Source organism: Streptomyces venezuelae (genome assembly GCF_008642315.1).
Lineage (GTDB): Bacteria > Actinomycetota > Actinomycetes > Streptomycetales > Streptomycetaceae > Streptomyces > Streptomyces venezuelae_D.
This window is the reverse complement of sequence record NZ_CP029192.1, coordinates 6,822,346-6,877,651: the sequence shown is the minus strand read 5'-3', so window position 1 is coordinate 6,877,651 and position 55,306 is coordinate 6,822,346. Positions and strand designations below refer to the sequence as shown.

Here is a 55,306-nt window from a genome sequence, read left to right as displayed (position 1 = left end):
GATGGGCTGGTCGTCGATCAACGGCGGCACCGTCGTCACCAAGATCCTGATCCCGGCCGTCGCCGCCCCGCTCGTGGCGGGCATCGCCGCGACGCTGGCCACGCGCCTGACGTACCGCATCGGCCGCAACACGGACCAGAAGGCCACCGCCAAGGGGTACCGCGCGGGCCAGATCGCCTCCGCGGGCCTCGTCTCGCTGGCCCACGGCACGAACGACGCGCAGAAGACCATGGGCATCATCACGCTCGCCCTCATCACGGGCGGCGCCCTGAACCCCGGCGCCAACCCCCCGATGTGGGTCATCGTCTCCGCCGGTGTCGCCATCGCGCTCGGCACCTACCTCGGCGGCTGGCGCATCATCCGCACCATGGGCAAGGGCCTCACCGACCTCGCGCCGCAGCAGGGCTTCGCCGCCCAGACCAGCGCCGCGACGGCGATCCTCGCCTCCTCGCACATCGGCTTCTCGCTCTCCACCACGCAGGTCTGCTCCGGCGCCGTGATGGGCGCGGGCCTCGGCCGCAAGGGCGGCGTCGTCCGCTGGTCGACCGCGACCCGCATGTTCGTCGCGTGGGGTCTGACCCTGCCGGCCGCCGGTCTGGTCGGCGCGGGCGCCGAGTTCCTCACCAAGCAGGGCCCCTGGGGCATCACGGTCACGGCCGCGCTCCTCGTCGGCGGCTCCGCCGTCATCTGGGTGCTCTCGCGGCGCAACGCCATCGACCACACCAACGTCACCGACGACGAGGTCCGCGTGGAAGGGAACGCCCCGGCCGACGAGCCCGCCGGCGTCGTGACCACCGCGATCGCCGCCGTCACGCCGCCCCCCACGGGCACCCTGGCCGCCTCGACCGTCCCGGGCGAGTCCGTCAAGGCCGGCGTCTCGGCCCCGACCACGACCACGACCGGTGCCATGGCGGACCCCGCCCGGCCCGCGACGGTGTAAGGACAGATCAGCATGAGCATCGACTGGGCAGCTCTCGGCTCCGTCTTCGGCGTCAGTCTCGCGGTGACGGTGGCCCTGGTGGGCCTCTTCACCCTCGGCATCGTCGGCCTCTCCCAGCAGGAGAAGGCGGCTTCCGCCTCCGGTGGTTCGGCGGCCGTGGCACGCACCGGCGCGTACGCCTGCTTCGCGCTCTGCGCGGCGGCCGTGGCGTACGGGATCTATCTGATCGTCGCCTGACAGCACGGTTTCCCGGAGGGGTGCGGAGCGTACGAAACGCTCCGCACCCCTCTCGCGTGTGCGTCCCAACACACTCTCCCGTCGCAGGTCAACAGCGAGTTGACGGGCATTCGCGGGGCGTGGTGGACTGCCCGGGCCAACTACGGAGGCAGCAGAGGAAGCCGGTGCGAATCCGGCGCGGTCCCGCCACTGTCACCGGGGAGCGACTCCCCGGGAGCCAGGAACTCTCGTCGCCGATTCACGTCGAACCAGGGCGCGGACACCCTGAGTGAGGACACACAACGCCATGAGTGCCGATCGCGATTTCGCGTACGGCGCCGCCGCCGGATTCCTCGGTGACCTGCTGCTCGGCGATCCCCGCCGGGGGCACCCGGTCGCCGCGTTCGGGCGGGCGGCGGGCGCCGTCGAGCAGGCGCTGTGGCGGGACCACCGCGGATGGGGCGCCCTGCACGCCGCGGTGTGCGCCGGGGGCGCGGCAGGCGCCGCCGCTCTGGCCTCCGCTCTCGTACGCCGCTCCGCCGCGGGACGCGCCGGAACCGTGGCGCTCACCGCCGCCGCGACCTGGGCCGTGCTCGGCGGCACCTCCCTGGGGCGCGAGGCGCGGGCCGTCGGCGGCGCCCTGGAAGCCGGTGACATCGAGGTCGCCAGGGAGCGGCTGCCCCATCTGTGCGGGCGCGACCCGCAGGCCCTGGACGCCGACGGGATAGCGCGGGCCGTCGTGGAGTCCGTCGCCGAGAACACCTCCGACGCCGTGGTGGGCGCGCTCGTGTGGGGCGCGCTCGGCGGCGTACCGGGACTCGTCGCCTTCCGCGCCGTGAACACCCTCGACGCGATGGTCGGCCACAAGTCCGCGCGCTACCGGCGCTACGGCTGGGCCTCCGCGCGCCTCGACGACGTCCTCGGCTGGCCGGGGGCGCGGCTCACCGCCGTGCTGGCCGTCGTCGCGGGCGACGCGCCCTCGGGGGCGGTGCGCGCCTGGCGCTCCGACGCCGCGAAACACCCGAGCCCCAACGCCGGTCCCGTCGAGGCCGCCTTCGCGGGGGCTTTGGGCGTACGTCTCGGGGGGACCCTCTCGTACGCGGGACGGGTCGAGCACCGGCCCGTGCTCAACGCGGACGGGCGCGACGTACACGTGCAGGACATCGAGCGGGCGGTGAAGCTGTCGCGGCGGGTGAGCCGGCTGGCTCTCGGTGTCGCGGTCGTCGCGGGCGCCGCCCGACTGAGGTCAAGGAGAGTGTCGTGAGCGGTGGACTGCTCGTCGCCGGAACCACGTCGGACGCCGGGAAGAGCGTCGTCACCGCGGGCATCTGCCGGTGGCTGACCCGCAAGGGCGTGTCCGTCGCGCCGTTCAAGGCGCAGAACATGTCCCTCAACTCGTTCGTGACGCGCGAGGGCGCCGAGATCGGACGGGCCCAGGCCATGCAGGCGCAGGCCGCCCGCGTCGAGCCGACCGCGCTGATGAACCCCGTGCTGCTCAAGCCGGGCGGCGACCGCTCCAGCCAGGTCGTCCTCATGGGCAAGCCGGTGGGCGAGATGAGCGCGCGCGGCTACCACGGGGGACGCCAGGCGGCGCTGCTCGACACCGTCGTCGGCTGCCTGGAGGAGCTCAGGAGCACGTACGACGCCGTCATCTGCGAGGGCGCGGGCTCCCCCGCCGAGATCAACCTGCGGCGCACCGACATCGTGAACATGGGCATCGCGCGGGCCGCGCGCTTCCCCGTGCTCGTGGTCGGGGACATCGACCGGGGCGGGGTCTTCGCCTCGTTCTTCGGGACGACGGCGCTGCTGAGCGCGGCCGACCAGGAACTGGTCGCCGGGTACCTCGTCAACAAGTTCCGCGGCGACGTCTCCCTCCTCGAACCCGGGCTCGACATGCTGCTCGGCCTCACCGGGCGGCGCACGTACGGCGTGCTGCCGTTCCAGCACGGCCTGGGCATCGACGAGGAGGACGGCCTGCGGGTGTCCCTGCGGGGTGCCGTGCGCGAGTCCGTGGTGGCGCCGCCGGTCGGCGACGACGTGCTGCGGGTCGCCGTGTGCGCGGTGCCGCTGATGTCCAACTTCACGGACGTCGACGCGCTGGCCGCCGAACCCGGTGTCGTCGTGCGGTTCGTGGACCGCGCCGAGGAACTCGTCGACGCCGACCTGGTGGTGGTGCCGGGCACCCGCGGCACCGTGCGCGCCCTGCGCTGGCTGCGCGAGCGCGGCCTCGCGGACGCCCTGGCGCGCCGCGCCGCCGAGGGCCGCCCCGTGCTCGGCATCTGCGGCGGCTTCCAGGTCCTCGGCGAGCACATCGAGGACGAGGTCGAGTCGAAGGCCGGTTCCGTCGACGGGCTCGGGCTGCTGCCGGTGCGGGTGCGGTTCGCCCGCGAGAAGACGCTCGCCCGGCCGGTGGGCGCGGCCCTCGGCGAGCCCGTCGAGGGGTACGAGATCCACCACGGCGTCGCCGAAGTGACGGGCGGCGAACCCTTCCTGGACGGCTGCCGGGTCGGCGAGGTGTGGGGCACGCACTGGCACGGGTCGCTGGAGAGCGACGCGTTCCGGCGCCGGTTCCTCACCGAGGTCGCCCGCGCGGCGGGCCGCCGCTTCGTGCCCGCCCCCGACACCAGCTTCGGCACGCTGCGCGAGGAGCAGCTCGACCTGCTGGGCGACCTGATCGAAGAACACGCAGACACGGACGCGCTGTGGAACCTGATCGAGCAGGGCCCGCCGGCCGGCCTGCCGTTCATCGCGCCCGGCGCCCCGCCTGCGGCACCGACACGCACCAAGGAGGCTCTGTGAGTACCCCGTATCCGTTCACCGCCCTCGTCGGGCAGGACGACCTGCGGCTCGCGCTCTTGCTGAACGCCGTATCGCCCGCCGTGGGAGGCGTGCTCGTACGGGGAGAGAAGGGCACCGCCAAGTCCACCGCCGTGCGCGCGCTCTCCGCGCTGCTGCCGGAGGTGCCGGTCGTCGCCGGATGCCGCTTCTCGTGCGATCCGGCTGCCGCCGACCCCAACTGCCCCGACGGCCCCCATGAGTCGGCCGGCGCCACCGCACGCCCCGCGCGCATGGTCGAGCTGCCGGTCGGCGCCTCCGAGGACCGGCTCGTCGGCGCCCTCGACATCGAGCGGGCCCTGGCGGAGGGCGTGAAGGCCTTCGAGCCCGGACTGCTCGCCGACGCGCACCGCGGCATCCTCTACGTGGACGAGGTCAACCTCCTCCACGACCACCTGGTCGACCTCCTGTTGGACGCCGCCGCGATGGGCGCCTCGTACGTCGAGCGCGAGGGCGTGTCCGTGCGGCACGCCGCCCGGTTCCTGCTCGTCGGCACGATGAACCCCGAAGAGGGCGAGCTGCGGCCGCAGTTGCTCGACCGGTTCGGTCTCACCGTCGAGGTCGCCGCGTCCCGCGAGACGGACCAGCGCGTCGAGGTCGTACGGCGACGGCTCGCGTACGACGACGACCCCGAGGGCTTCGCCGGCCGCTGGTCCGAGGACGAGTCCGCGCTGCGCGACCGGGTCGTGGCGGCCCGTGCCCTGCTCCCCCGAGTGGTCCTCGGCGACGGCGCGTTGCGGCAGATCGCGGCGACCTGCGCCGCGTTCGAGGTCGACGGGATGCGCGCGGACATCGTGATGGCGCGTACCGCGACGGCGCTCGCCGCGTGGGCGGGCCGCACCGACGTCCTGAGCGAGGACGTGCGCCAGGCCGCGCTGCTCGCGCTGCCGCACCGCAGGCGCCGCAACCCCTTCGACGCGCCCGGGCTCGACGAGGACAAGCTCGACGAGGCGCTGGAGGACGCGCGCGAGGACGAGGAGCCGGAGGGTGACGACGACCCCGACGGGGGCGGCCCCGACGGTGACGGTCCCGATGGTGGCGGCGGGCAGCCTCCGGCCGGCGACGGCCCCGACTCCCCCGAGCTGCCCTCGCAGAACCAGGGTCCGGACGCGCCGGAGTCGCCGGACGCCCCGGGCGCCGACGACTCCCCCGCCCCGCAGGAGTCCGCTCCCACGGCAGGCGCCCCCTCGGGCCCCGGCGAGCAGCAGGCCGTACGCGCCGCCGAGCCGTTCCGCACCAAGATGCTGAGCGTGCCCGGCATCGGCGAGGGCGCGGCGGGGCGGCGTTCGCGCGCCCGCACCGAGCACGGCCGCACCACGGGTTCGCGGCGCCCCCGCGGCGCCCTGACCAAGCTGCATCTGGCGGCCACCGTGCAGGCGGCCGCCCCGCACCAGAAGGCGCGCGGGCGCTCCGGCGCCGGTCTCGTCGTACGCCGTGACGATCTGCGGCAGGCGACCCGGGAGGGCCGCGAGGGCAACCTCGTGCTGTTCGTCGTGGACGCCTCCGGGTCGATGGCGGCGCGGCAGCGGATGAGTGCCGTGAAGGGCGCCGTGCTCTCGCTGCTCCTCGACGCCTACCAGCGGCGCGACAAGGTGGGGCTCGTGACGTTCCGCGGCGCGGACGCGGAGGTGGCGCTGCCGCCGACGTCGTCGGTGGACGCGGCGGCCGCCCGTCTCGAATCGCTGCCGACGGGCGGGCGCACCCCGCTGTCGGCGGGCCTCCTGAAGGCGCACGACGTGCTGCGCGTCGAGCGGCTCCGGGACGCCGCGCGGCGGCCGCTGGTGGTCGTGGTGACGGACGGACGGGCGACCGGGGGCGTGGAGCCGGTGGCCCGGGCGGGCCGTGCGGCCCGGCTGTTCGCGGCCGACGGCGTCGCCTCGGTGGTCGTGGACTGCGAGTCGGGTTACGTACGGCTCGGCCTCGCGGGGCAGCTCGCGGGTGAGCTCGGCGGGACGGTCGTGACCCTCGACGAGCTGCGGGCGGACTCGATCGCCGGCCTCGTCAAGGACGTACAGGGAATGAACTCGCCTTCGAGGAGGGCCGCTTAATGCCGCAGGGTCAGCCGAGCGTCGTGCCGGACGACGGTCTCACGACGCGCCAGCGCCGCAACCGTCCGCTCGTCTTCGTCCACACGGGCGTCGGCAAGGGCAAGTCGACCGCGGCGTTCGGGCTCGCGCTGCGGGCCTGGAATCAGGGGTGGCCGATCGGCGTCTTCCAGTTCGTGAAGTCGGCGAAGTGGAAGGTCGGCGAGGAGAACGCGCTGAAGGTCCTCGGCGCCACCGGCGAGGGCGGCACGGTCGCCTGGCACAAGATGGGTGAGGGCTGGTCGTGGATCCAGCGCGCCCCCGCCGAGGGCGAGCAGACCAACGAGGACAAGGCCCGTGAGGGCTGGGAGCAGGTCAAGCGGGACCTCGCCGAGGAGACGTACAAGCTGTACGTCCTCGACGAGTTCGCCTACCCCATGCACTGGGGCTGGATCGACACCGACGAGGTCGTCGAGGTCCTGCGCGACCGCCCGGGGACGCAGCATGTCGTCATCACCGGCCGCAACGCGCCGCAGAAGCTGATCGACTTCGCCGACCTCGTGACCGACATGTCGAAGATCAAGCACCCGATGGACGCCGGGCAGAAGGGCCAGAGGGGCATCGAGTGGTAGCTCGCCTCGTCATCGCGGCGCCGTCGTCGGGCAGCGGCAAGACGACCGTCGCGACGGGCCTGATGGCCGCCTTCATGGCGGCGGGGCTCAGCGTCTCCCCGCACAAGGTCGGGCCCGACTACATCGACCCCGGCTACCACGCGCTGGCGACGGGGCGGCCCGGTCGCAACCTCGACGCGTACCTCTGCGGGCCCGACCTCGTCGCGCCGCTGTTCGCGCACGGGGCGGCCGGGTGCGACCTCGCCGTGGTCGAGGGCGTGATGGGCATGTACGACGGGGCGGCGGGCCAGGGCGAGCTGGCCTCCACCGCCCACGTCGCGAAGCTGCTGCGGGCGCCGGTCGTCCTGGTCGTGGACGCCTCGTCGCAGTCGCGGTCGGTGGCGGCGCTCGTGCACGGCTTCGCGTCGTGGGACCCGGAGGTTCGGGTCGCGGGCGTCATCCTGAACAAGGTGGGCTCGGACCGGCACGAGGCGCTGCTGCGGGAGGCGTTGGACGCGTCGGGGGTTCCGGTCCTCGGCGTGCTGCGGCGTGCCGCGCCGGTGCACACGCCTTCGCGGCACCTCGGGCTCGTGCCGGTCGCCGAGCGGCGGGCCGACGCCGTGGCGTCGGTGGCGGAGCTGGCTTCGCGGGTGCGGGAAGGGTGTGACCTGGAGGGGCTGCTCGCGTTGGCGCGGAGCGCGCCGTCGTTGTCGGGTGATGTGTGGGATGAGGCTGTGGCCTGCGGCGCGTCTCTCCCCGATCCCGCCCCTTCCCGAAACCGGGGCTCCGCCCCGGGTCCCGCACGTGGCTCGGGACCATCACCGGCTTCGCCGAGTTCGCCCTCGAACGCCGGACGGGCTGTGATTGCCGTTGCCGGTGGCCCTGCCTTCACCTTCTCCTACGCCGAGCACGCCGAGCTGCTCACCGCCGCCGGTGCCGACGTCGTCACGTTCGACCCGCTCCGCGACGAGCAGCTCCCCGACGGGACCGCCGGTCTTGTCATCGGGGGCGGGTTCCCCGAGGTGTACGCGCCGGAGTTGTCCGCCAACGACGTGCTGCGGAAAGCCGTCGCCGAGCTCGCCCGCTCCGGGGCGCCCGTCGCGGCCGAGTGCGCGGGGCTGCTCTACCTCTCCCGGGAACTGGACGGGAAACCGATGTGCGGGGTCCTCGACGCCGAGGCGCGGATGTCGGAGCGGCTGACGCTCGGGTACCGCGAGGCCGTCGCCGTGTCGGACAGCGTCCTCGCGCCCGCGGGCACACGCATGCGCGGCCACGAGTTCCACCGCACGGTCATGGAGCCGGGAGCGGGACCCGCCCCCGCGTGGGGCCTGCACCAGCCGAAGCGCCGCGTCGAGGGCTTCGTCCAGGGCAATGTGCACGCCAGCTACCTGCACACGCACTGGGCCGCGGAGCCGGGCGTCGCACGCCGGTTCGTCGAGCGGTGCACGCCGTGAGCACGGGCGGTGGCTCAGCCCGCGATGCCCACCACCAGCCAGATGAACGCCGCGCCCGCCACCGTGCACAGCAGGGTCGAGCGGGCCGGGTGGTCGTGGTGCGCCTCGGGCAGAATCTCCGCCGCCGCGAGATAGAGCAGCGCGCCGCCGAAGAACCCCAGATAGCTGCCGAGCAGCTGCTCCGGAATGGTGAAGAGCAGGGTCGAAGCGGCGCCCACCACGGGGGCCACCGCGTCCGCGAACAGCATCGCGAGCGCCTTGCGGCGGGCGTTCCCGTACAGGCTCGTGAGCGTGTACGTGTTGAAGCCGTCCGCGAAGTCGTGGGCGACCACGGCCAGCGCCACGGCGACGCCCATGCCGCCGCCCACCTGGAACGCCGCGCCGATCGCGACGCCGTCCATCACGCTGTGCCCGACCATCGCCGCGGCGGCCGTGAGCCCCACCTCGGGCACCCGCCCGCCCTCGTGCTCGTCGGCGCCGTGCGCGGCCCTGCGGCCCGCGAGGAGCCGTTCCACCAGATGGGCGACGAGGAAGCCTGCCACGAACAGGAGCAGGGCCGCCGGTACGCCGAAGACGGGCTCGCCCGCGGCGTCCAGCGCCTCCGGCAGCAGGTCCAGGCCGACGACTCCGAGCATCAGGCCGCCCGCGAGTCCCAGGACGAGGTGGCGCCGGTCGGTGACCCGCTGGGCCGTCCAGCCGCCCACCAGGGTCATGAGGAAGGCGCCGAGCGCCACGAACACCGCCATGGCCCCTTGCTAGCCGATTGACCCCCTGCTCCGCACATCCACTGCCCCCACCCCACACGAAAGGACCCACTCCATGGAGGACGTCGTGCTCGTCGTCGGCGTCGGCGCCTGCGAGGACGCCCCGGTGGAGGAGGTGCTCGGCCTCGTCCGGGACACGGTCCGCGAGGCGGGCCTCTCCGAGGGGGCGGTCGCGGAGCTGGCGACGGTCGACGTGAAGGGCGCGGAGCCGGGGATCGTCGGGGCGGCGGCGCGGCTCGGGGTGCCGGTCGTGACGTACACGGCGGCGGAGCTGTCGGACGTGACGGTGCCGAACCCGACCGCGCGGTCCCGTGCGGCGGTGGGTACGCCGTCCGTGGCGGAGGCGGCGGCGCTGCGGGGCGGCGGTGAACTCCTCGTGCCCAAGCGGAAGTCGGCGCCCGCGGGCCGCCCGGCGATGGCGACGTGCGCGGTCGCGGCGCGCCCGCGGGTGGCGGCCGCGCCCTTCGACCTGCGGCACCACGGGGACGCGGAGGTACGGGACGACGGCGCGGACCTCACCGATCTCGCCGTCAATGTACGTTCCGACACTCCCCCGGTGTGGCTCAAGGAGATCGTCGCCGCGTCCCTCGACGATCTGGCGGCCTATCCCGACGGCCGGGCGGCGCGCGAGGCGGTGGCGGCGCGTCATGGCCTCGCCCCGGACCGCGTGCTGCTCACGGCGGGCGCGGCGGAGGCGTTCGTGCTGCTGGCCCGCGCCCTGAAGGCCCGTCACCCCTACGTCGTGCACCCCCAGTTCACCGAGCCCGAGGCGGCGCTGCGGGACGCGGGGCACGAGGTGGGCCGGGTGCTGCTGCGCGAGGAGGACGGCTTCCGGCTCGACCCGGCGGCGGTGCCGGAGGAAGCCGACCTGGTGGTCGTCGGCAATCCCACGAATCCGACGTCCGTGCTGCATCCGGCCGCGTCGATTGCTCAACTGGCGCGCCCTGGGCGGACGTTGGTGGTCGACGAGGCGTTCATGGACGCGGTGCCGGGTGAGCGGGAGGCGCTGGCGGGCCGTACGGACGTGCCCGGGCTCGTCGTCCTGCGCAGCCTCACCAAGACGTGGGGCCTCGCGGGGCTGCGGATCGGTTACGTCCTCGCCGCCCCCGACACGATCGCCGCCCTCGCGCAGGCGCAGCCGCTGTGGCCCGTCTCGACGCCGGCGCTCGTGGCCGCGCGGGCGTGTGTGGGGCCTCGGGCGGTGGCGGAGGCGGGGCACGCGGCGCACCGGGTCGCGTCGGACCGCGCGCATCTCCTCGCCGGTCTCGCGGAGTTGACCCCGGCCGGGGTCCGTGCGGTGGGGCCCGCGGAGGGGCCGTTCCTTCTCGTACGGGTCCCGGGGGCGGCCGGGGTGCGCGAGCGGCTTCGGGGGCGGGGGTTCGCTGTGCGGCGTGGCGATACGTTTCCTGGCCTGGGGCCTGACTGGATACGGCTTGCCGTCAGGGATCGCGAGACGTCGACCGCGTTTCTCGCTGCGCTGGGGGAGGTTCTGGGGCACGACACCCTGCCGGCGCAGGGGCACCGACCCCGCCGCTCCGCGGCGGATCACTCCCACCCGCCCGCCCGTTCACCCCGCGACGTTCAGCCCGGGTAGGGGCACCGAACCCGCCGCTTCGCGGCGGATGCTCCCCACCCGCCCGCCCGTGCGCCCCGCGACGTCCGGCGGGCGCAGGGGCGGGTGGGTGGGGGCTGCGGCTAGCTCCTGTTGCGGCGTGCCAGTGTCACTGCTCCTGCGCCCGCCACCAGGAGCACCACCGCACCCCCCGCCACATACGGCGTCATCGAGTTGCCGCCCGTCTCCGCGAGGTTCGCCTCCGTCTTGGGCTGGTGGACCGGCTTGCCGGGCTTGCCCTGCGGCTTCTCCTCCGGCTCCTTCGGCGGCCGCACGCCCACCGGCGTCTCGCACCCCGCCCCGGCCAGCGTCACCGTCCCCGTCACCTCGGCGACGTTCAGCTTCAACGGGTTCACTGAGACCGTGAGTTCCAGCGCCGACGCCGCCGCCGTACGCGACGTCGTGTGCGTCTTCGACAGGGCGAGGGTGACCTCACCGACCCCCGGCACCTTCACCTCCGTCGTGCCCTTCGCGGTCAGCGTGACCTTCTTGCCGAGCACGGTCACCGCACCGAGGAGATTCGATTCGGCAACCGGCCGCTCGCCCTCCACGCAGACGGCTTTGGAGGTGACCTGCTCGACCTCGATGAGGGAGAGCAGCGGCAGCCCCGGCACGTGCATCTTGGCGCGTGCGATGTTGCTGTAGCCCCGCGCCGTGCCACCCCGCACCGTCGCCTTCGCCGTGGCGACGTCCGCGCGCAGCACGCTGAAGGGCCGTCCGCCGTCGACGCCGTCGAGTCGGGCGGTCAGCGCGGTCTTCTCGGCGCTGGCGGGGGCCCGCACTTCGTTGAGGGCGACCTTGAGCGGGACGTTCACGGTCTTGTTGAGCAGGGAGACGTTCAGGCCGGTGCGCAGCACCACGGCGTCGGCCCGCCCGCCCTTGTGCGCGTCGTCGCCCGTGGCGTGCGCGGACCCCGCACCGGCGAGCGCCGCGGGACCGGCGGCGAGCGCGGTGGCGACGGCGACGACGGAGAGGCGGCGGCCGTACGCGCGGAAGGTGTTGCCGAAGGCGTGCGTGGACTGCGTGGTATGCACGGTGTGGCTGTTCAAGGTGGTGGGACCCTCACGAGAGAAACGGGCCACCGTGCGCGCACGCCACATGGGGACATCACGTGTGCGCCGATGGCGTCGTCCGACATCGACGAAGGACGACGCGGGAATCTTTACGCACACAGAGTGAACGGTCAGCAACCTGACGTGAGTTCACTCCAACGGGACGTTTCCGCGCCTGCATTCGAATCCCACGGCACAGACGTTCCCGAAAGACACTCCGGCACAGCCCGCCCCCGGCGCCCGTGCGCCCCCACGCCCCTCGGCGGCCACACCCAACGACCCGCACCACCCCCGGGTAACGCCCAGGTCAACCCACCACCAGTCCGTTGAGCACGACCCTCCGCGGGGCCGCGAGCACGCGCACGTCGTCCCGCGGGTCCGCGCCGTACACCACGAGGTCCGCCGGCGCGCCCTCCGTGAGCCCCGGGCGGCCGAGCCACTCCCGCGCGCCCCAGGTCGTCGCCGAGAGCGCGTCGAGGGCGGGGATGCCCGCGCGGGTCAGCTCGACGATCTCCGCCGCGACCAGGCCGTGCGGGAGCGAGCCGCCCGCGTCGGTGCCCGCGAAGACGGGGATGCCCGCGTCGTACGCGGCCCGCACCGTGTCGTAGCGCCGGGCGTGGAGCCGACGCATGTGGTCCGACCAGCGCGGGAACTTCTTCTCGCCGCCCGCGGCGAGGTCCGGGAACGTGGCGATGTTGACGAGCGTGGGAACGATCGCGACGCCGCGCTCCGCGAAGAGCGGGATCGTGTCCTCCGTGAGCCCCGTCGCGTGCTCGATGCAGTCGATGCCCGCCTCGACCAGGTCACGCAGCGAGTCCTCGGCGAAGCAGTGGGCGGTGACGCGGGCCCCGAGGCGGTGCGCCTCCGCGATGGCCGCGCGCACCGCGTCGCGGGGCCAGCACGCCGTGAGGTCGCCCGCGTCGCGGTCGATCCAGTCGCCGACGAGCTTGACCCAGCCGTCGCCGCGCCGGGCCTCCTGCGCGACGTACGCGACCAGTTCGTCGGGCTCGATCTCGTGGGCGTAGTTGCGGATGTAGCGGCGTGTGCGCGCGATGTGGCGGCCCGCGCGGATGATCTTCGGGAGGTCGTCGCGGTCGTCGATCCAGTGGGTGTCGGATGGCGAGCCCGCGTCGCGCAGCAGGAGGGCGCCGATCTCGCGGTCGGTGAGGGCCTGCTTCTCCGCGGTGGCCGCGTCGACGGGTCCGTGGGCGTCCAGGCCGACGTGGCAGTGGGCGTCGACCAGGCCGGGCAGGGCCCAGCCCTCGACCGTGCGGACGTCGTCGGCGGCGGTGCCGACGGGGCGGTCGTAGGTCACCCTCCCCCCGACCACCCACAGTTCGTCCCGTACGTCGTCGGGCCCGACGAGCACCCGACCCTTCACGTGCAGCACCGCGTGATCGCTCATGGCAGCAGCTTAGGAGGCGCCCGGAACGCCCGGTACGGGGCCGGTCGGCGCACCCGGTACGGGGCCGGTCGGTACACCCGTCTCACGGCGGATCGGTACGCTCGGTACGGCATCCCGAACGAACTCGTGAGCGAAGTGAGCAGTGACGTGAGCAGTACTGTGACGCACCCCTTTCTGGACCTGGCGCCGCTGAGCGCCCAGCACTTCGCCGAGATCGAGGCGCGAGTGGCCGGGCTGCTCGCCACCGAGCAGGACGTCGTGATCATGCAGGGCGAGGCGCTGCTGCCCCTGGAGGGGTGCATCCGGGGCGCGGCGCGGCCGGGCACGACCGCGCTGAACGTGATCACCGGTCCGTACGGCCAGACGTTCGGCAACTGGCTGCGGGACTGCGGGGCGACCGTCATCGATCTCGCCGTGCCGTTCCACACCGCGGTCACGGCCGACCAGGTGCGTGCGGCGTTCGCCGAGCACCCGGAGATCGACTTCGTGTCGCTGGTGCACGCGGAGGCGGCGACCGGCAACACCAACCCCGTCGCGGAGATCGGCGCGGTCGTGCGGGAGCACGGGGCGCTGTTCATGCTGGACGCGGTCGCCTCGGTGGCCGCCGAGCCGCTGCTGCCGGACGCGTGGGGCGTGGACCTGTGCGTGATCGGCGCGCAGAAGGCGATGGGCGGCCCCGCGGGTGTCTCCGCGGTGTCGGTCAGCGAGCGGGCGTGGGAGCGCATCGCCGCGAATCCGCAGGCGCCGCGCCGCTCGTACCTCTCCCTCCTGGACTGGAAGGAGCGGTGGATCGACGGCGGCAGGAAGGCGCTGCTGCACGCGCCGGCCCAGCTGGAGATGCTGGCGCTCGAGGCGTGTGTGGAGCGCATCGAGGCGGAGGGTCTGGAAGCGCTGATGGCGCGGCACGCCACGGCCGCGGCGGCGGTCCGCGCGGGGGCGATCGCGCTGGGCGGGGGTCTCGAGCCGTACGTGCACGACGCGGTGGACGCGGCGCCGGTCGCCACGACGCTGCGGACCCCGGCGGGCGTCGACGCGTCGGCGCTGGTCGCGGGGGCGCTGGCCGCCGATCCCGGGCTTCCGCTGGTCGCCGGGGGCGGGGCGCTCGCCAAGGAGATGATCAGGGTCAACCACTACGGTCCCGACGCGGCCCGTGGCGTCGTGCACGCGTCGCTGGCCGCGCTGGGCGCCGCGCTCGGCGAGACGGGCGTCGTGGTGGACCTGGAGAACGCCCGCCGCGCGGTGACGGACGCCTTCGCGACGGTCTGATCCCACCCTCGTATCGCACGAAACACCTGCGGCCGTCCGCCGCCCCGTGGCAACGTGCTTGCCGTGACCACGCTTCCGGACGGCCGCATCATCCCGCCGCTGACCGCCGACGAGCCCACGATGCTCACGAGCCGGCTGGACCTGCACCGCGCCACCTTGGCGGTGAAGTGCGCCGGGCTCGACGACGAGCGGACGCCGCGGACGCCCGTCGAGCCGTCCCCGCTCTTGAACCGGCGGATCCGCGCGGGGCGTTCGCTCGACGACACGGGGCGGCTCGGCGCCGAGGACGCGGCCTTCGTGGGCGGCGAGGAAGCCGTGAGTCTGCGCTGGATCCTGGTTCATCTGATCGAGGAGTACGCCCGGCACAACGGCCACGCCGATCTGCTCAGGGAGCGGGTCGACGGAGTCACCGGATCGTGAATCCACGCCTCCGCTCCTTTGCGTCACTTTGAATTCCCGCGCACGTTCTCACGAATTATTTATAAACTGAGAAGCACAGCTTCCCGTATTCTTCTGCCCGCTTTCCCGGGACCTAAACGCTAAGATTTCGACAGCATCAAACCCCGCAATTCGGACGCACGCAAGACGAGTTACGGCCATGTGACGCACTCCACATCGCGTCCGTTTTACGAGGTTTATGCGGGTCAAAATACCCCAAAAGGTCAAGACCTCATGCGGGCGCGCACCCACGCCTGATAACACATGAGGCGCCCTTGTGTAACCCCTCCCCCCGATGCAATTCGAGAAATTGCTCGGTAAATTCAATCCGCATGACCGCTGCACAAGCCGATCTACCGACCGACCTGCAAGCGAAATTCCAAAAACTGCCGGAGGGGCTTCGACTCGACAGTCCCGATGTCGCCGACGGCGCCGCCATCTGGCGGATCGCCCGTGACTCGAAGGTCCTCGACCTGAACTCGTCCTACAGCTATCTGCTGTGGTGTCGCGACTTCGCGGCCACGTCCCTCGTGGCCCGGGACGCCGACGGCGAGACGGTCGGGTTCATCACCGGCTACATCCGGCCCGAGCACCCCGACGTCCTGATGGTCTGGCAGGTGGCCGTCGACCACGGTCAGCGTGGCCGCGGTCTGGCCGGCGCCCTGCTCGAAGGGCTGACCGCCCGGATCGCCGCGGGCCGGACGCTGACCAGGATCGAGACGACGATCGCGCCCTCGAACACGGCGTCCGAGCGGCTCTTCCTCTCCTTCGCGCGGCGACACGGCGCGTCGGTCGAGCGGAAGGTGCTGTTCGACGCGGGGCTCTTCCCCGACGACGGCCACGAGCCCGAGGTGCTGTACCGCATCGGTCCACTCGACCACTGATCCGCCCTCGCTCCCCCCAGGCGATGCCCGCGAGACCCGCACCACCAGCACCACCAGCACCACCCGAAACTCCCCCCACCTCCCACGCCTTTCCATCTCCCAGGAGATCTGCTGTGACCATCACCCAGCCCGACCTGAGCGTCTTCGAGACCCTGGAGTCGGAGGTGCGCAGCTACTGCCGCGGTTGGCCTACGGTCTTCGACCGCGCGCAGGGCAGCCGCATGTACGACGAGGACGGCCACGAGTACCTCGACTTCTTCGCCGGAGCCGGATCGCTCAATTACGGCCACAACAACCCGGTCCTGAAACGTGCCCTCATCGACTACATCGAGCGCGACGGCGTCACGCACGGCCTCGACATGTCGACGACCGCGAAGCGCGCCTTCCTGGAGACGTTCCAGAACGTCATCCTGCGCCCGCGGGACCTGCCGTACAAGGTCATGTTCCCGGGCCCGACGGGCACCAACGCCGTGGAGTCGGCGCTGAAGCTGGCCCGCAAGGTCAAGGGCCGCGAGTCGATCGTGTCCTTCACGAACGCCTTCCACGGCATGTCGCTGGGCTCGCTCGCCGTGACCGGCAACGCGTTCAAGCGCGCCGGCGCCGGCATCCCGCTAGTGCACGGCACCCCGATGCCGTTCGACAACTACCTCGACGGCCGGACCCCCGACTTCATCTGGTTCGAGCGCCTCCTGGAGGACTCCGGCTCGGGCCTGAACACCCCCGCCGCCGTGATCGTCGAGACGGTGCAGGGCGAGGGCGGCATCAACGTCGCCCGCGCCGAGTGGCTGCGCCAGCTCGCCGACGTGTGCGAGCGCTGGGACATGCTGCTCATCGTCGACGACATCCAGATGGGCTGCGGCCGCACCGGCGCGTTCTTCTCCTTCGAGGAGGCGGGCATCACGCCGGACATCGTGACGGTGTCGAAGTCCATCAGCGGCTACGGCATGCCCATGTCGCTCTGCCTGTTCAAGCCGGAGCTCGACGTGTGGGAGCCGGGCGAGCACAACGGCACGTTCCGCGGCAACAACCCCGCGTTCGTGACGGCCGCCGCCGCCCTGGAGACGTACTGGACCGACGGCCCGGCGATGGAGAAGCAGACCCGCGCCCGCGGCGAGCAGATCGAGCAGGCGCTGGCCTCGATCGTCGACGAGAACCGCGCGGCCATCAAGGAGTGGCGCGGCCGCGGCATGGTCTGGGGCGTGGAGTTCCACGACAAGGACCGTGCGGGCGCCGTGGCCAAGCGGGCCTTCGAACTGGGCCTGCTCATCGAGACCTCCGGCCCCGAGAGCGAGGTCGTCAAGCTCCTTCCGGCACTGACGATCACGCCCGACGAGCTGGACGAGGGGCTGCGCACGCTGGCCCGCGCGGTACGCGAGACCGCCTGACCGAGCGCCCCACCGAGCCCCCGGCACCGTAAGAGAAAAGGAACCAACTCACCGTGATCGTCCGTTCGTTCAAGGACATTGAAGGCACCGACCGGCATGTGAAGGCCGCTTCGGGCACCTGGGAGAGCAAGCGCATCGTCCTCGCCAAGGAGCGGGTGGGCTTCTCCGTCCACGAGACCATCCTGTACGCGGGTACGGAGACGTCGATGTGGTACGCGAACCACATCGAGGCCGTCGTCTGCACCAAGGGTGAGGCGGAGCTGACCGACGACACGACCGGCGAGAAGTACACGATCACGCCGGGCACCATGTACCTGCTCGACGGGCACGAGAAGCACACGATGCGGATCAAGGAGGACTTCCACTGCATCTGTGTCTTCAACCCGCCCGTCACGGGTCGTGAGGACCACGACGAGAACGGCGTGTACCCGCTGCTCACGGAGCCGGAAGCGGACTGACACCCACCTACATCCCGAACAGGGCCGTACGAGAGGAGAGGCAGGCAACACCATGACCACCGCACCCGAACGCACCAGTGACCTGTACCCGACCCGAGGCGCCGAAGAGGTGCTGATCGAGCGCAAGGACCCCGTCGTGTGGTCCGAGCCGGGTACGGCGGGGCCGATCACGGCCGGGGATCTGGCCGGGTTCGAGCGGGACGGTTTCCTGGCGATCGACCAGTTGATCACCCCGGACGAAGTGGGCGTGTACCACGCCGAGCTGGAGCGGCTCATCAACGATCCGACGATGCGCGAGAACGATCGCTCCATCGTCGAGCCGCGCTCCCAGGAGATCCGGTCGATCTTCGAGGTGCACAAGATCAGTGAGGTCTTCGCCAGGCTGGCGGCGGACCCGCGGGTCGTCGGCAGGGCGCGGCAGATCCTCGGCTCGGACGTGTACGTCCACCAGTCGCGGATCAATGTGAAGCCGGGCTTCGGGGCCTCGGGGTTCTACTGGCACTCGGACTTCGAGACCTGGCACGCGGAGGACGGCCTGCCGAACATGCGGACCGTCTCGGTGTCCATCGCGCTCACGAAGAACTACGACACCAACGGTGGTCTCATGATCATGCCGGGGTCGCACAAGACGTTCCTCGGCTGTGCGGGCGCCACGCCGAAGGACAACTACAAGCGGTCGCTGCAGATGCAGGACGCGGGCATCCCGTCGGACGAGACGCTCACGCACCTCGCCTCCGACTACGGCATCCGCCTGTTCACCGGCGAGGCGGGCTCGGCGACGTGGTTCGACTGCAACGCCATGCACGGCTCGGGGGACAACATCACCCCGTACCCGCGCAGCAACGTCTTCATCGTGTTCAACAGCGTGGAGAACACGGCGGTGGAGCCGTTCGCGGCGCCGGTGCGCCGGCCCGACTACATCGGGGCGCGGGACTTCACCCCGGTGAAGTGACGTAGCAAGTGGGCGAGTTCGGCCCGGTTCCCCTTCCCGGGAGCCGGGCCGTTCGCGGTTCCACGGCTACTGCGGCAGGGCGGCGTAGTCGGTGTAACCCTTCTCGTCGCCGCCGTAGTAGGTCGCGCGGTCCGGGGTGTTGTACGGGCCGCCGGCCTTCAGGCGGGCGGGCAGGTCCGGGTTGGCGAGGAACAGCGCGCCGAACGTGATGAGGTCCGCGGTGCCGTCCTCGATCAGGGCGAGCGCGTCGGGGCCGGTGGGCCCTTCGCTGTGCGGGTTCAGGACGAGCGTGCCGCCGAAGTCCTGCCGCAGCCGCACGGTGAGCTCGCGGACGTCGCCGACCTCCATGATGTGCAGGTACGCGAGGCCGAGGCCGGCCAGCTCCTTGGCGAGCGCGGTGTACACCGGCTCGGGGTCGGGCTCGGAGATGCCGTTGGCGGGGTTGCCGGGCGAGACGCGCAGGGCGGTGCGGGCGGCGCCGATCTCCTCGGCGACGGCGGCGGTGACCTCGACGGCGAACCGGACGCGGTTCTCGGGCGAGCCGCCCCAGGCGTCGGTGCGGCGGTTGGAGCCGGGGGCGAGGAACTGGTGGATCAGGTAGCCGTTGGCGCCGTGCAGCTCCACGCCGTCGAAGCCGGCGTCGATCGCGTTGCGGGCGGCGGTGGCGAAGTCGGCGATGGTCGCGCGGATCTCGGCGTCGGTCAGCTCGTGCGGGGTGACGAAGTCCTTGGGACCCTCCGCGGTGTACACCTGTCCGTCGGCCGCGACCGGTGAGGGCGCGACGTTGATCAGTCCGTCGGGCAGGAGGACGGGGTGGCCCACGCGGCCCGCGTGCATGAGCTGGGCGAAGATCGTGCCCCCCGCGGCGTGCACGGCGTCGGTGACCTTGCGCCAGGCGGCGATCTGCTCATCGCTGTGGAGGCCCGGGGTGTCCGGGTATCCCTGGCCGACCACGGAAGGCTGGATGCCCTCGGTGACGATGAGCCCCGCAGAGGCGCGCTGCGCGTAGTACTCCGCGGTCAGGTCGGTGGCGACACCGCCCTCACCGGCGCGGCTTCGGGTCATGGGGGCCATGGCGATGCGGTTGCGGAGCGGGGTGCCGGACAGGTCGATCGGGTCGAACGCGGTGGTCATCAGAACTCCCTGGCTGAGATATCGCGGAGATATGTGGTCGGCCAATCATTCGCGCCAAGAGCCACTGTAACCCATTTCTTGGCCGACCAAGGTAATCTTTCGGCAGACGTCTCACGATCGACAAACAGGAGCACGCGATGAAGGCCGACACCGCCCAGGCACCCCCGGCCGACCCCGTCTGTGCCCCGGGGGCGTCCGGGGTCGCCGCCGCGGGACCCGTCAGTCTCGCCGTCAGCCGGGTGGCCCGGCTGCATCGCATCGCCGCGGGCAAGGTCCTGAAGGGGCTCGGCCTCTACCCCGGCCAGGAGTTCGTGATGATGCACCTGTGGGAGGCGGGCGCGGTGCGGCAGTCCGAGCTGATCAAGGCGGTCGACCTCGACCCCTCGACGGTCACGAAGATGCTGCAGCGCCTGGAACAGGCCGGCCACGTACGCCGCCGCCCGGACCCGGCCGACCGCCGCGCGGTCCTGGTCGAGGCCAGCGCGGCGAGCTGCGGCCTGCTCGCGCAGGTGGAACGCGCGTGGGGCGAGCTGGAGGGCCACACGCTGGCGGGCCTGGACGACACGGAACGCGCGGACCTGGCACGGCTCCTCGCGAAGGTGGAGACGAACCTGTGCAAGGAGACGGAGGACTGCCCGGAGCGCAAGGGACGCGGCTGAGGACGGGAGACGTCCGCGCTACAGCCAGGACAGCGACGCCGCCCGGGTCAGGACCCGCTGGGCCGCCGACTCGTCGCCCGACGTGCCGCGCGGGACGCCCTCGGGGGTGCGGCGGCCGCCCACCAGGAGGCAGAAGTCGACCGGGTCCAGGACCAGCTGCGCCCGTACCGGGTCGTCCGCGCTGCCGAGGATCCACTCCGTCTCGCCGCCTTCGCCGGAGACCGTCAGGGCGACGGGCGGGGCCTCTGGTCCGAGCGCCGGGCCGAGGATGCGGACGGCGAAGCGGACCAGCTGCCACAGGTGCGGGGCGGGCGGCGGAGGGACGGGCAGGCCGAGGGCGGTGCCGATGTCGCCGGCGTGCACCCACGCCTCGAAGCCGCGGGCCAGGAAGTGGTCGGCGACGGGGAGCCGCCCGCCGGCCAGCACCACGGTACGGGCGGCGAGTTCGGGGTCGTGGGCGGCGCGGGACGAGAGGAGTCCGACGGCCTGGTTGCGCCACGTGGAGACGGTCTGGGCGGGCGTACGGTCCCGTTCGCGGAGGATCACCTCGCGGGTGCGTGCCGCCCACTCGACGCGCCACGGGGGCGGCGGGCCCGCGGGGGCCGCGGGCCGCGCGGGCGCCCGCCGGTTCCCGTCGACGTGCCGGGCCAGGGGCTCGTCCGCGGCGATCAGATGCGCGACCGTGTCGCGCACGTCCCATTCGTGGACGACGGGTGTCCCCCACGGGCCGTGCTCGTCCAGCTCGCCGAGGAGCGCCTTGAGTGCGGCCACCGCCGCGGCGTAGGGCGCGGCGTGCGGGGCGGTGCGCAGGGCGGGGGCGCGGCTGCGCAGGGCGAGGGAGAGCCCGTGCGTGCCGGGGTCGGGGTCCGGCGGGGGGTCGGGCGCCTCGGGGCCGTCCAGGTGCCGCACGGTGTCCCGCAGCCGTGCCGCTTCGGCCGCGCACCGCTCGCACTCCCCCAGGTGCTCCGTGACATCGGCCTCGTCGCCCGGCATGAGGGCGTCGAGGGCCCAGGCGCCGAGGAGTTCGCGCACCGCTTCGTGGGGGGTGGTCATGGGTGTTCACCTCGCAGGGGTGGGTCCGCGAGGGTCTCGGCCAGGGTGCGCAGAGCCGTTCGCAGGCGGGTCTTCGCGGTGCCTTCGGGGATGCCGAGTTCGACGGCGGCCTGCCGGTAGGTGCGGCCGGCGAAGTAGGCGAGGTGCACCACCTGTTGCTGGGGCAGCGGGAGCCGGGCGAGGGCGGAGTGCAGGAGCAGGGAGCGTTCCTGCTCCAGGATCGCCTCGTCCGGGGAGGGCCCCGGCGCGGGCACGGTCCGCAGGGAGGTCTCGTCGGCGTGGGCGGCCTTGCGGTGGCGTTCCTCGCCGCGCACCCAGTCCACGGCGCGGCGGTGGGCGAGCATCGACAGCCAGCCGCGCAGGCTGCCGCGGCGCGCGTCGAACGTGTAGGGCCTGGTCCACAAGTGGGCGAAGACCTCCTGGGTCACGTCCTCGGCGGCGGTGTGGTCGCGGGTGACACGGGTGGCGACGCGGTGGACGAGTACGCCGTACGCGGCGTAGACGTCGGCGAGCGCCGCCTCCTCGCCGTAGACGAGCCGCCGGTGCAGCTCGGCGTCGACGGGCGTCCTTCCCGCGCCGGACGGCAGGTTCGACGTGCCCGGCCTCTCGGAGGACGGCTCCACCGGCACCACCACCTCGCACGGCCCGCGCGGCCACGTAGTACCGCCAAGCCTGGCGCCCCGCGGCCCGCCGCGCCAGGCCTCAGCCCGAGAGCACGTCGAGGAGGCGGTCCACATCCGCCTCGGTGTTGTACACGTGGAACGCCGCCCTCAGGCGCCCCGCCCGTGCCGACGTCAGAATGCCCGCCCGGGTCAACTCCGGTGCCCGGTCGGCCAGTCCGGGCACGGAGACGATGGGCGATGCGCCCGGCACCGGGGTGTGGCCCAGCGTGGCGAGACCCGCGCGGTAGCGGGCGGCGAGCGCCGTGTCGTGGGCGTGGACGGCGTCGACGCCGGTCTCCTCGACGAGGGTGAGCGCCGCGGCGGCCCCGTGGTAGGCGAGGAAGGCGGTGGGTTCGTCGAACCGGCGCGCGTCGGGGGCGAGTTCGGCGAGCGGCCCGTACGTGGAGTGCCAGGTGTCGGCCGCGGCGAGCCAGCCGCCGTGCAGCGGGGCGAGGGCCTCCTGGGCGTCCTCGCGCACGGTCAGGAAGGACACGCCGCGCGGGCAGAGCAGCCATTTGAAGGCGCCGGTGAGGGTGTAGTCGTAGGCGTCGGCGTCCAGCGGGAGCCAGCCCGCGGCCTGCGTCGCGTCGAGGAGGGTGCGCGCGCCGTGGGCGGCGGCCGCCGCGCGGACGGCGGGCAGGTCGGCGGCGCGGCCGTCGGCGGACTGGACGGCGGAGAAGGAGACGAGTGCCGTCGTGGGCGTCACGGCCGCGGCGAGCCCGTCCAGCGGTGCGTACCGCACCTTGAGGTCGCCGCGCAGCACGAAGGGGTTCACGATGGAGGCGAACTCCCCCTCGGGGACGAGGACTTCGGCGCCCGGGGGCAGGGATCCGGCGATCAGTCCGGCGTGCACGGCGACGGACCCGCCGACCGCCACCCGGCCCTCCGCCACGCCGACGAGCCGGGCGAAGGCGGCCCGTGCCGCGTCGACCACCTCGAAGTCACCGGCGCCGCCGGGCCTTCCTTCGCCGTTCTCGACGGCGAGCGCGCGGACCGCGTCGACGGCGCGACGCGGCAGCAGGCCACAACTGGCGGTGTTCAGATACGTCGATGTGGGAGCGAATTCCGTACCGGTGTTGATCCCCATGGACTCCATGGGGGTCAACTTATGCGGCGGATCAGGCCTGCGGAACCGCGCATCCGTCGGGTCCGCAGGCGTCGCCGCCGTCGGCCGACGCGAGCGTGGTGAGCGGCGCGCGCTCGCCCCACGCCTGCTCCAGGGCCTGCGTGAAGACCTCGGCGGGCTGGGCGCCGGAGACGCCGTACTTGCGGTCGAGGACGAAGAACGGCACGCCGTTCGCGCCGAGCTCGGCGGCCTCGCGCTCGTCCGCGCGGACGTCGTCGGCGTACCGCTCGGGGTCGGCGAGGACGCCCCGCACCTCGGCCTCCTCAAGACCCGCCTCGACGGCGAGCTCCACGACGCGCGCGTCGTCCGCGAAGACGGACCGCTCCTCGGCGAAGTTCGCGCGGTAGAGCAGTCCGATCAGCTCGTCCTGCCTGCCCTGCTCCTTGGCGAAGTGCAGCAGACGGTGCATGTCGAAGGTGTTGCCGTGGTCGCGGCCCTCGGTGCGGTAGTCGAGGCCCTCGGCGGCCGCGTTCTCACCGAGCCGCCGCTCCCCCTCGCGGGCCTGCTCCTCGCTCATGCCGTACTTCTGCATGAGCATCGGCAGGACGAGCCCGGTGTCGCCCTTGGCGCGCCCCGGGTCCAGCTCGAAGGAGCGGTGCACGACCTCGACGCCGTCACGGTGCGGGAAGGCGGCGAGCGCCTTCTCGAAGCGGGCCTTGCCCACGTAGCACCAGGGGCAGGCGATGTCGCTCCAGATCTCGACGCGCATGTGTGTGGCTCTCTTCAGGTCGTACGTCAGGTCGGTGCGGAGGTGGCCTCCGCTCCTGACGACAACGTACGGGCAAAGCACCGCATTCCCCCGGCCTCACTCCGCCGCCGTGAACCTCCCCGTGTTCGTCCTGATCCAGGTGCGCAGGTGGGCGAGGGGTTCCAGGGCGCCGCGGCCGAGGTCGGTCAGCGCGTACTCGACGCGGGGCGGCACCTCGGCGTGGACCGTGCGGGTCACCAGGCCGTGGTCCTCCAGGCGGCGCAGGGTCTGGGTGAGCACCTTCGGGCTGACGCCCTCCAGCTTGCGGCGGAGCTCGCCGAAGCGGCGCGGGCCGTCCTCGAGGGCGGTGATGGCGAGGCCGGTCCACTTGTTGACGAGCAGCTCGAAGATCGCCCGCCCCGGGCAGAGCAAGCCGTAGATGTCGTGCCGGGTGGAGCTGTCCTCAAGGGTCTGACCAGTCATGGTTTCCAAAATATAGTTGGGTCCCTTGCGGGTGATCAGGGGGCGGCCCCTACCGTCCCGGCCATGAACTCCTTCCCCTCTCCCGTCCGTGTCGGTCTCGTCGGCCTCTCCGCCCGCGGCGGCTGGGCGCCGCACTCCCACGTCCCTGCCCTGGCCCTGCTCGACGGGTATGAGCTGCGGGCGCTGGCCGCGTCGAGCGACGCCTCGGCGCGGGCCGCCGGCGCCAGGTACGGGGTGCCGCTGGCCTTCAGCTCACCGGCGGAGCTCGTCCGCTGCGACGAGGTGGATCTCGTCGTGGTGAGCGTGCGGGTGCCGCTGCACCGCGAGGTGGTCCTCGGCGCGCTGGACGCGGGCAAGGCGGTGCTCTGCGAGTGGCCGCTCGGCAACGGTCTCGCCGAGGCTGAGGAGCTGGCGGCGGCCGCGGAGCGGGCGGGGGTGCGGACGTTCGTGGGGCTGCAGGCCCGCTCGGCGCCCGCGGTGCGGTTCGTGCGCGAACTCGTCGCGGAGGGCTACGTCGGGGAGGTCCTGTCGACGAGTCTCGTGGCGTCGGGGCGGCGCTGGGGACCCGTCTTCGAACCGTCCGGCGAGTACCTCCTCGACCGGCGCAACGGCGGGACCATGCTGACCATCCCCTTCGGCCACACCGCCGACGCCGTCTCCATGGTGCTCGGCGAGTTCACCGAGGTCTCCGCGACCCTGGCGACCCGGCGCCCCGTGGTGCACGAGGAGGGCACGGGCCGCCCGGCCGCCATGACCGTCGACGACCAGATCGCGGTGAGCGGTCGGCTCGCCTCGGGGGCCGTCGCCTCGGTGCACTTCCGCGCCGGGCTCTCGCGGGGCACGAACTTCCACTGGGAGATCAACGGCACGGAAGGCGACCTCGTGGTCACGGGGGACTCGGGCCATCTCCAGCAGGCGTCCCTGTCCGTGCGGGGCGGCCGCGGCACGGACACCGGCCTCGTCGAACTCCCCGTGCCCGCCCGCCATTTCGACGTCCCCGCCGTCGGGGAGCTGCGGGGGCTGCCCGCGTACAACGTGGGGGCGCAGTACGCGCAGGTCCTCGCCGACCTCACCGAAGGCACCGCGCACGCACCGGACTTCGCGCACGCGGCGCGGCGCCAGCGGCTCCTCGACGCGATCGAGCGCTCGGCCGCGACCGGCACCCGCGTCCAGCTCTGAAACCACTCCACGGCCCCCGGGCCTACGAGCCGTCCCGCAGTCCCTTCGGCCAGTTCGGGCGGAACTCGATGTGGTCGTACGTCACCACACAGCCCTCCCCGACGGGCGACTGCGCCATGAAGCCGACCAGCGCGGCGCCCGCCGCCTCCTCGTCGCCGAGCGAGAAGATCCGCACGAACGTCCACCGCTCGCCGTCCGTGGACGCGTGGAACGCGAACGCCGACCCCGTACGGCTGATGCGCAGCCAGGCGCTGCTGCCGTCCACCACGAACGCGTTGGCGTCGTCGGAGTGGCCGCGGGTGACGACCGTGCAGATCGTGGGCTCGTCCGGGGAGCGCTCCAGGCAGAGCTTGGCCCACTCCCGCTCGCCGACGTGCAGGTACAGCACGCCCGCGTCGAAGGCGGCGGCGAAGCCGACCGTGACGCGGGCGATCAGCTGGAAGTCGCCCTCGGGGGCGCCGAGGAGGCGCGGCGCGTCGGAGGCGGGCTCCACCACGGCGCCCGTCGGGGGCACGAAGCGGTCCTGGCGGGGGCCGGCCCAGCCGGTGAGGACGCCGTCCTCGTGGGACCAGTCGCCGTCGGGGCCGTAGGTGCGCAGCGGGAAGGGCAGTTCGGGGATCGTGACGTCCATGGGCTCAGTGTTGCAGGCGCCCGTCGTAGCGCCGGGGCAGTCCCAGCGGGTTGGCGTCGCGCAGCTCCGGCGGGAGCAGCGCCTCGGGGGTGTTCTGGTACGCGACCGGCCGCAGCCAGCGCTCGACGGCCGTGCCGCCCACGGATGTCGAGGTCGACGTGGTCGCGGGGTAGGGGCCGCCGTGGTGCTGGGCGGGGGCGACGGCGACGCCGGTCGGCCAGCCGTCGACCAGGACGCGTCCGGCGAGCGGGGTGAGCTCGGCGAGCAGTTCGGCGCCCCGGCCGCTCTCCCCCGCCGCCTCGTCGGAGGACAGCTGCACGGTGGCGGTGAGGTTGCCGGGCAGCCGGGAGAGCACGGCGGTGATCTCCGCGTCGTCGGCGTAGCGGGCGACGACGGTGACCGGGCCGAAGCACTCCTCAAGGAGCAGGTCGTGCGCCCCTTCGGCGGCGAGTCGGGCGGCCGGGACGGTCAGGAAGCCCGCGCTGACGGTGTGCTCGCCGCCCGCACCGGGGGTGACCGGCGCGTCCACGTCGGGCAGCGCGGCGCGCTCGTGCACCCCGGCGACGAAGTTGTCCCGCATCCGGTGGTCGAGGAGCACCCCCGACTCGGTGTTGCTGACCGCGTCGGTCAGGGACTTCACGAGCCGGTCGCCGCCCGCGCCCTCGGGGGCGAGGACCAGGCCGGGCTTGACGCAGAACTGGCCGACGCCGAGCGTCATGGAGCCGGCGAGTCCGGTGCCGATCTGCTCGGCTCGCTCGGCGGCGGCGGCCTCGGTGATGACGACGGGGTTGAGGGAGCCGAGCTCGCCGTGGAAGGGGATCGGCACGGGCCGTGCGGCCGCCGCGTCGAAGAGGGCGCGCCCGCCGCGGATGGAGCCGGTGAAGCCGGCGCCCGAGACCAGCGGGTGCTTGACGAGTTCGACGCCCGCGTCGAAGCCGTGCACGAGGCCGACGACGCCCTCGGGGACGCCGTGCCGGGCGGCGGCCCTGCGCAGCACGGAGGCGACCAGCTCGGAGGTGCCGGGGTGGTCGGGGTGGGCCTTGACCACGACGGGGCAGCCCGCGGCGAGCGCGCTCGCGGTGTCGCCGCCGGGCACGGAGAAGGCGAAGGGGAAGTTGGACGCGGCGTATACGGCGACGACGCCGAGCGGGATCTTGTAGCGGCGCAGGTCGGGGATGGGCGGGGTCGCCGTGGCGTCGGGGTGGTCGATGACGATGCCGAGGAAGGCACCCTCGTCGACGATGTCCGCGAAGGCGCGGAACTGGTAGCAGGTGCGGGCGAGTTCGCCGGTGAGCCGGACCGGGCCGAGGGCGGTCTCGGCGTCCGCGGCCTCCACGAGGTGGTCCTCGGCCTCTTCGAGGAGGTCCGCGGCCGTGCGCAGGAAGGCGGCGCGGACCGTGCGGTCGGCGAGGGCGGACGCGGCGTCGGCCGCGGCGCGCACCGCGAGGTCGACCTCTTCGGCTGTGGCCTCCACCGCAACCTGCTCGCGCTGCTTCCCGGTTCGGGGGTCGACACTCCAGACTGGTGCTGCTGCCACCGCGGATTCCCTTTCCAGAGGTATGCCACTCACCAGGGCCGTTCGATATGCTGAACGCTGTCTTCGTTGATGAATGACGGGGACTTCGGAGACTATTTCTCGGCGTTCAAAGGGGTCAAGGGCGATGTCGACTGGAGAGACCGGAGGCGGTGCGCAGGTCAAGTCGGCGGTGCGGACGGTGGAATTGCTCGAGTACTTCGCGGGCCGTCCCGGAATGCACTCCCTGGCCGCGGTCCAGGAGGCCGTCGGGTACCCCAAGTCGAGCCTCTACATGCTGCTCCGCACGCTGGTGGAGCTCGGCTGGGTGGAGACGGACGCGACCGGCACGCGGTACGGCATCGGGGTGCGGGCCCTGCTCGTCGGCACGTCGTACATCGACGGCGACGAGGTCGTGGCCGCCGCCCGCCCGACCCTCGACCGGCTCTCCGACGACACCACGGAGACCATCCACCTCGCGCGGCTCGACGGCACGAACGTCGTCTACCTCGCCACCCGACAGTCGCAGCACTACCTGCGGCCCTTCACGCGCGTCGGCCGCCGCCTGCCCGCGCACTCCACCTCGCTCGGCAAGGCGCTGCTCGCCACCCACACCGACGAGCAGGTCCGCAAGATGCTCCCCGAGACGCTGCCCGCGCTCACGGAGCACACCATCACCGACCGCGAGAAGCTCATCGAGGAGCTGCGCACGGTCCGCGAGCAGGGCTTCGCGGTGGACCGCGAGGAGAACACGCTCGGGCTCCGCTGCTTCGGCGTGGCCATCCCGTACCGCACGCCCGCGCGCGACGCGATCAGCTGCTCCGTGCCGGTGGCGCGGCTCACGCCCGCGCACGAACAGATGGTGAAGGACGCGCTCTTCGACGCACGCGACCGGCTGACCCTGGCAACTCGTAGGCTCTGACCCATGGATGTCAGCCTGCGCGAAGTCCACGACAGCGATCTGCCCGTCTTCTTCCGTCAGATGAACGACCCCGAGTCGGCCCACATGGCCGCGTTCACCCCGGAGGACCCCACCGACCACGACGCCTTCGACGCCCACTGGGCGAAGATGCGGACCTCGGCCGACATCGCCGTCCGCACGGTCCTCGCGGACGGTGACGTGGTGGGGAACGCGGGGGTGTACGGGGAGCCGGGCGAGCGGGAGGTCACGTACTGGATCGACCGCGCGTACTGGGGCCGCGGGCTCGCCACGGCGGCCCTGCGCGGCCTCCTGGAACTGGAGCCGCAACGCCCGCTCTTCGCCCGGGCGGCGGCGGACAACGCGGCGTCGATACGGGTCCTGGAGAAGTGCGGCTTCCGGATCTCCGCCCAGGACCGCGGCTACGCACCGGCCCGCGGCAAGGAGATCGACGAGGTCGTCCTCGTCCTGCACGGCGGCTGAGGCTCGGCGACACGGGGTGGCCGTCTCCGCCGCACGGCGGAGGCGGATCGTCATGGCGCAGGACGTGCGGGGGCCGTCCGGGCGGGAGCGTTGTGGCATGTCGCAGATCCTGTCCCCCGCCGCTTCGACCGCCGGGCCCTCCACGCCCGGCACCGGCCGGCTCCGCCGCGTGCTGCGGCTCGTCTCCGTGGTCGCATGCGTCCCGTATCCGGCCCTCAAGGTCGCCTGGATCTGCGGGAGCCGTCCCGGGATCCCCGACGGCAGTCCGCTGCTGGAGCACCGGGCGACGATGATCGTCGCCAACGGCCTCACCGTCCTCATGGACGCGAGCGTCATCGTGCTCGCCCTGCTGCTGACCCGGCCGTGGGGGCTGCGGACACCCGCCTGGCTGCTCCTCGCACCGATGTGGGTCGCCACCGGGCTGTTGACGCCGATCATGGCCGGATATCCGCTGCAGCTCGCGGTCGAGGCGTTCGGCGGCGCCGGCGGCTCGTCGGGCGGCAGCGGGGACGAGCCGTTTCTCGACGGCTGGGTCTTCGGCGTCGTGTACACCGGGTTCATCGCGCAGGGCCTCGCCCTCGGGATTCTCTTCGCCCTCTACGCCCGGGACCGCTGGGGGCACCTGTGGCGCGGACGGGTGGGCGGGCTGCCGTCCGCCGACGGCGCGTGGCCGCGCGTCGCCGTGGCCGTCGCCTCGCTGCTCGCCCTCTTCCCCGCCACGCTGCACGCCCTCTGGGCCGCCGGCTCCACCGTGGGCTCGGCGAGGCGCGGGCCGGGGAGCGCACGGGCGGCTTCCACGTACTGGAGGTCCTGGACGTGGTCCACCTCGCGGCGGCCGTGGGCGGCGCCCTCGTGCTCGTTTTCCGGCGGTTGCCCGCGCTGCCCGTGAGAGTGCCGCTCGCCCTCCTCTGGGTGGGCTCGGGCGCGGTGGGCTGCTGGGGCGGCTGGCTGCTCGCCGCCTCGCTCACGGGGCCCGTGGACGACCTCACCGGGGGACCCACCGGCCCGATGGTTCTGGCCTACGCTGTGCAGATGATCACCGGGTTGCTCGTGGCCGCGGCCGGTGCGCGCTTCCTGGGACAGGGCGCGGGGGCCACGGCGTGAAGCCGCTCGTCACCGCCCTGTTCGGGCACCGGACGCGCCGCCGGTGGATCCATCTGATCCTCGGTGGCGCCCTCGCCATGCCGTACGTCTTCGTCGGCTCCGTCGTGGTCGGGCCGCTCTTCGGCGACAAGACGTTCCTCGGCTCGTTCGGCGCCCAGCTCAGCGCGTTCGCGGTGGGTCTTCCGCTCGCCGCGATCACCGCGCTGTTCCCGCTGACCAGGCCCATGTCCGTGGCCGCCGTACGCGCCCTGTGCGCGGTGCCGGACGAGTCGCTCGCGGACGGCCCCGCACGGACCCGCGCGGCGCGCGGCCGCACCGTCGCCTGGTTCACGCTGCACCTCGGCCTCGGCGGGGTCATCAGCGGCATGTCGCTGGCCCTGCCGCCGTTCGCCGCGTTCCTCGTCGCGCTGCCGTTCGTCCCCGCGCTGCGGGACGACAGCACCGGGGCGCCCCCGTTCTTCGACGAACCCTGGTGGCTCGCGCTCTCCCCCGTCGTCGGCCTGCTCGCGTTCGCCGCGCTCGCCGCCTGCGCCGCCGCGGCCGGCGGGCTCCTCGCGCGCCGGGCGCCCGGCCTGCTCGGGCCGACACCCGCCGACCGGCTCGCGGCCGCCGAGCGCCGCGCCGCCGACCTCGCCGTGCGCAACCGCCTCGCGCGCGAACTGCACGACTCGGTCGGCCACGCCCTGAGCGCCGTCACGCTCCAGGCGAGCGCGGCCCGCCGGGTCCTCGACCACGACGTGGAGTTCGTGCGCGAGGCGCTCGCCGCCATCGAGGACACCACGCGCCGCACGGTGGGCGAACTGGACGCCGTGCTCGGCGTGCTGCGGGAGACCGGCGAGGGCACCGGCGCCCGTCCCGCGGCCCCCGCGCCGACGCTCGCCGCCGACCTCGACGATCTGCTGCGCCGCACCCGCGCGGGCGGCCTGCGCGTGTCCGCCACGGTCGACGCGGACCCCGACGCCCTGCCGCCGCAGGTCTCCCGCGAGGCCTACCGCATCGTCCAGGAGGCCCTGAGCAACGCGCTGCGGCACGGCGGTGACGCCACCTCCGTCACCCTGCGCATCGCCGTGGACGCCGCCGATCTGAGCGTCACCGCCGAGAACCCGCTCCCGTCCCGCGCCGCCGCCTCCCGGCCCGGCGGCGGCCACGGTCTGCGCGGCATCGCCGACCGGGCCCGGCTGCTCGGCGGCACGGCGACCGCGGGCCCCCACGACGGCATGTGGCGACTGGACGTACGACTTCCTCTGAAAGGGCACCCATGACCGCGAACGCCATCAAGGTCGTCCTCGCCGACGACGAACGCATGGTCCGCACCGCCCTGCGCGCGATCCTCTCGGCCGAGCAGGGCATCGACGTGGTCGGCGAGGCGGCGACGGGCGCCGAGGCCGTCTCCGTCGTCCGGGACCTGAAGCCCGACGTGGTCCTGATGGACGTCCGCATGCCGGAGGTCGACGGCATCCGCGCCACCGAGCAGATCCTGCGGACGATGCCGGCGCCGCCGCGCGTCGTCGTCGTGACGACCTTCGAGAACGACGCGTACGTGTACGAGGCGCTGCGCGCGGGCGCCGCCGGGTTCCTCCTGAAGCGGGCGGACGCGGACGACCTCGTCCAGGCGGTCCGGCTCGTCGCGCGCAGCGACTCGCTGCTCTTCCCCGCGGCGGTCCGCGCCCTGGCGGCCGAGTACGGCCGCGCCGAGCCCGCGCCGCCCGCCTGGGTGGCCCGGCTCACCGGCCGCGAGAGCGAGGTGCTGCGGCTGATGGCGGCGGGCCTGACCAACGCGGAGATCGCGGCGCGGATGGGCGTGGGCGCGGCGACGGTGAAGACGCACGTGGCGGCCGTCCTCGCCAAGACGGGGGCGCGGGACCGCACGCAGGCGGTCATCGCGGCGTTCGAGGCGGGGTTCGTGAAGACCGGCTGACCCGCGCGGCCGGCACATGAGGACTGAATGAGAAAAGGGTCTCAAGCACGCCAGAAGGGAACGAAACCCTCCCCTCCGTTCGTCATCCCACGGGATGAACAAGACGATCAGGCGTGCCTCGGTCTTCGCGCTGCTGCTCGTGCTCGCCCTGCTGCTGCGGGCGACATGGGTGCAGTTCCACGACTCGACGGCTCTCGCGGACGACAAGCACAACCGGCGGAACGTGATGGCGCAGTACGCGAATCCGCTGGGCGACATCATCGTGGGCGGTGAGGCCATCACCGGCTCGCAACGGACGAAGGGAGGGGACCTCGCGTACAAGCGCACCTACAAGGACGGCGACCTCTACTCGCCGATCACGGGCTACAGCTCGCAGGTGTACGGCGCCACGCAGCTCGAAGGCATCTACAAGGACCTGCTCGACGGCACCGACAACCGCCTGAAGAACCCCCTGGACGCGCTCACCAACAAGCGGGCCGACCCCGGTGACGTGATCACGACGATCGACCCGGCGGTGCAGAAGGCCGGGTACAAGGCGCTGGGCGACACCAAGGGCGCGGCGGTGGCCATCGACCCGAAGACCGGCAAGATCCTCGGCATGGTCTCGACCCCGTCGTACGACCCGTCGAGGATCAGCGGCTCCACGGACTCCAAGGCGTGGCAGGAGCTGACCACCGACAAGGAGAAGCCGATGGTCAACCGCGCGCTGCGGCAGCCGCTCCCGCCGGGCTCCACCTTCAAGCTGGTCGTCGCGGCGGCAGCCCTGGAGGACGGTCTCTACGGCTCGGTGGACGAGCGGACGAGCAGCCCCAACCCGTACACGCTGCCCGGCACCCGGACGGTCCTCAAGAACGAGAACCAGTCGGCCCCCTGCGAGAACGCGAACATCCGCACCGCGCTCCAGTACTCCTGCAACAACGTCTTCGCGAAGATGGCCGTCGACCTGGGCCAGGACAAGGTCAAGGCGATGGCGGACAAGATGGGCTTCAACACGGACAAGCTGGACGTACCGGTGCGCGCCGGCAAGAGCGTCTACCCCTCCGACATGGACAAGGCGCAGACGGCGCTCAGCGGCATCGGCCAGTTCGACGTCACGGCGACGCCGCTGCAGATGTCGATGGTCTCGGCGGCCATCGCCAACGGCGGCGTGCTGGCCAAGCCGCACATGGTGTCGCAGATCAGCGACTCCGGCGGCGACGTCCTGGAGAAGTACGACGACGGCACCTCCCAGCGCGTGATGGACGCGTCGACCGCCGAGGGCCTGCAGTCCGCGATGCAGACGGTCGTCGAGAAGGGCACCGGCACCAACGCGCGGATCAGCGGCGCGACGGTGGGCGGCAAGACCGGTACGGCGCAGCACGGCGAGAACAACAGCAAGACGCCGTACGCCTGGTTCACGTCGTACGCGAAGGGCAGCGACGGCAAGGAGGTGGCGGTCGCGGTGATGATCGAGTCGTCGAGCGCGGCGCGCGACGAGGTCAGCGGCAACGGCCTGGCGGCGCCGATCGCGAAGGCGATGATGGCGGCGGGGCTGAAGTCCTGAGCGGACGACGGCACGACCGCGGCCGCCCGACGTCTTGAGGCCGCGCACCTGACGTCCTGCGCCCGCCGCGCGCGCACCCGTCCGACGCCGCCCTCCCCCGAGGCGCCGCCCCGCCCGCTCCCCCGGGTCAGGGGCGGCGCCCTCGCCACATCTGGAGCGCCCACGCCAGGCCCACGACCGTGCCCGCCCCGGCGAACATCCCCACCACGAGCCCGAGCCCGGAGCTCGCGTCCCCGTCGCCGACGGCCGCGGAGACACCGGCGACGGCCACCGCGAGGGCGAGCACCGCGAGGAGCACGTAGAACTTGCGGCTGAAGAAGCGGGACCGCTCCGGCACCGGCGGCGGCGACTCCACCCGGGCGCCCGGCCCGAGGCTCGCCGCCCGCGGCCGCTTGAACCAGGCGTAGATCACCCATGTCCCGCAGGCCTCCCAGCCGTCCGGGGCGAGCCGCTCGTCGAGGCCCTCGCGCCCGCGCGTGACGAGCTCGCGCCGGTACTCCCAGCGCTGCGGCTGCGCCAGGTCCCGGTGGCTGACGAAGCGGCCGATGGCGTCGACGCGTTCGACCTCCCAGCCCTCGTCACCGAAGCGGTTGAGGAGCTTCTCGTCGACGTAGGTGTCGGCGGTCCAGCGCCAGGTCTCCACCGTGGCGTCCGGCCGATCCGCCGCCCCTGGTGCCCGCACCCCCGTGTCGGGCACCAGCTGGGCGGCGAACTCGTCCGCGGGCCCGAACTCGGCCTCCGCGTCCTCGGCCCCGGACTCTTCGAGGTGCGCGGCGAGGTCCGTGACGGTCGTCTCGACGCGGTCGGCGGGCAGGCCGCGTGCCCGGAGCCGCTCGGCGAGGTCGATGAGGTAGCCGTCCCGCATGTACGGCGCGGAGGGCGTGTTCTGCGTGGTCATCGTGGTTCCACTCCCGCCTTCGCGAGGGCCTCGCGTACGGATCCGTCGAAGGCGAGCCACAGCCCGCCCTGTTCGCCGAGGGTCTCGCGCCCGGCGTCGGTGAGCCGGTAGTAGCGCCGGCCGGGCCCCTTCTCGGTGACCCGGAACTCCGCGGCGACCAGATCCGCCTCCTCCAGGCGGTTGAGCACGGGGTAGAGCGTGCCGCCCTTGATCTGGCCGAAGCCCGCGGCTCCGAGTTGTTTGGCGATCTCGTAGCCGTAGCTCTCGCCGTCGGTGAGGGCGGCGAGCACCAGCAGGTCGAGGACGCCCTTGAACCAGCTGGCGCGGCGGTCGGTCGTCACGTCACATCTCTCCTTCAGACGGCGGCTTCGTGCGCGACGCGCGGCTTCTCCGGCGCGGGCAGCGTCAGATCGCGTACGGAGAGGAAGACGTGCACGGCGACGGGGAGCAGGAGGCTGCCCGTGGCGAGGTAGAGGCCGGTGAACACCGCGCCGAGGAGCGCGAAGGCGAGGACGCCCCGGTAGCCCTGGTAGAACCCGGCGACCGCGTAGACGAGGACCGAGAGGGCCGCCGCCGCGTAGAGGTCGAGGCCGAGCGCTCCGACGCCGAAGGCGATGAGGAGGCCGCGGTAGACGAGTTCGGCGCCGACGCCGTCGGTGACGGCGACGGCGATCGCGAACCTGCGCTCCTCGGCGGTGCGCGGCAGCATCGCCTCGATGGAGGCCAGCCCCGGCACGTTCCTGCCCCGCTGGGTGAGGTCGTGGAAGTTCCGCCCGGAGGCGGCGACGATCGCGGCGGCGAGGAGGATGCCGGTGACGACGTACACGGGCCGGTCCGGCGCCGTGAGGCCGAAGTCGGCGGCGTCCGCGCCGGGCGAGAGCAGCAGGACCGCGACGGCGAGGGCGGCGAAGGCCCACCAGAGGGTGAGGACGAGCCCGAAGTAGCGGACCAGGGCGCGGGGTTCGGTGTCCCTGCGGCGGGCCAGCGAGCCGTACATCCGTCGTCCGGCCCACGGCTCGCCGAGGAGCAGATATGCGGCGAACACGGCGGTGACGGCCGTCGAGGCGGCCGAGAAGTCCGGCGAGATGGTCATGAGGTTCCCCCTACCCTGAGCGACTGAGCTACCTAGACCGTATGCCGACCTAGTCAGGATTACAACCTATCTCGCTGTGCGACTCCTCGACCGCCGCTACCGCGCCCTCCCGCGGAGTGCGTCTAACCCACGAAGTACGTCGGGTTCGGGAGCTTGTACGTCCGGTCCGCGTAACCGCCGGCGAGGTCGGAGACCTGGTCGCCGAAGCTGCCGATGATGTTGTAGCCGGTGAACTCGATGTGTTTGCGCGTGCCCTCCTTGAACTGGACGGTGTCGCACTTCCAGGCGTCCGGCGTGGCGCAGTGGCTCAGGTAGGCGGGCGGGTTCGGCTTGTTCTTGGTGAACACGTGCGTGCGGTCGAGCGGCGTCCTGTAGCCCGCCTTGGCGAGGTTGGTGACGGCGCCCTCGCGCTGCGACTCGGCGAGGCCGGTGAGGAAGAAGACCTCGACGCCGTGGCGCTTCGCGTACGCCACGAGTTCGGGCATGCCGAAGACCGCGGGGCGCTTGGCCGCCTTGACGTACGCGTCCCAACTGTCGTTGTCGTACACGTAGTTGGCGGTCTTCTCATAATCGAAGCTGAGCAGCGCGGTGTCGTCGACGTCGAGGACGATGGCCGGCTTCTTGCCGTGACCGCGGTGCGGGTGCCGCGCGGCCTTCCTGATGTCCTTCTTCGCCCTGGCCTGGATGCGGGCCAGGTCCTTGGCGTACGGGCTGTCGGGCGAGGACTTCCAGACGCCGTCCGCGCCCTTGGACGCGCCGTAGTACTCGTCGATCTCGCCGACGAGCAGGCCTATGTTGTGGGGCTCCTTGGTGGGCCGGGGCCGGGCCTGGTCGGCACTGGCGGCGCCGGTGGCGTAGAGGGCGGCGCCGGCGACGGTGCAGGCAGTGGCCAGGCCGGCCACACGTAGGGACTTGCGCATGTATTGCGTCTCCGCATCAGGGTTCGGGCAGGTCAAGGACTGTCTACGCGCATCAACCCGTCCCTGGGGAGACCGCGGGCCGACCCTTTACCTGATCCATACCTGGGTCAGGACCGCGCCTCCCAGCGGGGGTCGCGCCCGCTCAGGCCGATCACGCGGTCGAGGAGGGGAGCATCGTCGGCGACGGAAACGGGCGCCCCAAAGAACCCGCTGTCGCCCCCGTCACCGCCCTCGGCGGGCGTGAGGAGCGCCTCGGCGGCCCGCAGGCTCGCCTCGTCGGGGGCGTACTCCTGGCCGGTGGCGCGCGCCAGGTCCCAGCCGTGCACGACGAGTTCGTCGAGGGCGACGAGTCCGGCGACCTTACCGGGCAGGTCGAGGCCGCCCGCGCGGGTCATGCCCTCCCAGGCCGCCGGGTCGCGCCAGGCGTCGACGAGGGCGGCGAGGGCCTTCGGCAGGTCCGCGCGCCAGCCCGGACCGATGTCCGGGAGCGTGCTGCCCGGGTCGCGGTCGAGCTCGGGCACGAAGTCCTTGTGCGCGGCCCGGTCGAAGGCGTGGGAGAGGCCCAGCACATGGCCCAGAACATTGCGCACCGCGTACTCGGGGCAGGGGGTGGGCGCCGCGAGCTGCTCGTCGGTGATGCGCTCGGCGACCCGCGCCACGAGGCGGGCCTGCGGCCCGAAGTCGAACATGTCGGCCATGGGATGTCCTTCTGAGGATGCGAATACGGTACGTCTCCCCTTGCAGACCGCCCCCGCGCCCCGAACTCATCGCGCTCCGCTCGGGAAGTCACCCAATACCCGACAGGGCCCCTTAGTCACCACCATCACCACCCATGGAAACTTCGATCGGACGCGTCCTGCGGGACCGCAACGCGGGCCTGTACCTGGGCGCCGTGCTGGTCTCCGGCTTCGGGACCTCCGCGCTGTGGCTCGCCTCCGGGATCTGGGTGAAGGAGCTGACGGGTTCGGACGGACTCGCCGCCCTCTGCCAGCTCGCCCTGTGGGCCCCCACCCTCACCGGCCCGCTCCTCGGCACCCTCGCCGACCGCACGCGCCGCAGACCGCTCCTGGTGACCGCGAACCTGGCCCTGGGCGTGCTGCTCCTTTCCCTGTACACGGTGGACACGTCGGCCCGGCTGTGGATCCTCTTCACGGTCCTCGTGGTGTACGGCGCGTGCGGCGTCGTCACCGACGCGGCGGAGGCGGCCCTGTCCGCGACGGCGCTCGACAAGGAGCTCCTCGGCGACTTCAACGGCCTGCGGATGTCCGCGAACGAGGGCATGAAGCTGGTGGCACCGCTCGCGGGGGCGGGCCTGTTCGCCGCGTACGGGGGCGCACGGGTGGCCCTCCTGGACGCGGTGACGTTCGTCCTCGCGGCGGGCATGTTCGCACTGCTGCGGGTCAGCGAGACCACACCGCCGCCCGACCCCACGCCCCTGCGCGAAAGAACGGCGGAGGGAGCCCGCTACCTCCGGAACCACACGCGCCTGCGCCCCCTCGTGGTGGCGGGCGGCCTGACGATGCTGACCTCGGGCATCAGCGGCGCGACGGTCTACGCCATCGTCGAGAACCTCGGCCGCTCCCCCTCCTACACGGGCGTCCTGTACGTCGCCCAGGGCGTCGGCTCCGTCGCGGTGGGCGTGGCGTCGGGGTCACTGATCCGCCGGCTCGGGGCGCGCCGGTTCGGCGGCGCGGGCATCGCCCTGACCGCCCTCGCGGCGATGCTCTCCGCGATCCCGAACGACGCGACGGCCCTCGCCGGAAGCCTCACGAACGGCGCCGGACTGCCGTGCGTCCTGATCGCGGGCCTGACGGCGGTACAGCGCGAGACACCGGACGCGCTCCTCGGCCGGGTGGCGGCCACGGCGAACACGCTGATGTTCGCCCCGACCGCCCTCGGCATCGCGACGGGCGCGGCCCTGGTGGAGACCGTCGACCTGGCGATCCTCCTCCCGGCACTGGCAGGGGCACGCCTACTGATAGCCGCACCCCTGCTGAGGTCCCGGGAGGACCGGGTTACTTCACGTCCGCCCAGCGCTTGATGGTCGCGACCGCCTTCGCCTGCTCGGCCGCGGGGAGTTTCGCGATCGAGGCGCCGTGGTTGGCGCCGGGGACCACGTAGCGGTACGAGTCGTGGTGGCTCGGGGTGAACTTCTCGGCGCTCCACGGGTCGTTCTCGCCGTAGACGAACATCATGCGGTGACCGCGCTTCTTCACCCAGCGGTCGACGTCCGCGATGGTCCTGTTGGTGTACGTGCCGCGCATGGCGGCGGGCAGCACCGAGTTGGGCTGGTAGACGTCCGGGTAGTGGCGGACGTCCTTGAGGTGGGTGAACCTGAGGTCGGCCCAGCCGAGTTGGGTGGCTGCCTGGCGGTAGTAGGGGCCTGTGCCGTTGGTGCCGAGTTCCTGGTCGCGGTAGACGCTGAAGCCGTGCTCCTTCGACCAGGAGTAGAGCTCGTCGTCGGTGGCCTTCTTCGCGTCGGGCACGGTCGGACAGTCGGCCGCGGTGCCGGACTGCCAGAAGTTCCACACCTGGTCCAGGACCGCGAACTCGTAGGCGCGGTCGGTGGTGCCGAGGGTCTCGTGGAAGGTGTGGCCCTCCGCCGCGGCCTCCTTCTCGAAGCGCGGCAGCAGCGCGTCACGGCGTACGAGCATCTCGCGCTGCACGGCGTTCAGCGCGTTCCTGCACTCCTTGGTGCCGACCGTCCTGAAGAAGCGTTCGTAGCCGGAGTCGTCGCGGTTGTCCGCGTCGTTCGGCGCGACGAACGCGACGACCGCGTCGAGGTCCTCGGGGTAGAAGCGCTCGTGGTACGTCGCGGTCATGCCGCCCTTGCTGGCGCCGGTGCCGAGCCACTTGCCCTTCTCGATGCCGCGCAGGGCACGGGTGAGGCGGTGCTCGTCCGCGGCCTCCTGCTCGACGGTCATCTTGGACCAGTCGTCGCCCGCGGCGCCCTTGGGCCGTGACTCGGCGAAGTAGCGGTGCTCGACGCTGACCTGGTTGGCGTCGATGAGCTTGGTGAGGGCGGTGGTGCCGCCGGCGAGGGTGTAGCCGCCGGTGTACAAAACCGTCGGCTTGTCCGTGGCCTTGTGCCAGAGCGTGGCGCGCTGCGTGAAGGTGGCGCCGTGGGGCCTGCGGTGGTCGACGGGCTGCTTGTACGTGAGCGTGTAGAGGGGGTGACCCTCCTTGTCCGCCACGGAGACGACCGTCATGCCCGGTATTCGCTCCAGGCGCTCGCGGATGCCGGACGCGGTGGTTCCGGCTGCGGTCTCCTTGCCGGTCGCCGCGGCCTCCTCGTGAGCTGCCGTCGGCGCCTGCGCCGCCGCGGACGGTGCGGCGCCGAGCGCCGCGGCGCCCGCCATCACTCCGGCGCAGACCAGCGCGGATATCCCCTTGTTGCGCACTCTTCCCCCTCTGTCCCGTGGTACGGGAGTGACGGTAGTGGTGCGCGGATCGTATCGGTGATCACTCGGCGTGCGACAGGGCCTCCGCGACGTGCGCGAGGTCGGCGTCCGAGGCCAAACCGGCGTGGTAGAGCCGCAGTTCCGTGGCGCCCAGCTCGGCCGCGCGCGCCGCGTCGGCGGCGAGGGTCGCGGGGCTGCCGCCCATGCCGCTCACCACGGTGAGGTTGGCCGCCAGGACCACCCCGTCCGCGGCGCGCGCGGCGAACGGCTCCAGGAGGTGCGCCCCGCCCGTGCAGGGCACGACCACACCGTCGGCCACGGAGAGGATGTGCCCGGGGTCGACGCCCGCGTTGGCTCCGCAGTGGTGGGTCACTGGGTCGGCGTGCAGCAGTACCTGGAACCCGGTCGGGGCCGCCGCGCGGACGGCGGCGACGACGGTCCCCTGGAGGGTGCGGGCGGTTTCCTCGCGCCACGCGCGCGTGGCCGCCGCCCGGTCCGCGCCGAGCAGCTTCTCGACGGCGGGCCATCCACCCCCCTCCTCGCCGCCGCGCCACACCGGCTCCAGCGCCCGGCGCACGGTGACCGCCAGTTGGTCGGGATCGAGTCCCTGTCCCGCGTACCCCTCCCGGCAGGCGCCGCAGAAGCAGAGCGACATCAGGTACTGCCCGGCCTCCCCCAGGGCGACGCCGCCGATCTTGTCGTGGGCGTGCAGGTGCGCGAGGCCGTACCAGCCGCAGGACTCCAGTTCGGTGCCGCGCGTCTCCTCCCCCGGGCGTACAGCGGCTTCCACCGCGAGGTCGACGAGGTACGCGCGCGTGGCGGGCTGCGCGATGCAGGGCGCCCAGGGATAGCGGTCTCCGTAGGCGTTGACCACCGAGGTCGCCGGATGCTCGTCGCCCATACGGGAGTTGTGGGCGAGGACCACCCAGCTGTGCACGTCGAGCCCGGCGTCGCAAAGGGCCCGCGCCGCCTCCCCGTAGGCGTCGCCCGGCGCCCAGTCCCCGGCCGCGTACGGCCGCAGCTCGCGCCCCTGCCAGCGGTCGCCCGGCGGGTAGAAAACGGCGGCGTGCGCGGCCGTGACGATGCGGTGGCGCGGGTGGCGCGGCGTCAGCGCGCGCGTGGAGTGGTAGGCGGAGGCGAGGGTGACCTGGCGGATGCCGAGGTCGGCGAGGCGTGCGGGCGCGTCGGGGTCGCCGACGACGTCCCACGGGTAGAGGAACGCGGCGGCCTTCACGCGCCCGCCCCCGGGTGCCCGGTCCCGAGCAGTTCCCGGCCCTGCTCGACGAGTTCGGCGAGCCGCTTGACGTGTTCGCCGGCCGGCTCGTGCAGCGGCGGCCGCACGGGCCCGACGTCCAGACCGCCGAGCCGCACGCCCGCCTTGACGAGGGAGACCGCGTACCCCCTGCCGAGGGCGCGCAGCTCCACGAAGGGCCGGTAGAAGCCGTCGACGAGGCGGTTCACCAGGGCGTCCCCCTCCGGCGTACCGGCGTTGAACGCGCGGTGGAAGGCGAGCGCGATGTCCGGCGCGAAGCAGAAGACCGCCGAGGAGTAGAGGGTCACGCCGATGCCGCGGTAGGCGAGGCCGGTGAGCTCGGCGGTCGGCAGGCCGTTGAAGTACAGGAAGTCGCCCGGCACCTCGGCGCGCACGGCGCTGACCGTGCGCTGCATCAGGTCCATGTCGCCGAGGCCGTCCTTGAAGCCGATGATCCCGTCCGCGCGGGCGAGTTCGACGACCGTCTCCGGAGTGAGGACGGCGTTGTCCCGCTGGTAGACGATGACGTCGAGGGAGGTGGCGGCGGCCAGCTCCGTGTAGTGCCGGACGAGCCCCTCCTGCTCGGCGACGACGAGGTAGGGGGGCATGGCGAGCAGTCCGTCGGCGCCCGCCTCCTCGGCGAGGCGCGCGTACCGCACGGCGAGCGCGGTGCCGTAGCCGGCGCCCGCGACCACCGGCACCCGGCCCGCCGTCTCGTCGACCGCGGCGGCGACGCACTCCTGGAACTCCTCGGGCGTCAGGGCGTGGAACTCGCCCGTGCCGCAGCAGGCGAACACGGCCGCCGCGCCGGCCTCGATGCCGCCGCGCACGTGGGCGCGGAAGGTCTCCAGGTCGAGAGAGCCGTCGGGCCCGTACGCGGTGACCGGGAAGAACAGCGGCCCGCTGGGGACGCGGAGTCGGGAAGCGAGGGAAGCTGACGTCACGGACTCTCCCTAGGCGTGCACGTTTCTGATTCACGTCCATGTTTCTGAACGCCACCACGCTAAGGCGCCCTCTTGGGGCCGGTCAAGCGGATGAACTCCCCACGGAGGAGCGGATTTGCCACCTCCGCGACCTACTTGACGCCGCGCGACGGAGATCCTTAACTTGACGCCCATCCAAGAATGTGAATCCCGTACGCGCATGAGTACGCGCCGCCCGAGGAGACCCGCATGCCCGCTCCCCGCACCGTCCTGCTCACCGGCGCCGCCGGCGGCCTCGGCACCCTGATGCGCGGCCTCCTGCCCGCGTACGGCTACGACCTGCGCCTCCTGGACGCCCGCCCCATCGACGACGAGCCGCGGGCCCGCACGGCCGACCTCGCCGACCGGGACGCCCTGCGCGACGCCGTGCGCGGGACCGACGCGGTCCTCCATCTCGCGGGCATCTCCCTGGAGTCCACCTTCGACAAGATCCTGAAGGCCAACATCGAGGGCACGTACAACCTGTACGAGGCGGCCCGCGAGGAGGGTGTCCGGCGGATCGTGTTCGCCTCCTCCAACCACGCCGTGGGCTTCACCCCGCGGCCCCGGGGCGACGACCCGCTCATCCCGGTCGACACCCCCCGCCGCCCCGACACCTTCTACGGCCTGTCGAAGTCCTTCGGCGAGGACCTGGCCCAGTTCTACTGGGACAAGCACGGCATCGAGACCGTGTCGGTCCGCATCGGATCGTGCTTCCCCGAGCCGACGAGCGTACGGATGCTGTCGGTCTGGATGAGCCCCGACGACGGGGCCCGGCTCTTCCACGCCGCCCTCACCGCCGAGGACGTGCGGCACACCGTGGTGTACGGCTCGTCGGCCAACACCCGCCTGTGGTGGGACCTCGCCTCCGCGCGGGCGCTCGGTTACGACCCTCAGGACGACTCCGAGCGGTACGCGCCGAAGCTCGTCGCCGAGCAGGGCGAACTGGACCCCGCGAACCCGGACCACGCGCACCTGGGCGGCCACTTCTGCACGAACCCGCCTGTGTGGCCGTACTGACGCGGCGGCCGTACGTCCGCACATCCGTACCGACGCGTCGACCCGTTCGGGCACCGAACGGGCACCCCGGGCCCCTTAAACGGGCACGCCCACACCCCGCCCCACTGGCCCCCGCCCCGCCAAGCGGGCAGATACGGGCAGCATCGTGCCCGCTCGGAGCCTGGTAACCCCCCTCGTCCGCGCTGTAGAACTTCCCCACAGGGCCCGAACGGGCACCGCGCAGTCCGCAGACCCAGGGGAAGAAGGTGGCGCCGATGACCGCGGAGGAACGTCAGCGGCGGATCGTCAACGCGGCCCGGCACGCCGGCTCCGTCGACGTGACGGCCCTCGCCGGGGAGCTCGGCGTCGCCAAGGAGACCGTCCGCCGCGATCTGCGGGCCCTGGAGGACCACGGCCTGGTCCGCCGCACCCACGGCGGCGCCTACCCCGTGGAGAGCGCGGGTTTCGAGACCACCCTCGCCTTCCGCACGACCATGCACGTCCCGGAGAAGCGGCGCATCGCCGCTGCCGCCGCCGAACTCCTCGGCGACGCCGAGACCGTCTTCGTCGACGAGGGCTTCACCCCGCAGCTGATCGCCGAGTCGCTGCCCGCGGCCGCGGCGGGCCGCCCGCTCACCGTCGTCACCGCCTCACTGGCCACCGCCGGATCCCTCGCCGAGGCCGAGAACATCACCGTGCTGCTCCTGGGCGGCCGGGTGCGGCCCGGCACGCTCGCGACCGTCGACCACTGGACGACCCGCATGCTCGCCGGATTCGTCATCGACCTGGCGTACATCGGCGCCAACGGCATCTCCCGCGAACACGGCCTGACGACCCCCGATCCCGCCGTCAGCGAGGTGAAGGCGCAGGCCATCAGGGCGTCGCGGCGCACGGTCTTCATGGGTGTGCACACGAAGTTCGGGGCGACGAGCTTCTGCCGGTTCGCGGGGATCGGCGACCTCGACACGATCGTCACGAGCAGCCGTCTTCCCGTGTCCGAAGCACACCGCTACTCCCTCCTGGGCCCGCAGGTCCTGCGCGTCTGACACCCACCCGCACGAACACCCCTTCCCTCTCCTCCCCTCCCCTCCCTCGTACGCCGATCCGGGGTCCCGCACGCCCCGAAACACCCTCAGGAGCTTTCATGCGAACCCCGAGCCGACGGAGGCCGCGCACGCTCGCCGCGGCCGCCGCAGGGGCGCTGCTCGTCCCGCTGCTCGCCGGCTGCTGGGCCGGCGCCGGCGGGGCGGGTTCAGGCGACTCCGTCAACGTCCTCATGGTGAACAACCCTCAGATGATGGAGTTGCGCAAGCTCACCGCCGCCCACTTCACCAAGGAGACGGGCATCAAGGTGAACTTCACCGTCCTGCCCGAGAACGACGTCCGCGACAAGATCAGCCAGGACTTCGCCAACCAGGCGGGCCAGTACGACGTCGCGACGCTCAGCAACTACGAGATACCGATCTACGCCAGGAACGGCTGGCTGCACGAGGTCGGTTCGTACGCGCGCAAGGACAGGGCGTACGACGAGAAGGACATCCTGCCGCCCATGCGCCAGTCGCTCACCGGCAACGACGGCAAGCTCTACGGACAGCCCTTCTACGGAGAGTCGTCCTTCCTGATGTACCGCAAGGACGTCTTCGAGAAGGCCGGCCTGACCATGCCGAAGCACCCCACCTGGCAGCAGGTGGCGGACCTCGCCGCCCGCGTGGACGGCAAGGAGCCGGGGATGAAGGGCATCTGTCTGCGCGGACTGCCCGGCTGGGGCGAGGTGATGGCGCCACTGACGACCGTGGTGAACACCTTCGGGGGCACCTGGTTCGACAAGGACTGGAAGGCCCGCCTGGACTCCCCCGAGTTCGAGAAGGCAACCCGCTTCTACGTAGACCTCGTCCGCGAGCACGGCGAGTCCGGAGCGGCGCAGTCCGGCTATGCCGAGTGCCTCAACAACCTCACCCAGGGCAAGACGGCCATGTGGTACGACGCCACGGCCGCCGCCGGATCGCTGGAGTCCGCGAAGTCCCCGGTGAAGGGCAAGATCGGCTACGTCCCCGCCCCCGTGGCGAAGACCGAGAACTCCGGGTGGCTCTACACCTGGGCGTGGGGCATGCAGAAGGCCTCGCGCAACCCGGACAAGGCCTGGAAGTTCATCTCCTGGGCCTCCGGCAAGGAGTACGAGAAGCTCGTCGGCGAGAAGATCGGCTGGTCGAACGTCCCCGCTGGCAAGCGCGCCTCGACCTACGCCAACCCCGCGTACCGCGAGGAGGCCGCCGCCTTCCAGGACGTCACCCGCGCCGCCATCGAAGGAGCCAGGCCCCGCGACCCCGGCGTGCAGCCCCGCCCGGCGCCCGGCATCCAGTTCGTGGGCATCCCCGAGTTCACCGACCTCGGCACCAAGGTCTCCCAGGAGATCAGCGCGGCCATCGCCGGACGCCAGTCCGTCGAGTCGGCCCTCAAGACATCGCAGGACCTCGCCGAGAAGATCTCCGAGGAGTACGAGGGACGATGACCGCCACCGCGAGCACCACCACCGTGCGGCACACGCGCGTGCCCACCCCCAAGACCCCGCCACCGTCGAACCGGCTGCGCGCCTGGGCCACCAGGGCTCCCCTGCTGCCCGCCCTCATCTTCATGATCGCCGTGACCCAACTGCCCTTCGTGGCGACGCTGGTGATCTCCTTCTTCGACTGGAACGCCCTCTACCCCGACGCCCGCAGCTTCACCGGGTTCGGCAACTACTCCGAGGTCCTCACCGACCCCGACCTGCGCAAGTCCGTCCTGACCACGATCCTCCTGACCGCCACCGTGGTGCTCACGAGCCTGGTCCTCGGGCTCGGCCTCGCGCTGCTCCTGAACCGGCGGTTCAAGGGGCGCGGGCTGGTCCGCACCCTCCTCATCGCGCCGTTCCTGCTGGTCCCCGTGGCCGCCGCGCTGCTGTGGAAGCACGTGCTCTACAACCCCGAGTACGGGCTCCTCAACGGGCTGCTGCACTGGGTCGGCGGGGACTCCGCGACCCAGCCCGACTGGATCTCCAACACGCCGCTCCTCGCCATCGAGGCGTCCCTCGTGTGGCAGTGGACGCCCTTCATGATGCTGATCCTGCTCGCGGGGCTGCAGAGCCGTGACTCCGAGCTGATCGAGGCGGCCCGCATGGACGGCGCGAGCAACTGGCAGGTCTTCCGCCATCTGACGCTGCCGCACCTGCGCCGCTACCTCGAACTGGGCGCGCTGCTCGGCTCGATCTACATCGTGCAGAACTTCGACGCCGTCTTCACCATCACCTCGGGCGGCCTCGGCACGGCGAACCTGCCGTACACCGTCTACCAGAGCTTCTACCAGGCCCACGAGAACGGTCTGGCCTCCGCGGCGGGCGTCCTCGTCGTCATCGGCTCGATCATCATCGCGACCTTCGCCCTGCGGGTCGTCTCGTCCCTGTTCCGTGAGGAGGTGTCCCGCTGATGAAGCACGCACGCGGCAAGGGGATCGGCCTGGGCCTCACCGCCTGGCTCGCCGGGATCCTGTTCTTCCTGCCCATCGCCTGGATGGTCCTGACCTCCTTCCACTCGGAGGAGGACGCCGCGACCAACCCGCCCTCGCTCGCCGCCCCGCTCACCCTCGACGGCTACCGGGACTTCTTCGGGACGGGCGGCGGCGCCAGCCCCTGGCCGTCCCTGATCAACTCGACGGTGGCGTCGCTCGCCTCGACCCTGCTGGTCCTCGTCCTCGCGCTGCCGGCCGCGTACGCCCTGTCCCTGCGGCCCGTGAAGAAGTGGACGGACGTGCTCTTCTTCTTCCTGTCGACGAAGATGCTGCCGGTCGTGGCGGGCCTCCTGCCGATCTACCTCTTCGCCAAGAACACCGGGATGCTGGACAACATCTGGCTGCTCGTCCTCCTCTACACCTCGATGAACCTGCCGATCGCGGTGTGGATGATGCAGTCGTTCCTCGCCGAGGTGCCCAAGCCCGTCATCGAGGCCGCGCAGATCGACGGGGCCCGGCTGCCCACGATCCTCGCGCGCGTGGTGGCACCCATCGCGCTCCCCGGAATCGCCGCGACCTCCCTGATCTGCTTCATCTTCAGCTGGAACGAGCTGCTCTTCGCGCGGGTCCTCACGGGCGTCGTCGCCCAGACCGCGCCCGTCTTCCTGACCGGCTTCATCACCAGCCAGGGCCTGTTCCTGGCGAAGGTGTGCGCCGCGTCGCTCGTGATCTCCCTGCCGGTGCTCGCCGCGGGGTTCGCCGCCCAGGACAAGCTGGTCCAGGGCCTGTCGTTGGGAGCCGTCAAATGAACCAGGGAGCCGCCAAGTGAAGGCCGCCATCATCGAGTCCGTCGGCAAGGCCGTCGTCGGGGAAGTGCCCGACCCGACCCCGGGCCCCCGCGACGTCGTCGTCGAGGTCGCCGCGTGCGGCCTGTGCGGCACCGATCTGCACATCCTCCAGGGGGAGTTCGCGCCGACCCTGCCGGTCGTGCCGGGCCACGAGTTCGCCGGGGAGGTCGTCGCGCTCGGCGGCGACGTCCGGACGCTCGCCGTCGGCGACCGGGTCGCCGTGGACCCCTCGCTGCACTGCCACGAGTGCCGCTACTGCCGGGACGGCCGGGGCAACCTCTGCGAACGGTGGGCCGCCATCGGCGTGACCACCGCGGGCGGCGCCGCCCAGTACGCGGTGGCGCCCGCCGCCAACTGCGTGCGGCTGCCCGACCACGTCCGCACCCAGGACGCCGCCCTGATCGAGCCGCTGTCCTGCGCGGTGCGCGGCTACGACGTGCTGCGCGCCCGGCTCGGCTCGCACGTCCTGATCTACGGCTCCGGCACGATGGGCCTGATGATGCTGGAGCTCGCCAAGCGCACCGGCGCGGCGAGCGTGGACGTCGTGGACCTGAACGCGGACCGGCTCGCGACCGCACAGCGACTAGGCGTCTCGGGATCGGCGGCCGGCGCGGACGAGTTGGACCGCCCGCAGGGCTGGGACGTGGTCATCGACGCGACCGGCAACGCGGCGGCGATCCAGGACGGCCTCGAACGGGTCGCCAAGGCGGGCACGTTCCTCCAGTTCGGCGTCGCCGACTACGCCACGCGCGTGCGGATCGACCCGTACCGCATCTACAACCAGGAGATCACCATCACCGGTTCCATGGCGGTCCTGCACAGCTACGAGCGGGCGGCGGAGCTCTTCGCGGCCGGCGTCCTCGACCCCGACGTCTTCATCAGCGACCGGCTGCCGCTCACGGAGTACCCGGAGGCGCTCGACCGGTTCGCCGCCGGGGTGGGACGGAAGATCATGGTCGTGCCGTAATCCGGTACCGCGCGGGCGGGGCCGGGACGTACGCTCCCGGCCATGCCGAGACCTCATGGATTCACGTACGAAGAGCGCGCCGACGGAACCGTCCTGATCACCCACGGCGGGCGTGCGGCGGGAACGCTGCGCGGCGGCCGCGCCGAGCGGTTCCTCGGCGAGGTCGCGGGCGGCAACCCGCAGCTGGTCATGGCCCGCTGGACCGGCGACTACAAGCACGGGAACGAGCGGTCGGCCCGCGCCCACCCGCGCAACCGCGGCTGAGACCCGCCGCCCCACGGGCCTGGAAAACACCCGCAAAAACCTTCGCCGGGTAAGGGAACGGCAAAGCGGGATCGTTCGTTACCCCTGGCATGACAGCTATGACCCCCGGCTCGAACATCCCGCTGACCGCCGCCCGCGTGGCGGTGGACGTCGCCGCTCCGGTGCGGCTCGACGTATCGGGCCTGCTGCTCACCGCCGACGGCAAGGTGCGCTCCGACGACGACTTCATCTTCTTCAACCAGCCCTCCGGCCCCGGCGTGACCTACCAGTCGGGCGGCGGCACGACCCCCGACAAGGTCACCGTCGACACGGCCGCCGTGCCGCCCGGCATCGAGAAGATCGTCGTGACCGCGAGCCCGGACGCGGCGGGCCAGACCTTCCAGGGCATCGAGCCGACCGCCACGATCCGCAACGCCGACGACGGCTCGGTGCTCGCCACCTTCACACCGCCGCAGCTCGGCTCCGAGACCGCCCTCGTGATCGTCGAGATCTACCTGCGCAACGGCGCGTGGAAGGCCCGCGCGGTCGGCCAGGGGTACTCCAACGGTCTCGCGGGCATCGCGACGGACTTCGGTGTCTCGGTGGAGGAGCCCGCCCCGGCCCCGGCCGCCGCCCCCGTCACCCCGCCGGCCCCTCCCGCTCCCCCGGTGGGCCAGCCGGTGCAGGGTCCGCCCCCGCCGGTCGCGGACCCGCGCCAGGCCGCTCCCGCCGCGCCCGCCGCCCCCGCGCCCGGCGCCGGGAAGATCAACCTGGACAAGGGCCGCGTCAGCCTCCAGAAGAACCAGACGGTGTCCCTGGTCAAGGGCGGCCGTCCGCTGCTCTCGCAGGTCAAGATGGGTCTCGGCTGGGAGCCCGCGTTCCGCGGCAAGGACATCGACCTCGACGCGTCCGTGATCGCGTACGGCCCGCAGCGCAACCACGTCGACAGTTGCTACTTCGGCAAGCTGTCGATCGTGAACGGCGCGATCAAGCACTCCGGCGACAACCTCACGGGCGAGGGCGGCGGTGACGACGAGGTGATCGTCGTCGACCTCGGCCGTCTCCCGCAGGACGTCACGGGTCTGGTCTTCACGGTGAACTCGTTCTCCGGCCAGAAGTTCACGGAGGTCGCGAAGGCGTACTGCCGCCTGATCGACGCGGCGTCTGGCGAGGAGCTGGTCCGCTTCGACCTCACCAACGCCGAGGCCCAGACGGGCGTCATGATGGCGAAGCTGATCAAGCAGTTCAGCGGCGAGTGGGAAATGACCGCCATGGGGCAGTTCGTGAAGTCCCGCACGGTGCGCGGCATGGTGAAGCCGGCGGCGCAGGCGCTCTGAGGGGCCCGGAACACGCTGAGGGGCGGCGGGTCCGCACAAGCGGTCCGCCGCCCCTCAAGCGGTTCGGATCACGGCATCGGCAGCAATGTCGTCGGCGTCAGAGCTTGGCCAGCTTCGGATAAGGGCTCAGGAACCGTCCCTGGCGGCCGGCGAAGTCGATGACGACCGCGTCCTCTCCCTCGACGCCCACGATCCTTCCCAGGCCGTACTGGTCGTGGGAGACCCTGTCACCCACCTCGAAGTGCTCCACGGGTGGGGCGGGCGGGGCAGGCACGTTGAAGGGACTGTTCGGCAGGTGTCGGCGCGAGCCGGGGGGCCTCGTCATATTCGCAGTATGGGCCTTCCGGAGCCCGCGGCACCATGCTCTGTACTGACACTGCCCTCACATCGGTATGGAACAGACACACAAGTCACGGTCTGTGCGCCCTCGACGACGGTGTGGATACGGTGTGGACATGACCCGAACGGGGGACTCAGCCGACCGTCCACGGCCAGTCGGCGTTCTCCCCCGCCTCGAGCAGCCGCACCATCCGGAACGCCGCGTCCGAGAGTCCGCCGAAGACGTGCCGGTTGCCCTCGCCGGACGCGCCGTGGCCCGCGCGGTACCCCGCGAGGTTCCAGGTGTAGACGGGAACGCTCGCCGGGACCTGCTCGGTCGGGTCCCCGTGGTAGTGGTACATCGCCTGCTCGTCGGTGACGATCAGCACCCGGTCGTGCTTCTTGTAGAAGCGGCGCACCGCCTCGGTGGTGTTCGTGCCGCCGAGGTCGCCGAAGCGGTCGAGGATCTTCAGGACGGACTCCCCCGCGCGGTACTTCACCGGTTCGCTGCCGGTGCCGAACTGGACCAGGTCCGCGTCGGCGGCCCGCAGCGCGAGCGCCGTGCCGAAGACCGCGGCCGCGTCAGCCCGGTTGAGCTGCGAGCGGTCCGAGAGCGGCGACCACATCGAGCCCGAGCGGTCGACGAGGATCAGCGTCCGGCCCGGCAGCGACGGCACGTTCGCGAGCGAGTGGCCGAGCGCCTGCTCCAGCGGGTACGACCAGCGCAGCGACGGCGCGTGCTGGTACGCGGCGAGGTAGCGGAACGGGAACTGCCGCGACTTCGCGACGGCCTCCGGGTCGGCCAGCCGGGCCGCGACGGTCGCCGCGACCTGGTCCGAGACACCCGCCTCGTCGAAGTTCCGCAGGTTGCGGACGAGCGCCATGGTGCCCATCGACGGGATCACGGCCTCCCAGGCCGCCTTGTCCATGGGCCCCTGCAGCCAGCCCGCGAGCGCCTCCCAGGTGATGCCCGCGGCGGCGAGCCGCTCGGCGCCGCCCTCACCGGTGACGACCGCGCGGCGCTCCTCGACGGGCAGCGCCATCAGTTCGCGGTGCGCGGTGAGGACGCGCGCGCCCTCGGGCGGCACCGCGGTCTCCGGGTGGTGGCGGCGGTCCAGCGCGTACCGGAACAGGTCGCCCTGCCACGGCTTGGCCGGGTCCGGCGACGCGTGGACGAGGTTGAGGATGTCGCCGAAGCGGTAGCCCTTGCCTGCGGTGTCGTACTTGAGCAGGGACTTCTCGTTGTAGAGGCGGCGCACGGCGTCGGCGATGCCGCGCTTGACGGGCTTGGGGACCGCACGGCCGTACGTCGACGTCCAGTAGCCGAGGAGCTCGCCGGGTTCGTCGGGGCGGCGCAGCACGGACGCGACGACCTGGCGGCTCGTGGGGCCGCCGGTGGCTCCGGCGTCGAGGCGCGCCTTGACGTACTCGGCGGCGCCGACGATCGCGGCCGTGCGCATGTTGCCGTCGCCGCGCAGCCAGCCGAGCAGACCCGCGGTCCACTCCGGGTCCTCGACGGCGAGGCGCCGCACGAGTACGGCGAACCGGTCGTCCCGGCGGTCGCCGGTCTCGTAGAAGGTCTGCTGGGAGACGAAATTCGCGACGGAGAGCAGAAAAAGCTCGGACCGCGCGTCGCGCAGGTGTCCGCGGCCGCCCTCGTGCGTACGGATGGTGCGGCCGGTCGACTTCACCGCGGAAGTGACCCGCGCCTTGACGGACTTGGTGTTGAAACGCGCCATGAGAATTCCCCCGAATTCGTTGCGTGCAAGGCGTACAGAAGCAGAGGGGGAGACAGACGGCAGGAGTGTGCCCGAGGTCAGAAGCGGCGACGGACTTATGCCAGATGCTCTACCCAATTGAGCTACACCGACCCGAAGTCGATGACGGGACTCGAACCCGCAACCGTCCGATCCAGGAAGTAACCGTTGCCTGCGCACCGGGCACACACCAGCTGCTGCCTCCCGAGATCAGGGTGGCGGCGGCGTGTTTTCTGGAAAGGAAGTAGCCGCTGCCGGCGCACCGGGAGGTGCAGGAAAAGCATGAAGTTGTGGTGTCCAGAGTTCATTTCGGCGGAACCGACGATGGTTCTCCATTATGAGTGGAAGTAGGTCCTGCCTTCGCACCTGGACGTGCATCACTTTAGGAGAGCGAACTGCGAGGGCGCCAAGGGTTTTTACGGCCGAGGGTTCTCACGGGGGTCGGCTGTCAGTGCCGCTGCCGCTTCCACGGGCCGGTGATCGCGAGCATGATGCCGGGTGTCTGGATGTTGGCGTAGAGGGTGCGGCCGTCGGGGGAGAACGTGACGCCCGTGAACTCGCTGTACTCCGGCTTTTCCGCCGTGCCCGCGTTGAGTTCGTTGCGGGCGATCGGGTAGGTGCGGCCGTGCTCCGTCGCGCCGAAGAGGTGCTGGATGCCGTCGCCGTCCTCGGCGATGACGAGGCCGCCGTAGGGCGAGACGGTGATGTTGTCGGGGCCGTCGAAGGCGCCGTCCCTGCCGGGGTCCTGGTTCACGCCGAGGAGCACCTTCAGGGTGAGGGTGCGGCGGCCCGGGTGATAGAACCACACCTGCCCGTCGTGCGGGACGGGACTTTCTCCGCGGGCGAAGGAGGCGACGATGTAGACGCCGCCGTCGCCCCACCACATGCCTTCGAGCTTGCGGGCGCGCGTGATGTCACCGTCGTCGAACTGCTGGCGCACGGGCACGGTCCGCGCGTCGCGGTCGGGGACCTCGACCCAGTCCACGCCGTAGACCGTGCCGATCTTCGTGGCGCGGGACAGGTCGTCGACGAAGCGGCCGCCGGAGTCGTAGCACTTGGGGGCCTTCAGGACGCCCGCGTCGTCGGCGAGGGTGCGCAGCCTGCCGCGGCCGTGTGCGAAGCCGCGCGGCGGCGTCCAGCGGTAGAGGAGGCCGTTCGGCCCTGAGGCGTCCTCGGTGAGGTAGGCGTGGCCGCGCTTGGGGTCGATGACGACGGCCTCGTGGGCGTAACGGCCGAAGGCCTTGATGGGCTTGGGGGCGCGGTTGGCGCGCCGGTCGAGGGGGTCGACCTCGAAGACGTAGCCGTGGTCCTTGGTCATGCCGTTCTGGCCGGCCCGGTCCTCGGTCTCCTCGCAGGTGAGCCAGGTGCCCCACGGGGTGCTGCCACCGGCGCAGTTGGTGGCGGTGCCGGCTATGCCGACCCACTCGGCGACGCGCCCGTCGGGGCGTACCTCGACGACCGTGCAGCCGCCGGACGCCGCGGGGTCGTAGACGAGTCCTTCGGTGAGCGGTACGGGATGCTTCCACTTGCTGCGGGGGCCGCCCAGCTCGTGGTTGTTGACGAGGAGCGTGGTGCCGCGCGGGCCGCGGAAGGTGGCGGTGCCGTCGTGGTTGGAGGGCGTGAACTCGCCGCTCTCCAGCTTGGTCTTGCCGCTGTGCGTCAGGACGCGGTACGAGAATCCGGCGGGCAGGGCGAGGAGGCCCTCGGGGTCGGGGACGAGCGGGCCGTAACCCGGGCCGTGGTGGCCGTGGCCCCGGGCCTCCTCCGCGTCGTGCGCGCTCTCGACGTCCGTCGCGGCGAGGGCGCCGGGGGCCGTGGCGAGCGCGCCGACGCTGCCGGCCAGGGCAACCCCCGCCCCGGTGAGCGCGGAGTGTCTGGCGAAATCCCTGCGGGTGAGCGACATCGTTTCTCCTGGGGCGCGAAGGCGGCTTCGTACGGCCGGGCTGCTGTCGGCGCCACCGTCCCGCTCGCGTATAAACAGCGGTTGAACACCGTTCGACGTCGAGGGGCCTCCTTCCATGAACCTGCCCATGAACCCGTCCGGCACCGGTCGCCGCGTCCTGATCAGCGGGGCCTCCCGGGGCCTCGGCCGCGCGCTCGCCCAGGCCTTCGCGGAGAACGGCGACCGGGTCGCCGTGCACTACGGGTCGCGCGAGCAGGACGCGCGGGCGACGTTCGACTCGCTGGCGGGCGAGGGGCACGTGCTGGTGGGCGGCGACCTGTCGGACCCGGCGGGCGCGGCGGACGTCGCGGACCGCGCGGCCGGGGCGCTCGGCGGCATCGACGTCCTGATCAACAACGCCGCCGTGAACCTCCCGCACCCCCTCGCCGACACGTCGTACGAGGAGTGGGCGGCCCTGTGGCAGCGGCACGTCTCCGTGAACCTGCTCGCCACGGCGAACCTCAGCCATCTCGCCGCCCGCCGGATGATCGACCAGGGCACGGGCGGCCGGATCGTGAACATCGGCTCGCGGGGCGCGTTCCGCGGCGAGCCGGACCACCCGGCGTACGGGGCGACGAAGGCCGCCGTCCACGCGCTCGGCCAGTCGCTCGCCGTGTCCCTCGCGCCGCACGGCATCGCGGTGGCGTCGGTGGCCCCGGGGTTCTTCGAAACGGAACGCGTCGCGCACCGCCTCAGCGGCGCGGAGGGCGAGGCGATCCGCGCGCAGAGCCCGTTCGGGCGGGCGGGCACGGCGCAGGAGATCGCGGCGGCCGTGCTGTGGCTGGCGTCCCCGGTCGCCGAGTGGGCGTCGGGCGCGGTCCTCGACCTCAACGGCGCGTCGCACCTTCGTACGTGAACGTGTCGCACCTGCGTACGTGAACGTAAAGCCAAGAATCACCGCAGAACACCTTGACCCGGGATGCACACCGCAATAGACATCAGCTACGTGCAGTGCTGCACCACCCGCACGGGGAGGCGAGCCGAGTGGACGCACATCAGGCACGCAGCCTCCATGAGGGCCGGCTGATGAGGCTGGCCAATGTCACCGGAGTCGGCACCGGCAGGGACGAACACTCGGGTCAGGACGTGATCGTCGTCTTTGTCACCCACTTGGTGCCCCGTGACCGGCTCCGTGACGCAGACGTGGTTCCGGACACGCTCGAAGGCGTCCCCGTACGCGTGCTCGCCATCGGCGAAGTCGACGCCCACAACGGCGGGGCGTAGCGGCAGCGGCAGCCCCGGCGCGCCCGGAACTCCCACCCTTCAAAGGGGAAGAGGTGGTCTGGCGTGGTGAGCCAGCCCGAACTGATGCGAGGACCCACCGGCGGTCAGCTGAGCGACAGCTCCCGCCAGCAGGCGATGTCCGACTTCCTGCGGCCCCAGCAGCCGCTCTCCAACGTGGTCGGCTTCGGTCACGGCGTGAAGTGGAGCGACGGGGAGCCGACCGGCGAGCCCGCCGTCATCGTGTTCGTCACCCAGAAGGTCCCGGAGTCCATGC

Annotated in this window: 55 protein-coding genes, 1 pseudogene and 1 riboswitch (2 of these 57 running past the window's edge); of the genes and pseudogenes, 34 read left to right on the top strand and 22 right to left on the bottom strand. The window is 72.3% G+C overall.

Annotated elements, in window-relative coordinates:
• The 7 genes from DEJ48_RS30305 to DEJ48_RS30275 form a co-directional block, all read left to right on the top strand.
• On the top strand, positions 1-940 hold the 3' portion of the coding sequence (locus tag DEJ48_RS30305; protein ID WP_150219373.1) for an inorganic phosphate transporter. Its footprint begins 359 nt before the window's first position; 940 of the gene's 1,299 nt are visible here — the last part of the coding sequence; the start codon falls outside the window, past its left edge; the stop codon is at positions 938-940.
• 12 nt (positions 941-952) lie between these two features.
• Positions 953-1,177, top strand: a complete 225-nt coding sequence (locus DEJ48_RS30300; protein ID WP_150219372.1) for a hypothetical protein — start codon at positions 953-955, stop codon at positions 1,175-1,177.
• Between the two features lie 153 nt (positions 1,178-1,330).
• Positions 1,331-1,404: riboswitch (cobalamin riboswitch) on the top strand.
• Between the two features lie 59 nt (positions 1,405-1,463).
• Entirely contained in the window at positions 1,464-2,420 is a 957-nt protein-coding gene (locus tag DEJ48_RS30295) for a cobalamin biosynthesis protein (protein ID WP_150219371.1), read from the top strand.
• Positions 2,417-3,955, top strand: a complete 1,539-nt coding sequence (locus DEJ48_RS30290) for a cobyric acid synthase (protein ID WP_150219370.1) — start codon at positions 2,417-2,419, stop codon at positions 3,953-3,955. Before DEJ48_RS30295 ends, DEJ48_RS30290 begins: the two co-directional genes overlap by 4 nt.
• Entirely contained in the window at positions 3,952-6,039 is a 2,088-nt protein-coding gene (locus DEJ48_RS30285) for a putative cobaltochelatase (protein ID WP_150219369.1), read from the top strand. The genes DEJ48_RS30290 and DEJ48_RS30285 overlap by 4 nt, the downstream gene beginning before the upstream one ends.
• Positions 6,039-6,647: a cob(I)yrinic acid a,c-diamide adenosyltransferase gene (gene cobO, locus DEJ48_RS30280; protein WP_150219368.1), complete on the top strand. Its 609-nt coding sequence runs from the start codon at positions 6,039-6,041 to the stop codon at positions 6,645-6,647. The genes DEJ48_RS30285 and cobO overlap by 1 nt, the downstream gene beginning before the upstream one ends.
• Complete coding sequence (locus DEJ48_RS30275) at positions 6,641-8,080, top strand: cobyrinate a,c-diamide synthase (protein WP_150219367.1); 1,440 nt, start codon at positions 6,641-6,643, stop codon at positions 8,078-8,080. The genes cobO and DEJ48_RS30275 overlap by 7 nt, the downstream gene beginning before the upstream one ends.
• A gap of 14 nt (positions 8,081-8,094) precedes the next feature.
• On the opposite strand, the gene DEJ48_RS30270 is transcribed toward DEJ48_RS30275, so the two are convergent.
• On the bottom strand, positions 8,095-8,826 hold the full coding sequence (locus DEJ48_RS30270; protein WP_150219366.1) for a ZIP family metal transporter: 732 nt from the start codon (positions 8,824-8,826) through the stop codon (positions 8,095-8,097).
• Between the two features lie 73 nt (positions 8,827-8,899).
• Here DEJ48_RS30270 and cobC point away from each other — a divergent pair, with 73 nt between their 5' ends.
• The gene (gene cobC / locus DEJ48_RS30265) at positions 8,900-10,438 is read left to right on the top strand and encodes an Rv2231c family pyridoxal phosphate-dependent protein CobC (RefSeq protein WP_150219365.1); all 1,539 of its coding nucleotides are present in this window, start codon (positions 8,900-8,902) and stop codon (positions 10,436-10,438) included.
• A 101-nt stretch (positions 10,439-10,539) separates the two neighbouring features.
• Here cobC and DEJ48_RS30260 read toward each other — a convergent pair whose 3' ends face one another.
• On the bottom strand, positions 10,540-11,490 hold the full coding sequence (locus DEJ48_RS30260; protein ID WP_190537680.1) for an SCO1860 family LAETG-anchored protein: 951 nt from the start codon (positions 11,488-11,490) through the stop codon (positions 10,540-10,542).
• 325 nt (positions 11,491-11,815) lie between these two features.
• Positions 11,816-12,913 carry an amidohydrolase family protein gene (locus DEJ48_RS30255; RefSeq protein WP_150219363.1) on the bottom strand — a complete coding sequence of 366 codons (1,098 nt, stop codon included), beginning with the start codon at positions 12,911-12,913 and terminating at the stop codon, positions 11,816-11,818.
• Between the two features lie 159 nt (positions 12,914-13,072).
• On the opposite strand from DEJ48_RS30255, the gene DEJ48_RS30250 reads away from it, so the two are divergent.
• The 6 genes from DEJ48_RS30250 (at position 13,073) to thpD (ending at position 18,296) form a co-directional block, all read left to right on the top strand.
• Positions 13,073-14,179, top strand: a complete 1,107-nt coding sequence (locus DEJ48_RS30250; RefSeq protein ID WP_223832527.1) for a pyridoxal-phosphate-dependent aminotransferase family protein — start codon at positions 13,073-13,075, stop codon at positions 14,177-14,179.
• Positions 14,180-14,242: 63 nt separating this feature from the next.
• A complete protein-coding gene (locus DEJ48_RS30245; protein WP_150219361.1) occupies positions 14,243-14,599 on the top strand; it encodes a DUF664 domain-containing protein in 357 nt (118 codons plus the stop codon).
• 350 nt (positions 14,600-14,949) lie between these two features.
• On the top strand, positions 14,950-15,501 hold the full coding sequence (ectA, locus tag DEJ48_RS30240) for a diaminobutyrate acetyltransferase (protein WP_150219360.1): 552 nt from the start codon (positions 14,950-14,952) through the stop codon (positions 15,499-15,501).
• 113 nt (positions 15,502-15,614) lie between these two features.
• The gene (gene ectB / locus DEJ48_RS30235) at positions 15,615-16,886 is read left to right on the top strand and encodes a diaminobutyrate--2-oxoglutarate transaminase (protein WP_150219359.1); all 1,272 of its coding nucleotides are present in this window, start codon (positions 15,615-15,617) and stop codon (positions 16,884-16,886) included.
• 53 nt (positions 16,887-16,939) lie between these two features.
• Positions 16,940-17,344, top strand: a complete 405-nt coding sequence (locus DEJ48_RS30230; protein ID WP_150166377.1) for an ectoine synthase — start codon at positions 16,940-16,942, stop codon at positions 17,342-17,344.
• 52 nt (positions 17,345-17,396) lie between these two features.
• Positions 17,397-18,296 carry an ectoine hydroxylase gene (gene thpD / locus DEJ48_RS30225; RefSeq protein ID WP_150219358.1) on the top strand — a complete coding sequence of 300 codons (900 nt, stop codon included), beginning with the start codon at positions 17,397-17,399 and terminating at the stop codon, positions 18,294-18,296.
• Positions 18,297-18,362: 66 nt separating this feature from the next.
• Here thpD and DEJ48_RS30220 read toward each other — a convergent pair whose 3' ends face one another.
• A complete protein-coding gene (locus DEJ48_RS30220) occupies positions 18,363-19,430 on the bottom strand; it encodes an alkene reductase (RefSeq protein ID WP_150219357.1) in 1,068 nt (355 codons plus the stop codon).
• Positions 19,431-19,567: 137 nt separating this feature from the next.
• On the opposite strand from DEJ48_RS30220, the gene DEJ48_RS30215 reads away from it, so the two are divergent.
• Positions 19,568-20,089, top strand: a complete 522-nt coding sequence (locus tag DEJ48_RS30215; protein WP_150219356.1) for a MarR family winged helix-turn-helix transcriptional regulator — start codon at positions 19,568-19,570, stop codon at positions 20,087-20,089.
• A gap of 18 nt (positions 20,090-20,107) precedes the next feature.
• On the opposite strand, the gene DEJ48_RS30210 is transcribed toward DEJ48_RS30215, so the two are convergent.
• The 5 genes from DEJ48_RS30210 to DEJ48_RS30190 all read right to left on the bottom strand — a co-directional run bounded on the left by DEJ48_RS30210 (position 20,108) and on the right by DEJ48_RS30190 (position 24,101).
• Positions 20,108-21,142, bottom strand: coding sequence for a maleylpyruvate isomerase family mycothiol-dependent enzyme (locus DEJ48_RS30210; RefSeq protein ID WP_150219355.1), 1,035 nt, complete (start codon positions 21,140-21,142; stop codon positions 20,108-20,110).
• On the bottom strand, positions 21,139-21,777 hold the full coding sequence (locus tag DEJ48_RS30205; protein WP_411757496.1) for an RNA polymerase sigma factor: 639 nt from the start codon (positions 21,775-21,777) through the stop codon (positions 21,139-21,141). The genes DEJ48_RS30210 and DEJ48_RS30205 overlap by 4 nt, the downstream gene beginning before the upstream one ends.
• 67 nt (positions 21,778-21,844) lie before the next feature.
• Entirely contained in the window at positions 21,845-22,900 is a 1,056-nt protein-coding gene (locus DEJ48_RS30200) for an aminotransferase class V-fold PLP-dependent enzyme (RefSeq protein WP_150219353.1), read from the bottom strand.
• A 22-nt stretch (positions 22,901-22,922) separates the two neighbouring features.
• A complete protein-coding gene (locus DEJ48_RS30195; RefSeq protein ID WP_150219352.1) occupies positions 22,923-23,639 on the bottom strand; it encodes a DsbA family oxidoreductase in 717 nt (238 codons plus the stop codon).
• A 96-nt stretch (positions 23,640-23,735) separates the two neighbouring features.
• On the bottom strand, positions 23,736-24,101 hold the full coding sequence (locus DEJ48_RS30190) for a winged helix-turn-helix transcriptional regulator (RefSeq protein ID WP_150219351.1): 366 nt from the start codon (positions 24,099-24,101) through the stop codon (positions 23,736-23,738).
• 63 nt (positions 24,102-24,164) lie between these two features.
• Here DEJ48_RS30190 and DEJ48_RS30185 point away from each other — a divergent pair, with 63 nt between their 5' ends.
• Positions 24,165-25,280, top strand: coding sequence for a Gfo/Idh/MocA family protein (locus DEJ48_RS30185; RefSeq protein WP_150219350.1), 1,116 nt, complete (start codon positions 24,165-24,167; stop codon positions 25,278-25,280).
• A 22-nt stretch (positions 25,281-25,302) separates the two neighbouring features.
• Here DEJ48_RS30185 and DEJ48_RS30180 read toward each other — a convergent pair whose 3' ends face one another.
• Entirely contained in the window at positions 25,303-25,911 is a 609-nt protein-coding gene (locus DEJ48_RS30180; RefSeq protein ID WP_150219349.1) for a DUF1349 domain-containing protein, read from the bottom strand.
• 4 nt (positions 25,912-25,915) lie between these two features.
• A complete protein-coding gene (locus DEJ48_RS30175) occupies positions 25,916-27,448 on the bottom strand; it encodes an aldehyde dehydrogenase (NADP(+)) (protein WP_150219348.1) in 1,533 nt (510 codons plus the stop codon).
• A gap of 124 nt (positions 27,449-27,572) precedes the next feature.
• Here DEJ48_RS30175 and DEJ48_RS30170 point away from each other — a divergent pair, with 124 nt between their 5' ends.
• The 6 genes and pseudogenes from DEJ48_RS30170 (at position 27,573) to DEJ48_RS30145 (ending at position 33,391) form a co-directional block, all read left to right on the top strand.
• Entirely contained in the window at positions 27,573-28,346 is a 774-nt protein-coding gene (locus DEJ48_RS30170; protein WP_150219347.1) for an IclR family transcriptional regulator, read from the top strand.
• A 3-nt stretch (positions 28,347-28,349) separates the two neighbouring features.
• Positions 28,350-28,826, top strand: a complete 477-nt coding sequence (locus DEJ48_RS30165; RefSeq protein ID WP_150219346.1) for a GNAT family N-acetyltransferase — start codon at positions 28,350-28,352, stop codon at positions 28,824-28,826.
• Between the two features lie 97 nt (positions 28,827-28,923).
• Positions 28,924-29,930: pseudogene (locus DEJ48_RS30160) on the top strand (hypothetical protein).
• Complete coding sequence (locus DEJ48_RS30155) at positions 29,927-31,192, top strand: sensor histidine kinase (protein ID WP_150219345.1); 1,266 nt, start codon at positions 29,927-29,929, stop codon at positions 31,190-31,192. The pseudogene DEJ48_RS30160 and the gene DEJ48_RS30155 overlap by 4 nt, the downstream one beginning before the upstream one ends.
• Complete coding sequence (locus DEJ48_RS30150) at positions 31,189-31,848, top strand: response regulator transcription factor (protein WP_150219344.1); 660 nt, start codon at positions 31,189-31,191, stop codon at positions 31,846-31,848. The genes DEJ48_RS30155 and DEJ48_RS30150 overlap by 4 nt, the downstream gene beginning before the upstream one ends.
• A 94-nt stretch (positions 31,849-31,942) precedes the next feature.
• Positions 31,943-33,391 carry a peptidoglycan D,D-transpeptidase FtsI family protein gene (locus DEJ48_RS30145; protein ID WP_150219343.1) on the top strand — a complete coding sequence of 483 codons (1,449 nt, stop codon included), beginning with the start codon at positions 31,943-31,945 and terminating at the stop codon, positions 33,389-33,391.
• A 127-nt stretch (positions 33,392-33,518) separates the two neighbouring features.
• Here DEJ48_RS30145 and DEJ48_RS30140 read toward each other — a convergent pair whose 3' ends face one another.
• From DEJ48_RS30140 to DEJ48_RS30120, 5 genes are all read right to left on the bottom strand, one after another.
• The gene (locus DEJ48_RS30140; RefSeq protein ID WP_150219342.1) at positions 33,519-34,289 is read right to left on the bottom strand and encodes a hypothetical protein; all 771 of its coding nucleotides are present in this window, start codon (positions 34,287-34,289) and stop codon (positions 33,519-33,521) included.
• Positions 34,286-34,630 carry a PadR family transcriptional regulator gene (locus tag DEJ48_RS30135; protein ID WP_150219341.1) on the bottom strand — a complete coding sequence of 115 codons (345 nt, stop codon included), beginning with the start codon at positions 34,628-34,630 and terminating at the stop codon, positions 34,286-34,288. Before DEJ48_RS30135 ends, DEJ48_RS30140 begins: the two co-directional genes overlap by 4 nt.
• A 14-nt stretch (positions 34,631-34,644) precedes the next feature.
• On the bottom strand, positions 34,645-35,382 hold the full coding sequence (locus DEJ48_RS30130; protein ID WP_150219340.1) for a CPBP family intramembrane glutamic endopeptidase: 738 nt from the start codon (positions 35,380-35,382) through the stop codon (positions 34,645-34,647).
• Positions 35,383-35,504: 122 nt separating this feature from the next.
• On the bottom strand, positions 35,505-36,302 hold the full coding sequence (locus tag DEJ48_RS30125) for an HAD family acid phosphatase (RefSeq protein WP_150219339.1): 798 nt from the start codon (positions 36,300-36,302) through the stop codon (positions 35,505-35,507).
• A 107-nt stretch (positions 36,303-36,409) separates the two neighbouring features.
• Entirely contained in the window at positions 36,410-37,000 is a 591-nt protein-coding gene (locus DEJ48_RS30120) for a TIGR03086 family metal-binding protein (protein ID WP_190537678.1), read from the bottom strand.
• A 134-nt stretch (positions 37,001-37,134) separates the two neighbouring features.
• Between DEJ48_RS30120 and DEJ48_RS30115 the strand changes: the two genes are divergently transcribed.
• Complete coding sequence (locus tag DEJ48_RS30115; protein ID WP_150219338.1) at positions 37,135-38,343, top strand: MFS transporter; 1,209 nt, start codon at positions 37,135-37,137, stop codon at positions 38,341-38,343.
• Here DEJ48_RS30115 and DEJ48_RS30110 read toward each other — a convergent pair.
• From DEJ48_RS30110 to DEJ48_RS30100, 3 genes are all read right to left on the bottom strand, one after another.
• Positions 38,318-39,703, bottom strand: coding sequence for a S28 family serine protease (locus DEJ48_RS30110; RefSeq protein ID WP_150219337.1), 1,386 nt, complete (start codon positions 39,701-39,703; stop codon positions 38,318-38,320). The genes DEJ48_RS30115 and DEJ48_RS30110 overlap by 26 nt on opposite strands.
• Positions 39,704-39,764: 61 nt before the next feature.
• Positions 39,765-40,937, bottom strand: a complete 1,173-nt coding sequence (locus tag DEJ48_RS30105; RefSeq protein WP_150219336.1) for a hypothetical protein — start codon at positions 40,935-40,937, stop codon at positions 39,765-39,767.
• A complete protein-coding gene (locus DEJ48_RS30100; protein WP_150219335.1) occupies positions 40,934-41,899 on the bottom strand; it encodes a 5-dehydro-4-deoxyglucarate dehydratase in 966 nt (321 codons plus the stop codon). The genes DEJ48_RS30105 and DEJ48_RS30100 overlap by 4 nt, the downstream gene beginning before the upstream one ends.
• Positions 41,900-42,127: 228 nt before the next feature.
• Between DEJ48_RS30100 and DEJ48_RS30095 the strand changes: the two genes are divergently transcribed.
• From DEJ48_RS30095 to DEJ48_RS30060, 8 genes are all read left to right on the top strand, one after another.
• Positions 42,128-42,937, top strand: a complete 810-nt coding sequence (locus DEJ48_RS30095; protein WP_150219334.1) for an NAD-dependent epimerase/dehydratase family protein — start codon at positions 42,128-42,130, stop codon at positions 42,935-42,937.
• A 254-nt stretch (positions 42,938-43,191) separates the two neighbouring features.
• Positions 43,192-43,962: a DeoR/GlpR family DNA-binding transcription regulator gene (locus DEJ48_RS30090; protein WP_190537676.1), complete on the top strand. Its 771-nt coding sequence runs from the start codon at positions 43,192-43,194 to the stop codon at positions 43,960-43,962.
• A 98-nt stretch (positions 43,963-44,060) separates the two neighbouring features.
• Positions 44,061-45,425 carry an ABC transporter substrate-binding protein gene (locus DEJ48_RS30085; protein WP_150219332.1) on the top strand — a complete coding sequence of 455 codons (1,365 nt, stop codon included), beginning with the start codon at positions 44,061-44,063 and terminating at the stop codon, positions 45,423-45,425.
• A complete protein-coding gene (locus tag DEJ48_RS30080) occupies positions 45,422-46,375 on the top strand; it encodes a carbohydrate ABC transporter permease (RefSeq protein ID WP_150219331.1) in 954 nt (317 codons plus the stop codon). The genes DEJ48_RS30085 and DEJ48_RS30080 overlap by 4 nt, the downstream gene beginning before the upstream one ends.
• On the top strand, positions 46,375-47,205 hold the full coding sequence (locus DEJ48_RS30075) for a carbohydrate ABC transporter permease (RefSeq protein WP_150219330.1): 831 nt from the start codon (positions 46,375-46,377) through the stop codon (positions 47,203-47,205). The genes DEJ48_RS30080 and DEJ48_RS30075 overlap by 1 nt, the downstream gene beginning before the upstream one ends.
• A 16-nt stretch (positions 47,206-47,221) precedes the next feature.
• Positions 47,222-48,211, top strand: coding sequence for a zinc-dependent alcohol dehydrogenase family protein (locus tag DEJ48_RS30070; protein ID WP_150219329.1), 990 nt, complete (start codon positions 47,222-47,224; stop codon positions 48,209-48,211).
• 42 nt (positions 48,212-48,253) lie between these two features.
• Positions 48,254-48,475 (top strand): hypothetical protein, encoded by a 222-nt coding sequence (locus DEJ48_RS30065; protein ID WP_150219328.1) that lies wholly within the window; start codon positions 48,254-48,256, stop codon positions 48,473-48,475.
• A 98-nt stretch (positions 48,476-48,573) separates the two neighbouring features.
• On the top strand, positions 48,574-49,791 hold the full coding sequence (locus tag DEJ48_RS30060) for a TerD family protein (RefSeq protein WP_190538078.1): 1,218 nt from the start codon (positions 48,574-48,576) through the stop codon (positions 49,789-49,791).
• A 97-nt stretch (positions 49,792-49,888) separates the two neighbouring features.
• Here DEJ48_RS30060 and DEJ48_RS30055 read toward each other — a convergent pair whose 3' ends face one another.
• The 3 genes from DEJ48_RS30055 to DEJ48_RS30045 form a co-directional block, all read right to left on the bottom strand.
• Positions 49,889-50,116, bottom strand: coding sequence for a CarD family transcriptional regulator (locus tag DEJ48_RS30055; protein WP_055564387.1), 228 nt, complete (start codon positions 50,114-50,116; stop codon positions 49,889-49,891).
• Positions 50,117-50,264: 148 nt separating this feature from the next.
• Positions 50,265-51,848 carry a TROVE domain-containing protein gene (locus DEJ48_RS30050; RefSeq protein ID WP_150219326.1) on the bottom strand — a complete coding sequence of 528 codons (1,584 nt, stop codon included), beginning with the start codon at positions 51,846-51,848 and terminating at the stop codon, positions 50,265-50,267.
• Positions 51,849-52,314: 466 nt separating this feature from the next.
• Entirely contained in the window at positions 52,315-53,769 is a 1,455-nt protein-coding gene (locus DEJ48_RS30045; protein ID WP_150219325.1) for an alkaline phosphatase PhoX, read from the bottom strand.
• A 127-nt stretch (positions 53,770-53,896) separates the two neighbouring features.
• Here DEJ48_RS30045 and DEJ48_RS30040 point away from each other — a divergent pair, with 127 nt between their 5' ends.
• The 3 genes from DEJ48_RS30040 to DEJ48_RS30030 form a co-directional block, all read left to right on the top strand.
• Positions 53,897-54,664: an SDR family NAD(P)-dependent oxidoreductase gene (locus DEJ48_RS30040; RefSeq protein ID WP_411757553.1), complete on the top strand. Its 768-nt coding sequence runs from the start codon at positions 53,897-53,899 to the stop codon at positions 54,662-54,664.
• Positions 54,665-54,834: 170 nt separating this feature from the next.
• Complete coding sequence (locus DEJ48_RS30035; RefSeq protein WP_190537674.1) at positions 54,835-55,032, top strand: hypothetical protein; 198 nt, start codon at positions 54,835-54,837, stop codon at positions 55,030-55,032.
• A 66-nt stretch (positions 55,033-55,098) separates the two neighbouring features.
• Positions 55,099-55,306: the 5' portion of a S1 family peptidase gene (locus tag DEJ48_RS30030; RefSeq protein WP_223832254.1), read on the top strand. It continues 956 nt past the right edge of the window; the window shows 208 of its 1,164 coding nt (coding positions 1-208); its start codon is at positions 55,099-55,101; its stop codon lies off the right edge, out of view.

What these genes read in the sequence shown, in the direction of transcription:
- DEJ48_RS30300 (WP_150219372.1), top strand. Translation starts at nt 953, where the DNA reads ATGAGCATCGACTGGGCAGCTCTCGGCTCCGTCTTCGGCGTCAGTCTC.
- DEJ48_RS30295 (WP_150219371.1), top strand. Translation starts at nt 1,464, where the DNA reads ATGAGTGCCGATCGCGATTTCGCGTACGGCGCCGCCGCCGGATTCCTC.
- cobO (WP_150219368.1), top strand. Translation starts at nt 6,039, where the DNA reads ATGCCGCAGGGTCAGCCGAGCGTCGTGCCGGACGACGGTCTCACGACG.
- DEJ48_RS30270 (WP_150219366.1), bottom strand. Translation starts at nt 8,826, where the DNA reads ATGGCGGTGTTCGTGGCGCTCGGCGCCTTCCTCATGACCCTGGTGGGC.
- cobC (WP_150219365.1), top strand. Translation starts at nt 8,900, where the DNA reads ATGGAGGACGTCGTGCTCGTCGTCGGCGTCGGCGCCTGCGAGGACGCC.
- DEJ48_RS30255 (WP_150219363.1), bottom strand. Translation starts at nt 12,913, where the DNA reads ATGAGCGATCACGCGGTGCTGCACGTGAAGGGTCGGGTGCTCGTCGGG.
- ectA (WP_150219360.1), top strand. Translation starts at nt 14,950, where the DNA reads ATGACCGCTGCACAAGCCGATCTACCGACCGACCTGCAAGCGAAATTC.
- thpD (WP_150219358.1), top strand. Translation starts at nt 17,397, where the DNA reads ATGACCACCGCACCCGAACGCACCAGTGACCTGTACCCGACCCGAGGC.
- DEJ48_RS30220 (WP_150219357.1), bottom strand. Translation starts at nt 19,430, where the DNA reads ATGACCACCGCGTTCGACCCGATCGACCTGTCCGGCACCCCGCTCCGC.
- DEJ48_RS30215 (WP_150219356.1), top strand. Translation starts at nt 19,568, where the DNA reads ATGAAGGCCGACACCGCCCAGGCACCCCCGGCCGACCCCGTCTGTGCC.
- DEJ48_RS30210 (WP_150219355.1), bottom strand. Translation starts at nt 21,142, where the DNA reads ATGACCACCCCCCACGAAGCGGTGCGCGAACTCCTCGGCGCCTGGGCC.
- DEJ48_RS30200 (WP_150219353.1), bottom strand. Translation starts at nt 22,900, where the DNA reads ATGGAGTCCATGGGGATCAACACCGGTACGGAATTCGCTCCCACATCG.
- DEJ48_RS30195 (WP_150219352.1), bottom strand. Translation starts at nt 23,639, where the DNA reads ATGCGCGTCGAGATCTGGAGCGACATCGCCTGCCCCTGGTGCTACGTG.
- DEJ48_RS30190 (WP_150219351.1), bottom strand. Translation starts at nt 24,101, where the DNA reads ATGACTGGTCAGACCCTTGAGGACAGCTCCACCCGGCACGACATCTAC.
- DEJ48_RS30185 (WP_150219350.1), top strand. Translation starts at nt 24,165, where the DNA reads ATGAACTCCTTCCCCTCTCCCGTCCGTGTCGGTCTCGTCGGCCTCTCC.
- DEJ48_RS30180 (WP_150219349.1), bottom strand. Translation starts at nt 25,911, where the DNA reads ATGGACGTCACGATCCCCGAACTGCCCTTCCCGCTGCGCACCTACGGC.
- DEJ48_RS30170 (WP_150219347.1), top strand. Translation starts at nt 27,573, where the DNA reads ATGTCGACTGGAGAGACCGGAGGCGGTGCGCAGGTCAAGTCGGCGGTG.
- DEJ48_RS30165 (WP_150219346.1), top strand. Translation starts at nt 28,350, where the DNA reads ATGGATGTCAGCCTGCGCGAAGTCCACGACAGCGATCTGCCCGTCTTC.
- DEJ48_RS30150 (WP_150219344.1), top strand. Translation starts at nt 31,189, where the DNA reads ATGACCGCGAACGCCATCAAGGTCGTCCTCGCCGACGACGAACGCATG.
- DEJ48_RS30145 (WP_150219343.1), top strand. Translation starts at nt 31,943, where the DNA reads ATGAACAAGACGATCAGGCGTGCCTCGGTCTTCGCGCTGCTGCTCGTG.
- DEJ48_RS30140 (WP_150219342.1), bottom strand. Translation starts at nt 34,289, where the DNA reads ATGACCACGCAGAACACGCCCTCCGCGCCGTACATGCGGGACGGCTAC.
- DEJ48_RS30130 (WP_150219340.1), bottom strand. Translation starts at nt 35,382, where the DNA reads ATGACCATCTCGCCGGACTTCTCGGCCGCCTCGACGGCCGTCACCGCC.
- DEJ48_RS30125 (WP_150219339.1), bottom strand. Translation starts at nt 36,302, where the DNA reads ATGCGCAAGTCCCTACGTGTGGCCGGCCTGGCCACTGCCTGCACCGTC.
- DEJ48_RS30120 (WP_190537678.1), bottom strand. Translation starts at nt 37,000, where the DNA reads ATGGCCGACATGTTCGACTTCGGGCCGCAGGCCCGCCTCGTGGCGCGG.
- DEJ48_RS30115 (WP_150219338.1), top strand. Translation starts at nt 37,135, where the DNA reads ATGGAAACTTCGATCGGACGCGTCCTGCGGGACCGCAACGCGGGCCTG.
- DEJ48_RS30095 (WP_150219334.1), top strand. Translation starts at nt 42,128, where the DNA reads ATGCCCGCTCCCCGCACCGTCCTGCTCACCGGCGCCGCCGGCGGCCTC.
- DEJ48_RS30090 (WP_190537676.1), top strand. Translation starts at nt 43,192, where the DNA reads ATGACCGCGGAGGAACGTCAGCGGCGGATCGTCAACGCGGCCCGGCAC.
- DEJ48_RS30085 (WP_150219332.1), top strand. Translation starts at nt 44,061, where the DNA reads ATGCGAACCCCGAGCCGACGGAGGCCGCGCACGCTCGCCGCGGCCGCC.
- DEJ48_RS30080 (WP_150219331.1), top strand. Translation starts at nt 45,422, where the DNA reads ATGACCGCCACCGCGAGCACCACCACCGTGCGGCACACGCGCGTGCCC.
- DEJ48_RS30075 (WP_150219330.1), top strand. Translation starts at nt 46,375, where the DNA reads ATGAAGCACGCACGCGGCAAGGGGATCGGCCTGGGCCTCACCGCCTGG.
- DEJ48_RS30065 (WP_150219328.1), top strand. Translation starts at nt 48,254, where the DNA reads ATGCCGAGACCTCATGGATTCACGTACGAAGAGCGCGCCGACGGAACC.
- DEJ48_RS30060 (WP_190538078.1), top strand. Translation starts at nt 48,574, where the DNA reads ATGACCCCCGGCTCGAACATCCCGCTGACCGCCGCCCGCGTGGCGGTG.
- DEJ48_RS30055 (WP_055564387.1), bottom strand. Translation starts at nt 50,116, where the DNA reads ATGACGAGGCCCCCCGGCTCGCGCCGACACCTGCCGAACAGTCCCTTC.
- DEJ48_RS30050 (WP_150219326.1), bottom strand. Translation starts at nt 51,848, where the DNA reads ATGGCGCGTTTCAACACCAAGTCCGTCAAGGCGCGGGTCACTTCCGCG.
- DEJ48_RS30045 (WP_150219325.1), bottom strand. Translation starts at nt 53,769, where the DNA reads ATGTCGCTCACCCGCAGGGATTTCGCCAGACACTCCGCGCTCACCGGG.
- DEJ48_RS30040 (WP_411757553.1), top strand. Translation starts at nt 53,897, where the DNA reads ATGAACCCGTCCGGCACCGGTCGCCGCGTCCTGATCAGCGGGGCCTCC.
- DEJ48_RS30035 (WP_190537674.1), top strand. Translation starts at nt 54,835, where the DNA reads ATGAGGCTGGCCAATGTCACCGGAGTCGGCACCGGCAGGGACGAACAC.